This is a genomic window from Amycolatopsis sp. (genome assembly GCF_035276945.1).
Taxonomy (GTDB): Bacteria; Actinomycetota; Actinomycetes; order Mycobacteriales; family Pseudonocardiaceae; genus Amycolatopsis_E.
Genome location: NZ_DATELF010000028.1, coordinates 1 through 56,951, shown reverse-complemented (window position 1 = coordinate 56,951; position 56,951 = coordinate 1). Strand labels below are relative to the sequence as shown.

The window sequence follows — 56,951 nt, the reverse complement described above, 5'->3', positions numbered from 1 at the left end:
CGCTGCCGACGATCGAGTCGAGGGTGATCACGCGGGGCCCGATGCGCTGTTCACCGACATAGCCGAGCGCCTCCACGACCTCGTGGAACGGCAGCATGATGTTGACATCGTCCGGTTCCCGCCGCAGCCAGTTCGCCAGCCGCGCCAGCACCTGCCGACGACGGGCGCGGAGGAAGTCGTTCTCGGCGTCGGCACGCGGAAAACCGGTATCCCTCATGTCTTCTCCGCGGCTCTGTGGTCACCATGACCGCCGCGACATGAGACAGTTCTGTTCACAGTGACACCTCGTGCACGCCGACGACGTTGCGAATCCGGGTCTCGCCGATCCTGTGCTCCCGAGGCCACTCGCCGTAGGGGTGAATGTGCCCGTGCAGCAACCACTTCGGCCGGAGCCGCTCGACAGTCCAATGCAGACAGTCAAAGCCATGGTGCGGCGGGTCGTCGCGGTCGCCCAGCCCGCGGGGCGGGGCATGGGTGAGCAGGACGTCCACTCCCCGGCCGTCCTTGCGGCGTCGGCGTTCCGCGGCGCGGACCAGTTTGCGGGCCCGGCGCGCCTGCTGGGTCTGCGTCCACTGGTTCGGCCCGTCGTTGTAGCGGACCGAACCACCGAGACCCGCGATCCGCAGCCCGGCGACGTCCACCACCCGGCCGTCGGCGTCGACCCCGCCGGGTGGACCGGGCCATTCCTCGGGGAAGCCGCCGCGCATGGACAGGCCGCCATAGCGGGTGAAACCGCTCAGATCGGGGTCGTGGTTACCGGGTACGAACACGCACGGCCGGTCGAGTGCGTCGGCCAGGAACGCGAGATAGCCGAACGGCAGGTCGCCAGCGCCGAGCACCAGATCGACGGGACGGCCACGGGCACCTCCTGCCCATAACCGCTCGTCGACCTCATCGGCGACCACGAGCGCGCGCATTTCCCCAGACTAAGTGGTCACCTACCGACGTGGGCGAGTTCGGGGTGGTCGGCGATCGCGATGGCGACCACCGTGATCCACACCACGGACAGGGCCAGCGCCCAGAACTTGAGGCTTGTCAGAAGGCGGGACATGGGAAAACTCCTTTTCGCCGAGCAGGAAGGACTTACAACCAGTTGTTCTTCCTGAATATTCGGTAGAGGAGCAGGCAGATGCCGAGAATGAGGACCAGTACTGCCGGGTAGCCGAACTGCCAGCGCAGTTCGGGCATGTAGTCGAAGTTCATGCCTTCGATGCCGGCGACCATCGTCGGCACCGTGATCATCGCCGCCCAGGCGGTGATCTTGCGCATGTCGGTGTTCTGCTGCAACGAGATCTTCGCGACCGTGGCGTCGACCAGGGTGGTCAGCAGTTCGTCGAAGGCGGCGACGCGCTCGGACACCGTGGTGAGGTGGTCGTCGACGTCACGGAAGTAGGAGCGGACCTCGTCGGGTACGAGCCGGGTGAACCCCTCGGCGAGCCGGCGCACCGGCGTGGCCAGCGGCATCACCGCGCGCCGCAGTTCGAGGACCTCGCGTTTCATCAGGTAGATCTGCTCGGCGCTGACCTGTGTGCGCGGCGCGAAGACGCGGGTCTCCATCTCCTCGATGTCGTCCTCGACCGCGCTGGTGACCTCCAGGTACTGGTCGACGACGTGGTCGGTGATCGCGTGCAGCACCGCGGCCGGCCCGGCCTGCAGTGTCTCCGGGTCGCCGTCCAGATCACGGCGGAGCTTGGTCAGACCGGAATGCGCGCCGTGCCGGACGGTGATGATGAAGTCCACCCCGAGGAAGGCCATCAGTTCGCCGGTCTCCACGATCTCGTTGGCCGTGGTCGGCGAGTCGTGCTCGACGTAACGCACCGTCTTGAGCACCATGAACAGGGTGTCGTCGTAGCGCTCGAGCTTGGGCCGCTGGTGCGCCTGCACGGCGTCCTCCACGGCGAGCTCGTGCAGGCCGTAGGCCTCCGCGATGCCCTGGATCTGCTCGGAGTCGGGCTCGTGCAGGCCGATCCAGACGAAACCCTCGTGCCGCCGCCGCACCTCCCTGATCGCCTCGGCGTGCGTCCAGCGCCCGGACAACCGCTTACCGTCCACGTAAACCGCACAGTCCACGATGTAGGCGGACAGGGGAACGGGGATGGGCGGTGTGATACGGCCGCGGCCGTTGGCGCGGCCGCGAAGGCCGCCGAGAGAGGGGATCGCGGGCATGAGGGGCTCCTGGCTGACGCGGTTCGGTTACCGAAGCGCCGTGCGGTCATCGTCCGCCCGGCGTAACCAGCGTTTCCCAGGAAGGGCCTAACGGCCGGAGTACGTCCCGGCCGGGGCGAGGGCAACGCTGGACTTACTAGGGAGCGGACTATCGCCATTGCTCATCTTGCGTTCCTCACCTCCTCGGGCCGACGTGTCGGCGGTCGCGTTGACGCGTCGCCACCAATGGTCGAGGGTACTCCTCAACATCAGTGAACGTCGCTCCAGGGCGGTGTGGCGTTACCCGCAGGAGGTCTTTCTCGTGCAGTTCGGGCGATACTTCGAGGAGTTCGAGGTGGGCGCGGTGTACAAACACTGGCCGGGTAAGACGGTCACCGAGTACGACGACCACCTGTTCTGCCTGCTCACGATGAACCACCACCCGCTGCACCTCGACGCGCACTACGCGCAGGAGACCACCGACTTCAAGCGCAACGTCGTGGTGGGCAACTACGTGTACTCGATCCTGCTCGGCATGTCGGTGCCCGACGTGTCCGGCCGCGCCATCGCCAACCTTGAGGTCGAGTCCCTGCGCCACGTCGCGCCCACGTTCCACGGCGACACCATCTACGGCGAGACCGTCGTGCTCGAAAAGCGCGAGTCCGGGTCCAAGCCGGACCGGGGTGTGGTCACCGTGGAGACCAAGGGCTACAAGCAGGACGGCACGCTGGTGTGCGTGTTCCGGCGGCGGGTGCCGGGGAGGGCCCCGCCGCTCATTGCGTCCGGACTCCGGTAAGTTCGCTCCATACCGCGGCGGGAGGAGCGTGGATGCAGTTCGGCCGGTACTTCGAGGAGTTCGAGGTCGGTGCGACCTACCGCCACTGGCCCGGCAAGACCGTGACCGAAGCCGACGACCACCTCTTCTGCCTGCTCACGATGAACCACCACCCGCTGCACCTGGATACCCATTACGCGGCGGAAACCACCGACTTCGGCAAGAATGTGGTGGTCGGGAACTACATTTACTCGCTGCTGCTGGGCATGTCGGTGCCGGACGTCTCCGGCAAGGCCATCGCCAACCTGGAAATCTCCTCGCTCCGGCACGTCAAGCCGACCTTCCACGGCGATACGATCTACGGTGAGACCGAGGTGCTCGAGACGACCCCGTCGAAGTCGAAGGACGACCGGGGCGTGGTGTACGTGGAAACCAGGGGATACAAGCAGGACGGCACGATCGTGTGCATCTTCCGCCGCAAGGTCCTGGTGCCGAAGCGGTCCTATGGTGGGGTGCGTGGCGGTGAGCAACCTGGCCGTCCGGTACCGCACGAATAGGAGACCGCGGTGAGCCTCGACGAGATCAAGCAGGGCCTGCGTGCCTTCGCGGCGGGGCGGGCGGCCGGTGTCTCGCCGCTGTACGAGCACCTGGCCGAGCGCGCCGCCGAGGACGACGAAGTGGCCGGTCTACTCACTCCCGGCGCCGATCCGGCGCTCCTGCTCGCCGCGGCGCACCGCTTGATCCAGGCGGACCCGGTCCACCCGCTGTCCCGCTACTACCCCTCGTTGTCCGGTTTCGACGGGGTCGACGGCGGGACCTGGCCGACCTTCCGGGAGTTCCTGCTGGAGCGGGCCGACCGGGTGCGCGCCCTGGTGTCCACCCGCGAGATCGTCAGCAACGAGGTGCGGCGGGCGACCGGGCTGTACCCGGCGGTCGGCATGGCCGCCAAGGCGGCGGGCGGGAAGGTCGGGCTGCTCGAGGTCGGATGCGGCGCCGGGCTGCTGCTCGGCCTCGACCGGTTCGGCTACCGCTACCAGTGCGCCGGCGGCGAGCAGATCACCGCCGGACCCGCCAAGACCCCGGTCGGGCTGCACTGCGCGCTGGACCTCGGTGAGGGCGCGAAGCTGCCCAAAATGGCCAAGAAGGTCGCGGTGGGCGCCAGGGTCGGCCTCGATCGCGCCCCGATCGACGCCACCGACGAGGAAGAGCTGGCCTGGCTGGAGGCGTGCGTCTGGGCCGACCAACTGGACCGTATCCGGTTGCTGCGGGTGGCCGCCACCGCACAGCGCAAGGACCCACCGGAGCTGGTCGCCGGGGACGGCGTGGACGATCTCGAAGCGACCGCCTCCCGGATCCCGGCCGAACTACCGCTGGTGGTGTTGACCTGCCGGGCGCTCGGGCACCTCGGACCGGGCCGGGCCGAGGACTTCGTCGCCACGCTCGGCAAGCTGGCCGCGGAGCGGCCGCTCTGGTGGGTTTCCGACGAGCCGTACGAGGTGGCGTTGTCGCAGGTTCTGCCGCTGCGGGACGAGCTGGCGTTCTGGGGCGAGGCGGGTTCGTGCACGCTGGGGCTGGTCCGCTGGCAGGACGGCGTGCCCGACGCGGCCGCCCTCGCCCACACCGCCAAGTACGGCGATCGGATGACCTGGCTCGCCCACTGAACGCGCGAGGATGAAATATGGCCGTCACCGAGGACACCTGGTACACCCCGCTCACACCGCTGGCCTTCCTGGAGCGCTCGGCGCGGGTCTTCCCGGACAAGGAGGCGATCGTCTACGGCGACCGCCGGGCGACCTACCGGGAGTTCGCGGCCGAGACGAGGAGAGTGGCGCACGCGCTGCGGGCGACCGGCATCGAGCCCGGCGACCGGGTGGCCTACCTCCTGCCGAACATCCCCGAGATGCTCGTGGCGCACTTCGCGGTGGCGCTGGCCGGTGCGGTGCTGGTCGCGATCAACACCCGGCTCGCGCCCGCCGAGATCCGCTACATCCTTGATCACTCCGGGGCCAAGGTGCTCGTCGTGGACGCGGGCCTGCACGGCTCGATCGCGCCGGTGCTGGACGAACTCGAGCTCGCCGAGATCGTCACGGTGATCGACAGCGCCGGCTCGGCGCCTGGGGGCAAGCCCTGGGACTGTCTTGCCGAGCCTGATCCCGCGGTCGGCGGCATCACCTACGCCGACCTGCTCGCGCGCGGGAGCGACGAGGAAATTCCGTGGACCGTCTCCGACGAGCGGGCGACGATCTCCGTCAACTACACCTCGGGCACCACCGGCAGGCCCAAGGGCGTGCTGTACCACCACCGCGGCGCCTACCTCAATTCCCTCGCGGAAATCGTCCACTCGCGACATGCGCCGGAATCGCGGTATTTGTGGACACTCCCCATGTTCCACTGCAACGGCTGGTGTACCCCCTGGGCGGTGACCGCGATCGGCGGCACGCACGTCTGCCTCCGCGCGGTCGATGCCGGGCGGATCTGGCGCCTGCTGGACACCGAGGGCATCACCCACCTCAACGGCGCGCCGACCGTGCTGGTCGCCATCGCCAACCACGAGGCCGCACATCCGTTGTCCCGGGAAGTGGTCGTGACCACCGCGGGCGCGCCGCCGAGCCCGACCGTGATCCGCCGGATGTCCGAACTCGGCGCCCGGTTGGTGCACGTCTACGGGCTGACCGAGACCTACGGTCCGTACACCGTCTGCGAGCAGCAGGATGGCTGGCTGAAGCTCGATCTCGCCGAGCGAAGCAGGCTCATGGCGCGCCAGGGCGTGGGAATGCTCGTCACCGACGGGGTCCGCGTGGTGGACGACGACATGAACGACGTGCCCGCCGACGGCGCGACCATGGGCGAGGTCGTGATGCGCGGCAACAACGTGATGAAGGGCTACTTCGCCGACCCCGACGCCACCGCGCACGCGTTCCGCGGCGGCTGGTTCCATTCCGGTGACCTCGGCGTGGTCCATCCCGACGGTTACATCCAGCTGCGAGACCGTGCCAAGGACATCATCATTTCCGGCGGCGAGAACATCTCGACCATCGAGGTGGAGGCCGCGATCGACTCCCATCCCGCGGTGCTGGAGGTCGCGGTGATCGGCGTGCCCGACGAGAAGTGGGGCGAGCGGCCGAAGGCTTACGTGGTGCTGCGCGGGCAGGTGGAGGTCGAGGAGTTGCTGGAGCACGTGCGTGGCCGGATCGCGCGCTACAAGGTGCCCGACCGGATCGAGTTCGTTTCCGAGCTGCCCAAGACGTCGACCGGAAAGATCCAGAAGTTCCAGCTGCGCGAGCGTGACTGGGCGGGCCGGGAGAGCAGGATTCAGGGCTGAGGCCTGCTCGCCGCGTAGCGGGCGGGAGACGTGCCGAGCGCGGCGGTGAACTCGCGGGTCAGGTGGGCTTGGTCCGCATAGCCGAGATCCGCGGCCAGCGTGTGCCAGTCCACGTGTTCGTCGCGGGCCGCGCGCTCGGCGGCCTGATAGAGCCGGTAGCGCCGCAACACGAACTTCGGGCCGATGCCCACATGGTCGTTGAAGGCCCGCTGCAACGCGCGGACGCCGACGCCGACCGCGTCGGCCAGGTCGTCCACCCGCCGCAACTCGTCATCGGTCGCGGCTCGTTCGGCCCATTCGGTGGTCAGCTCCGACGGCTGACGGCCGGCTGGCACGAGTTCGGCCAACAGTTCGTCCAGTTTCCTGACGGTCCGCTCGTCGGGCTCGCCGTACGGAGCCGCGGCCAGCAGTTCGGGCCGTACGTCGGCGAGCGGCAGCACGGTCCCGGTGATGGTGGACATCGGCCGTCCGAGCAACGGCCGGAACCCGGCGGGCCGGAACATCACGCCCAGTGCGCCGCCCCGGCCGGCCAGCACACGGGTGAAGCGGTTCCGCTGCACGCCAGTGACCGTGGCGACGCCGCCGACGGGGTCGAACACGACGTTGACCACCGGATGCACCAAAACGTGCTGGTCGTAGGTCTCGCCCTCCGGCAGATTCCAGCGGACGAGCCAGTACCGGTCCACGAAGCGGGCCACCGCGGGCGACGGCGGAAAGCGATCGAGGCTGAACTTCCGGAGCCCCGCCCACGGGTGCACGATCCCGCGGGTGTCGGTGTCCACCGGCTCGACCACACGTCCGATTTTAGGTGTCGCGTTTTCCAAGACCGCCTCGCAGCGTCCTGAGGTCACGGCGTGCGAGCCAAGGCCACCTTCACCGTCGACACCACCCCTGCCGAATGGCGCACCCGGATGGCCATGACCACCCGGTAGGGCGGACCGTTTTCCAACTGGCGGCGGATGCCCTCGCCGGAGGAACCGGTCGGGATGCCGTTCTCGACGCGGTGCGCGTCCTCGGCCAGCGACACGGCCGACGAGTCATGAGTGAGCAGAGACTGGACGTCAGGCGGGGGCGGCGGATTCCGCGCTCTCGGCGTGCGCGATGCCGGGAAGCGCTACCAGCCCCAGGGCCAGGGTGAGGGTGAAGACCCTTCGGATCACCGCGGCAGCTTAGTGGGAGGCCGGCAGATGACCCCACTCCCGGAGAGTTTCGGCGAGCCCTTTGGTCAGGTCCAGCCGAGCGAAGGCGGCCTCGTCCACCCAGCGCGCGTCGTCGGCGTCGTCGCCGGGGCACAGCGTGCCGCCCCGAACCTCGCACAGGTAGTCGAAGATTTCGTACTGGCCACGGACAACCATGCCGGCGAGGGCCGTCGGGTGCACGTCCAGACCTGTTTCTTCGCGCAGTTCACGGACCACGGCGTCACGGTCTGTTTCGCCTCGCTCGACACGGCCGCCTGGTAGGGACCACAAGCCGCGTCCGGGCTCGTGCCCCCGCTTGATCAGCAACAACCGGCCCGAGCCGTCGAAAGTGATCGCCCCCACACACCGCACCGGAAGGTGATCGCTTGCCCGCACCAGACGAGACTATCCCAGGATTTTGGGCATGACATGTACACGGAGAGTAGCCGTGGAGTATGATCGCTTCCGGAGCACTGACCCAAGCGCGGGACTCTTCTCCCGATTTGGACCTCAGTGCGGTACAACGTAACTGGTGAGCTTGCTAGACCGATGCCGAAGCAAGAGACGGGATTGATCGTTGTGAACGCGAAGAAAATAGCCGGACTCGCAGGCATAGCGTTGGTCTTGTTCTTCGTGATCGCCCAGCCGGGGCACGCGGCGAACCTGGTCACGAACATCATCGACTTCCTCCGGTCGTCGGCAGAGGCAGTGATCACCTTCGTCAGCAACGTCTTCAGTTAAGCGGCCGGGCCGATGTTCGCCCCCCGCGATCCCGACGAGTACCTGCTCGACACCGAGCGGCGGGTCATCCGGGTGCGCAGGCACTGGGCGGTGCTGGCCTGGGACACCTTCGAGGCCGCGGCTCTGCTGGCGATCTGCGTGATGGTGTCGTACCTGCTGCCGCCGTCGATGTGGGTCGTGCAGAACGTGCTCTGGTACGCCGCGCTGCTGGTGGTGTTGTACTACGCCTACAAGGTCATCGAATGGTGGGTCGAGCGCCTGGTGGTGACCGACAAACGGTTCGTGCTCACCAGCGGCGTGTTCACCACCAAGGTGGCCATGATGCCGATCAGCAAGGTCACCGACCTGACCTACCAGCGCACCGCCTGGGCCCGCATGTTCGGCTACGGCACGGTCATCGTCGAGTCGGCGGGCCAGATCCAGGCGCTCAACCGCATCGACTTCCTGCCCCGGCCCGAGGAGTTCTACGACACCATCTCCGAGCTGGTCTTCGGCGACAAGGCCAAGCAGGCCGAGCGGTTCTCCATGATCAAGGCCCAGCGGCGTGCCCAGGGGAAGAAGATGGTCGGCTGAGTCCCCGGGACCGCTCAAGCGGTCTGGGCCAGAATGGGTGCGATGCGCATCGATCTCCACACCCATTCGGTCGTTTCGGACGGCACGGAAACCCCTGGCGAAGTGGTCGCCGCCGCGGCGCGTGCCGGGCTCGACGTCGTCGCGCTCACCGATCACGACACCACGGCGGGCTGGATGGCCGCCGTGGAGGCGCTTCCCACTGGCCTGACGTTCGTGCCCGGCGCCGAGCTGTCCTGCGTGAGCTCGTTCGACGGCGGCCGCCCGGTCAGCGTGCACCTGCTGGCCTACCTGTTCGACCCGACCTCGCCCGCGCTGGTCGCCGAGCAGCGGCGCCTCAGGCTGGAGCGGCGAACCCGGCTGCACGCGATGGCCGTGCGGATGGCCGACGACGGTCTGCCCATCGACGCCGACGAGGTGCTCGGCCTGCTGCCCGGCGACTCTCCCGCGGGCCGCCCGCACCTGGCACAGGCACTGATCCGCGCCGGCCTGGTGTCCACTGTGGCCGAGGCGTTCGCGCGGTATCTCAACGCGGGCCGTGGTTACTACGTCCCGCGCCGGGAAACGCCGGTGGAGACCGCGATCGACATGATCAACGCGGCCGGTGGGGTGACCGTGTTCGCCCATCCGCGGCGGCACGGGCGGACCGTCTCCGCCGAGGCGATCGCGGCACTGGCCGAGTATGGGCTGACCGGGGTCGAGGTCGACCATCCCGACCACGACGCGGAAACCCGTGCGGAACTGCGCGGGCTTGCCCGGGAACTGGGGCTGGTGCAGACCGGTTCGAGCGACTATCACGGCACCAACAAGACCATCCCGATCGGCGCGGAAACCACGGACCCCGAGGCCTTCGAAGCGCTGGTCGGCAAGGCGTCCGGCAGCCAGGTCACGGTGAATGGTCTTGGCCCTGGCTGACTTCTTCGATGCGAACATGTTCATGGAGGCGGCGATCACGCTGGTCGTGATCATGGACCCGCCCGGCACGATCCTGGCGTTCCTCAGCCTGGTCGGCCGCAAGCCGCCCACGGTGCGGGCGCGGGCGGCGAGGCAGGCCGGCCTCGTCTCACTGCTGGTCATCTCGCTGTTCGCGATCTCGGGGCAGGCGATCCTGGCCTACCTGGGCATCGGGATCCCCGCGCTGCAGGGTGCGGGCGGGTTGCTCCTGCTGCTGATCGCGCTCGACCTGCTCGCCGGGAAGGGCGAGAGCCAGCCGGAAGTGGCCGACGACGTCAACGTGGCGCTGGTCCCGCTCGGTACCCCGCTGCTGGCCGGCCCCGGTGCGATCGTCGCGACCATCGTGTTCGTCAGGGAGGCCGCGGGCCGGCCCGGTGCCTACGTCGCGCTCGCGCTGGCCATCGTGGCCGTGCACCTGGTGATCTACCTGTGCATGCGGTATTCGGGCCTGGTCATCCGTCTGATCAGGGAAAGCGGTATCACGCTGCTCGCCAAGATCGCCGGCCTGCTGCTCGCCGCGATCGCCGTCGAACTGGTCACGAACTCCGTCCGTGGGTTCATCGCGGGTGGCTGAGGCCTTACCGCGCTTTCTGAGGGAGGTCCCGGACCCCACTGGGGCAAGCCCCCGGACCCGTTCAGTGTCGGTGGTAGTGCGTACGGTGGTGACGTGGAGCAATTGGGGTTCGAGTTCGAGGTGCAGCCGCGGAAGCTGACGAAGGTCAGCCCCGCGCGGTTGGCCACGTTCGACGACTGCCCGCGGCGGTACCGGATGAGCTACGTCGACCGGCCCCCGCCCACGCGCACCGGCCCCTGGGCACACAGCACGCTCGGGGCCGTCGTGCACAACGCCCTGCGTGCGCTGTTCGAGTTGTCTCCGGCCAGGCGGACGCCGGCCAGGGCAGCCGCGCTGCTGGCCGAGAACTGGCAGGACGGCGGGTTCGCCGACGCGCGGCAGGCGGCCGTCTACCGTGAGCGCGCGCAGTCGTGGGTCGCCGAGTACGTCGAGCGCAACGACGTCTCCACCACCCCCATCGGGCTCGAACGCTGGGTCTCCGCGCCGGTCAGCCCCGAACCGGGCAAACCGGCGTCGCTGATCATCGAGGGCCGGGCCGACCGGATCGACGAGCGTGGTGCGGAGCTGGTGATCGTCGACTACAAGACCGGCCGGCGCGCGCCGGACGAGTACGAGGCGCGCGGTTCGCAGGCCCTGGCCATGTATGCGGTGGCCGCGGCGCGGACGCTCCGGCGACCATGCCGTCGCGTCGAACTGCACCATCTGCCGAGCGGCACGGTCGCGGCCGCCGAGCACAGCGAGGCGAGCCTCCGCCGGCACCTGACCCGAGCAGAGGAGACGGCCGAGGACCTGCGGGCCGCAACGGATGACCTGGCCGAGGGAGGAGACGTGCAGTCCCTGTTCCCCGCGCGTCCGTCCGCACGGTGCGCCTGGTGTGACTTCCGTCCCAGTTGCCCCGAGGGACAGCAGGCCGCGCCGCCCGCGAAGTCCTGGGAGTTGCTGGCGCCATGAGAAAACCTGTGTCACGTCGTGCTTTGGCAGCGGAGGAGGAGTGAGCATCGACGAACTGGAGACCGCACAACCGCCGTCCGTGTCCGAGCGCACCCGGCTCGGGCGCTGGTGGCGGGGATTCACCGGCTCCCTCGCCACCGGGCTTGTCGCGCTCGCCCTGGTCGTGCTGGCGGCCGGGCTGGTTTCCGCGCTGGCCGGCGCACCCGGTCCGGGCGCCGCGCCCCTCACCGCACACCCCGTCGCCGCGGTCCTCGCCGTCGCCGCACAGCGTCTCGCCGATCGCCGTGACGGACGGCTCGCCGCGGTCGCCGGGCTTTTCGTGCTCGCCGACGTCGTGTTGGTGCTCGTGTTCTTCTGGTGGTGGCCTTGAGCGGTACGGCGAAGTCGTCAACGTGGCCGTGAGCCTGCTGGCGAATGACGCCGGTTTTGCCGAACAGCCGCGTCACGTCTGCGGCGACCGGATGCTCCGCGGCGCGGATGCGAAGGTACGAACCAGCAGACCGGCCAACCGCGAACGCGCAGGCTCCTGGCCCGCGATCTCGGGGCCGATGGAATCGCGGCCGCTGTGACAGCTAACGATCGTCGATGTCGAGATCCCCGGCTTTCGCCGGGGCACGCGAACGGCAACTCGCGCGACGTGAAAGCCCGACTCGGGCGAGTTGGGCGACGGTTTATCGCAGCGCGACCAAGGTGTCTCCCCGCTGTTCCAGCAGCACGGGTCCGAGCGAGGCCAGCCGGACCGGGCCGGTGTAGCCGTGCCGGTCGAGGCCGATGGTGCGGATCGTCGAACCGTTCTGCTCGTTGAGCACCGCCAAGCCGCCCTGGATCGGCACCACGAACTGATGGTCGAACAGGACACCCGGCCCGAGCGCGGCACCGAGTGTCCACTGCGGAGTCAGGTCGTCCCGTGACAGCGCCATCAACTTCGACCCGGTAAACCAGTACACATTGGACGCTGTCGCCGAGGTGCTCATGACTCCTCGGGCGGGATCCTGCGCGAGGTCCGCGGCGGGCAGGTCGAGCGGGTATGCCTTGACCTGCCCGCCGCCGGCGTCGTAGAGCACCAGCAGATGCTGGTCCGGCAGCGCGACCGCGGCGTACTCGGCGGACAGGGCGATCAGCTTCGCCGAGCGTCCCGGCAGGACCTGGCTGTAGGAGACCTGCGGCTGGTCGAACTCCTTCGGCGCCGCGCGGTACACGGTGAGCCGGTCCCCGGGGTCGCCCGGGCAGCGTTCGATGACCCCGACCCGGCCCGACGCCGCCGCCACCGTGCCGTAGGTGCACCCCGTGCGAGGCTGCTTGCCGGGGTTGACCAGCGCCGGAACCTGGCCGTACTCGGCGGTTTCCACCAGGTCGTCACGCCAGGTGTTGAGCAGTGTCGGCCCGAACGCCGTGACGTACGACCCGTCGGTGATCAGCTGAGTACCCCGCTGGGCGCTTCCGGTGCGCTGGGAGCGCCGCTGCCCGGTGTCCGCGTCGAGGAGGACGACCTCGCTGCAGCCGCTCTCGTTGTTCACGCCGTCCTTGCGGTACAACGCCAGCGCACCCGACCACGCCGAGGTCATCGTGCACAGCGGCAGATCACGCGAGTAGCGCCAGCGCACCACGCCGGTGAGCGGGTCGCGGCCCAGCACCTCACCGCCCGAGGCGGTCACCACGTCGGTGTCCCGGGCGACCGGTACCGGGGTCGCTCCACTCGGCGCCTGCCACAGTTCGGCGAGGGAGCCGGGCACGGCGTCGGGGGTGGCGGGCAGTGCGGGGCCGGGCCCGGCGGTCTGCGAGATCGTCGCCCGGCTTTCGCTGCGCAACCAGACGAGCACACCCGCGGTCACCGCGACGACCAGCAGGAGCGCGGCAATCGCCCGGTCGCGGGGGCGGTTCCACGGCGAACGCCGGGCGCGGGGTGCCGGGGGCGGCGGGGCGGCGTCGGCGGCCGCTCCCGCCAGCACGTCCTCCGTCCCGATGACGGTGGTGTTCGCGGTGTCTTCACTGGGCTCGCTGTACCGCCCGCCCTCGACGGGGTCGCTCACTGACTTCCGCTCCCGGTATCCGGCTCTCCGCTGGCTGTGCTGTCTTGCTGTGTTGCTGTGTCTTTCCTGGTCTTTCCTAATCTTTCCTGGTTTTTCCCGGGGACGCTGCCGCCACGCCCCCCGCTTGATCAGTCTGCCGAAACCGGTGTGTCGGACGCGCTGCCGGTACCCACCCGGCGGCGGCGACGGCGCCGGGCCGGGCGTTCGGCGCTTTCCCCGCCGTCGCCGGCCGGGGGTGTCTTCGTCTTGGCGGCCGTGTCGGCGGCCTCGATCGTCGTCGCCGCGTCGCCGCCACCACCGCGGGTGCGGCGACGTTTCCGGGTGCGGGTGCCGGGGGAGTCCGAACGCCGTTTGCGGCCCAGCTTTTCCTGCGGCTCGGCCGAAAGGCCCGCACGTGTGCGCTTGCCGAGTGGGAGCCTTCCGCTCGCGTCCGCCGGGATGTTCAGGTCGCTGAACAGGTGTTTCGACGTCGAGTAGGTCTCCGCCGGTTCCGGGATGCCCAGGTTCAGTGTCTCGGCGATGGCCTTCCAGCGGGCTTCCTCGTCCCAGTCGACGAGCGTGATCGCGACACCCGTCTTACCGGCCCGGCCGGTGCGGCCGATGCGGTGCACGTAGGTCTGCTCGTCCTCGGGGGTCTGGTAGTTGATCACGTGGGTGACGTCGTCCACGTCGATGCCGCGCGAGGCGACGTCGGTGGCCACCAGTACGTCGATCTTGCCGGCGCGGAACGCGCGAAGCGCCTGCTCGCGGGCGCCCTGGCCGAGGTCACCGTGTACCGCGGCGACGGCGAACCCGCGCTCGGCCAGGTCGTCGGCGACCTTCTGCGCGGTGCGCTTGGTGCGGGAGAAGACCATCGTCAGGCCGCGGCCCTCGGCCTGCAGGACCCGTGCGATCAGCTCGGGTTTGTCGAGCGAGTGGGCCCGGTAGACGAACTGGGTGGTGCGCTCGTGCACCGCGCCCGCGTCGTTCTCCTCGGCCCGGATATGCGTGGGCCGGTGCAGGAAGGTGCGGGCGAGCGTGATGATCGGACCGGGCATGGTCGCCGAGAACAGCATGGTCTGCCGCTGTTCCGGCACCATCCCGAGGATGCGCTCGATGTCGGGGAGGAAGCCCAGGTCGAGCATTTCGTCGGCCTCGTCGAGCACCAGGTTGTGGACCTTGCCCAGCACCAGGTGCCGCTGCTCGGCCAGGTCCAGCAGCCGGCCGGGGGTGCCGATCACCACGTCGACGCCCTTGCGGAGCGCGGAGATCTGCTGCTCGTAGGGGCGGCCGCCGTAGATGGCCAGGGAGCGCACGCCGAGGTGCTTGCCCGCGTCGGTGAGGTCGTGCGTCACCTGCAGGCACAGCTCGCGGGTCGGCACCACGACCAGCGCCTGCGGCGTGCCGTCGCCGGGGGTGGTCAGCCGCTGCAACAGCGGGACGCCGAAGGCCAGCGTCTTGCCCATGCCGGTGCGCGCCTGGCCGATCAGGTCCTCGCCCGCCAGGGCCAGGGGCAGGGTCAGCGCCTGGATGTCGAAGGTGCGCTCGATGCCCGCCTCGGTGAGCGCTCGCACGATCTCCGGCCGGACGTCGAACTCGGTGAAGGCCGGGTTCTCCGGTTCGACCTCGGCGGCGGCCTGCAACGGGTGCGAGGTGTCGACGGCGGGCTGGCCGGTTTCGCTGTGCTCCAGCGCGACCGGGTCGGTTTCTGTTCGGTTGTCGGAAGTACTTGCGGTCAGTGTGATCGCCTCTCTCATACCAGCGCGCACGGCCTGGTCCGTTCCTCCGGCACTCGACCGCTCGACTTCACGTCCGCGGGAATGCCGTCAAAAAAGGCGTGCACGCACACTGTGCTTCGTTCTAACGTGCCCACGAGCGGGTAGCCAGGCCGTGACTCGGCCTCGGCTGCCGGCGCGAACGGCCTGCCTCCCACCCCCGTCCTTCGCGGGCGGGTCTCGACTCGCCGTCTGTGCCGACCTCGCGTCCGTGGGCACATCATGTTCGTGAACGGCGGTGGAAGCAAGCCGTTCACACTATCCGCTTACAGGGGCGTTGTCCCAGGTAGGCGCCCTGCTGTTGGAGCGGTAGTTCCGGTCAATACATTACGCAGTGTACCTGCCGCACCCGGGGGGCCCGTGTTTCGGGCTCGGCATGTCCTTCCTGGCCTGGGTGACGACCTGGTGCGCGAGTGGTCGCGAAGGCCGGTTGGGCGGTTACGCTCACGCCGTGACACGACAGATCAGTGAAGGCGTGGTCGACCTGCTCGGCGCACTCGCCTACGGGGAGCTGTCCGCGTTCGACCGGCTCGCCGAGGACGCTCGCACGGCTCCGACCCTGTCCGGGCGCGCCGCGCTGGCTTCGATGGCGGCCGCCGAAATCGGCCACTACCACCTGCTCGCCGGGTTCCTGGCCAAGCACGGGGTGCCGGTGGAGGACGCGATGACCCCGTTCGTCGCGCGCTTCGACGCCTACCACGCCTCGACCCCGCCGAAGTCGTGGCTGGAGTCACTGGTCAAGGCCTACGTGTGGGACGGGCTGGCCGCCGACTTCTACCGCGAGGTGGCCGGCTGGCTGGATCCGGAGACGGCGGAACTGGTGCGGACGGTGCTGGCCGACACCGGCCACTCGGCGTTCGCGCAACGCGAAGTGGCCGCCGCCATCGAGGCCGATCCGAAGACCCGCGACCGGCTCGCGCTGTGGGGCCGCCGGCTGCTCGGCGAGGGTCTGACCCAGGCCCAGTACGTGGCCGCCGAGCGGGACGGGCTGGCCGAGTTGATCGTCTCCGGGTCGGGCGATCTTTCCGGAATCGCGGGGCTGTTCCGGCGGTTGCAGCAGGGGCACACCAAGCGGATGCAGGTGCTCGGACTGGGCTAGCCTTGAGTCCGGACAACGGTTGTGGAACTAGGCGGAGGTCGCACGTGGAGGTCAAGATCGGCATCAAGGACACCCCCCGTGAGCTGGTGGTGTCCAGTGGCCAGTCGGCTGATGAGGTCGAGTCGCTGGTCTCCGACGCGCTGAGGGCCGCCGACGGAGTGTTCCGCCTCACCGATGACAAGGGGCGCAAGTTCCTCATCCCCTCGGACCGCATCGCGTACGTGGAGATCGCGCCGTCGGACGTGCGGAAGGTCGGTTTCGCCGTAGGCGTCTGAGGCGTCGGCCTGGGCCGTTCGGGCTAATCACAGGTAGGCTGGTTGGCCGTGTGACAACAGCCGACGGTGGAGGCGATGTGCCCAGAACTCTGGCGAATCGGACTGGGGCAGGCATTCCCGCCGAAGTGACGAGCCTGGTGGGTCGCCGGGCGGAGACTTCGGAGGTCAAGCGGCTTCTCTCCGCTGCCAGGCTGGTCACGTTGACCGGTGTCGGCGGGGTGGGCAAGACACGGCTCGCGCAGCATGTGGCCCGGCAGGTGCGCCGGGCGTTCACCGACGGCGTGTGGTGGGTCGAGCTGGCCGATCTCGCCGACCCCGAACTGCTCCCGCTGACCGTCGCCGAGGCGGTCGGGCTGAGCACTCCCTCGGCCGACCCGACGGCCGCGCTCTGCGAATACCTCGACGACCGGCAGGTGCTGCTGTGCCTGGACAACTGCGAGCACCTGGTGGACGCGTCGGCGACGGTGGTGCGCAAGCTGCTGTCGTCCTGTCCCAACCTCCGGATTCTGGCCACGAGCCGGGAACCGCTGGCCGGCAACGGCGAGCACGTGTTCGTCGTCCCCCCGCTGCCGGTGCCGTCCTCGTCCGACGGGGACGGCCAGGACGCCGACGCGGTGCGGTTGTTCGCCGAACGGGCTTCGGACGTGCTCCCCGGCTTCGCCGTCACGACGGAGAACGCGTCGGACGTGGTGGAACTCTGCCGGAGCCTGGACGGTCTGCCGCTGGCGATCGAGCTGGCCGCGGTGCGGATGCGGAGCCTGTCGGCCCAGCACATCCTGTCCTACCAGCAGGACCGGTTCCGGCTGCTGGCCCGTGGGCGCCGGACCGTGCAGGCGAGGCACCAGACGCTGCGGGCCGCGGTGGACTGGAGTTTCGACCTGTGCACCGAGCCGGAGCGCCTGCTGTGGGCCCGGTTGTCGGTGTTCGCCGGCGGGTTCGACATCGAGGCCGCGGAGGTGGTCTGCGCCGGGCACGGTCTGGACCGCGAAAACGTGCTCGACGCACTGCTCGGGCTGGTGGACAAATCGATCGTGGTCCGGGAGGAGATCGACGGCCGGACCCGCTACCAGCTGCTGGAGACGATCCGCCAGTACGGCCGGGATCGACTGGCCGAGCGGGGCGATGAGGCGCTTGTGCGGCGGCAGCACCGCGACCACTACCTGACCCTGGCCGAACTGGTCCGCGACACGTGGTTCGGTCCCGGCCAGGTGGCGTTGTTCGCCCGGGTACGGGCTGAGCACGCGAACCTACGCGCCGCCATGGAGTTCTGTCTCACCCATCCAGGCGAAGCACGCGTCGGGCTGAGAATCGCGGGGCTGCTGTGGGCCTACTGGCTGGTGTGCGGGCTACTGGACGAGGGCAGGGTCTGGCTGGACCGGGCACTGGCGGCCGATCCGGAACCGAGCCCGGACCGGACCCACGCACTGTGGTCGAACGGCAACCTCGCCGTGCGGTCCGGCGAGACGACCCTCGGCCTGCGGATGCTCGAGGAATGCGTGGACCTGGCCGAACGCTCCGGCGACCGCGCGGCACTGGCACACGCCACACACCTCTCCGGGATCGCGGAGGTCTTCGCCGGCCGCACCGAGCGCGGGGCCGCGTTGATCGAGGAAAGCATCCGGATAGAGCGGGAACTGCCCAACCCCAATCCGTACCTGACGTTGGGCAATGTCAATCTCGGGCATGTGGCCTCGTGCTACCTCGGCGATGTCGACCGGGCGATCCGGATCTTCGAGCAGTGTGTGCGGGATTGTGCCGCCGTCGGCGAGGACTATGTCCGTTCTTCGAGCCTCGTCGGTCTCGGCATCACCGAATGGATCCGGGGGGACCGCGCCCGTGCGAGGAATTACCTGCGGGACGGTATCCGGCAGAAATGGGCGTTTCGCGACTTGGTCGGCCTCACGATGGGTTTCGACGCGCTGGCCTGGACGGCGATGGCGGACGGCGACGCCCGGTACGCCGCGACACTGCTCGGGGCCGGCCGCATGCTGGCCCAGCCACTGGGTTCCACGCTCGGCGCGTCGGCGCGCTTGCACGAGTGGAGTGACCGGTGTGCCGAGGAGGCGCGCCGCGGTCTCGGCGCCGAGGCCTTCGATGCCGCTTTCGCTCGCGGCCGGCAGTTCACCGGGGAAGAGGCCGTCGCCTACGCGCTCGGGGAGAACGGGCAGGCGCGGGAGGAGCCGCCGCGGCCGAAGCGGTCCACCGGGCTGACCCGGCGTGAAGCGGAGGTCGCCGAGTTGGTGGCGGCGGGCCTGGCCAACAAGGAGATCGCGAACCGGCTGGTCATCGCGCAGCGGACGGCCGAAACCCATGTCGAGCGGATCCTGGCCAAGCTGGGCTTCAACTCCCGGACCCAGATCGTCAAATGGCATATGGAGCGGCAGGAGACGGAAGGTCCGCGAACACCTTGAACGGGGGAGTACTGGTGCCCCGGACGCGGTAGCGGCCCCACGGATCGGGGTCCGCGACTTCACACTGCGCCACGCCCTCCGGGGTGCGCAGCTCACCGGCGCGCCCGCGGCCGTTCAGCAGGCCGGCGAGACCGTCGTGCACGGCGATCCGGCCGTACCAGTGGTAGTAGCCGTCGATCGGCTGGAGATGTCCGCGCAGGTCGACGTCGACCGCGAATTCGGTGCCGTCGATCACCAGCGTCGCCGCGCCTCGGTAGCCGTCCTCATCCGGCATCGGGCTCCTCCATCCTGAGCTGGATGACCTTGTTCGCCTCCAGTGGCTGGTTCGGTTCGACGGTGACCCCGTGCTGTCGTGACAGGCCGTCGATCGCGGCCCAGATGACCTGGGTCAGGTACTCGACCACGCTGTCCCGGCTCATCGACCGGCGGTCCAGCCACCATTCGCCGGTGTTCTGGACCATGCCGACGATCCCGTAGGCCCACGGCTCGGCCGCTCCGGAGTCCACGCCGAACATGCGCAGGTAGTCGCCGAAGAGCGCGGTCAGCGCGGTCGCGATGACCTCCTTGTCCTCGGCCATGACGTCCGTTCCGGCGGGCTTCCCGGCGAAGGTGTCGCGCGCGAGCAGGCGATAGAGGTTCGGGTACTCCTCGATCACGCCGAAGAACGCGTTGAGCGCCATGCGAATTCGCGGCACCGGGGCGAGTTCGGCGTTGATCGCGGGCACCAGGCGCGAGAACAGGATTTCGGTGCCGCGGCGGCCGAGCGCGAGGTAGAGGTCGGCCTTGTCCTCGAAATGCCGGTACAGCACCGGTTTCGTGACTCCGGCCGCGGCTGCGACGTCCTCCATGCCCAGGTCCGGCCCGTGCTCGTCGAGAGCCCTGAGCGCGGCCTCCACGAACTCGGCCCGCCGGGTCACCCGGTGCTTGCGCCAGCGGTCCCGGCGCGCGTCCCCGGTGGGCCTGTCCGCGCTGCCGCGCTTGACACGATCCGTCACGGGCTGAGACCCTACCTTCAGGTAACTGTTACCACAAGTTACATGCAAACTTGGAGGGCGAGGAAATGGGGTCCGAGCAGCGCGAAAAGATCGCCGAACGGCTGTTGCGGTCCTCCGCCGCCAAGTTCTACGACCCCGAGGTGGACATCGACTGGGCCGCGCCGCTGCCCGACGACAAGCCGTTCGAGCTCGAGGAGCGATGTTCGCTCTACGGCACCGACCTGTGGGACGGGCTTTCCCCGGCGCAACGGCTCGAGCTCGGCAGGCACGAGGTGGCGAGCATCGCCAGCAACGGGATCTTCTTCGAAGTCCTGCTGATGCGGATGCTGCTCAAGGAGATCTACGACGCCGACCCGACAACCCGCCACGCGCAGTACGCGCTCACCGAGATCGCCGACGAATGCCGGCACTCGGTCATGTTCGCCCGCTGTGTCGAGCGAACCGGCGCCCCGGCCTACGGGCCGGTCCCGATCGTGCACCGGCTCGGCAAGCTGCTGCCGGTGCTCGGCTACGGGCCCGCCATGTACGGCTCGATTTTGGTGGCCGAGGAAATCCTCGACCGCATCCAGCGGGAGAGCATGGCGGACGAGCGGGTGCAGCCGCTGGTTCGCATGGTCAACCGGATTCACGTGCTGGAAGAGGCACGACATGTCACCTTCGCCCGCGAAGAGGTCCAACGCGGGGTGCCGCGACTGTCCAAACCGGAACTGCTGTACCAGCGCTGGCTGCTTGCCGTGGTGAGTTTCGCGATCACCCGCAGCCTGATCAACCCCCGGGTCTACCTGGCGGTCGGCCTCGAGCCACGGCAGGCCTGGCGGACCGCGCTGGCCAACCCGCACTTCCAGCGGACCATCCGGTGGGCCGGCGAGCGGGTGATGTCCTTCCTGACCGGCGCCGGGCTGGTCGGCGCCCCCGGAACGCCCTGGTGGCGCAGGTCTTTCCTGGTGGAAAGCCGATGACCGGCCGCCGGTTCGTCACCTGTGACGGCACCGCACTGTCCGTGCGGACGTCGGGGCCCGAGGACGCGCCGGTCACCCTTGTCCTGGCGCACGCCTGGACACAGGATCACACGTCGTGGGACCCGATCCTGCCGCTGCTGCCGCCCGGTCTCCGCGTGATCCGCTACGACCACCGGGGACACGGCGGGTCGGCCCCGGCGCGGCCGGGCACCGCCACGGTGGCCGTGCTCGCCGACGACCTCGCCGAGCTGGTTACGGAGCTGGCGCCCACCGGCCCGCTGGTGCTGGCCGGGCACTCGATGGGCGGGATGGCCGTGATGGCGCTGGCCGAGCGGTACCCGGAGCTGGTGGACGCGCGGGTAGCCGGGGTCGCCTTCATCGCCACCTCGTGCTCCGGCCTGGACCGGCTCACGCTCGGCCTGCCCGGGGTCGCCGGACGTGCGGCGGCGCGGGTGGAAAAGGTGTTCGGGCGGCTGCTTTCGCGTAGTGGCAAGGAATTCCTGCCGCTGCCGGGCGCGCTGGCCCGGCCGTGGACCAGGTGGCTCGCCTTCGGCAAGGGAGCCTCCCGCGCCGACGTGCGGGCGATGACCGACCAGTTCCTGCGCGCGCATCCGAGCAGCATCGGCGGGTTCCGGGATTCGATGTCCTGGCACGACCGGCGGGCGGCGCTGTCCGTGCTCCGGGGCAAGCCGACGGTGATCATGGCCGGCGATCGCGACCGGATCACACCGTTGCCGCACGCGCGGGTGATCGCCGAGGAGCTGCCGGAGGCCGAGTTCGTGATCTACCCGGATGCGGGCCACGAACTGCCCTACGAGCGGACCCGGGATGTCGCGGCGCGGCTCAGTGCCCTGCTGGATCGGGCTGCGGCGGATGCTGCAGGGGGAAGCCGGCGCCGATTCCGCGCCACGCGAGGGTCGCGGTCAGGTTGACCGCGTCCTCCCGGCTCATCGTGCTGTGATGGGCAAGCCAGAACCGGGCGCTGACCTGGCTCAACCCGACCAGGCCGACCGCCAGCAGGCGGGCCTTGTCCTCGTCGAGGCCGGCATCCGCGGTGATCGTGTCGGTGATCGCGTCCACGCTCGCCGAGGTCGCCCGGTCGACCGCCGCCTGCACCGCCGGCTCGCCGCGCAGGTCGGATTCGAAGATCATCCGATACGCCCCGGCGTCGCCGTTGACGAAGTCGAAGAAGGCGCCGACCGCCGCATGCACGCGCTGCTTGTTGTCCGTGGTGGAGGCCAGCGCGTGACGTACCGCGCCGACCAACTCGTCGACGTGGCTTTCCAGCAGCGCGATATAGAGGTCGAGCTTGCCCGGGAAGTGCTGGTACAGGACGGGTTTGGACACCCCGGCCTGCTCGGCGATCTCGTCCATCGCCGCCGAGTGGTACCCGTTGGCCGAGAAAACGCGCTGCGCGGCGGCCAGCAGTTGCGCACGCCGTTCGGTGCGGGGCAGCCGCACCCCTCGCTGCTGTGCCTGCGCGATCTCCGTCATTCGTCCCTCCTGTCGGCCCCCTGAGATTACTCGCCGGTACCGTCATCTCGCCAAGGGCCGGGCCGGATAGGCATCCTGGATTAATGACGGAAACGCTTCCGAGTGACCCTCTTCGTACTCCCGTTACCCACGTGCCGCTGTCGACAACCCCGTTGCCCGAGCCGGATCCGAAACTGCGACCGTGGCCGGGTGGGCTGGAGACATTCGGCGGGGTTTCACTGCATGTGCGGCGCACGCCGGGTGCGGGTGAGCCGATGGCCGTCTATGTGCACGGCCTCGGCGGCTCGTCCACGAACTGGACGGACCTGGCTGCCCTGCTCGCCCCGCACGCCCAGGGGCTCGCGGTCGACCTGCCCGGCTTCGGATTCTCCGAGCCGCTGCGGGATTTCGACTTCAGCCTCGACGCCCATGCCGGTTTCCTCGCGAAGTTCGTCGACGGGCTCGGCGCCGGGCCGGTGCACTTCGTGGGCAACTCGATGGGCGGGGCGGTTTCGCTGCTGGTCGCGGCCCGGCGGCCCGACCTGGTCCGCACCCTGACGCTCATCTCGCCCGCGATGCCCGACCGCCGCCCCGATCCACGGCGCCTGTCCGACCCACTGATGGCGTTCGCGTACCTGCCGGTGGTCGGCCGCCGGGTCCGGCGCAGGCTCGCCACGTACACCCCGCGGGAACGCGCCCAGCAGATGATCAGGCTGTGTTTCGCCGACCCGTCGGCGTTCCCCGACCACCGGCTGGACGAAGTCGCCGAGGAGCACGCCGCCCGTGCGGGGCTCGCCTGGGCCAACCCGGCGATGGCTCGCAGCACCTTCGGCATCTTCCGCACCTGGTTCGCCCGTGGCCCGGCTTCACTGTGGGCGGTCGCTCCGAACGTTTCGGCGCCGACGCTCGTGGTATGGGGGGACAAGGACCGGGTGATCTCGGTGAGCCGGGCCGCGCGGACGGCCGCCGCGCTGCCGCGCGCGAGGCTGCTCGTGTTGCCGAAGACGGGACACGTGGCGCAGATGGAACGCCCGGTCCTCGTGGCCAAGGCGGTTCTGGGCATGTGGGAGAGGGTTGGGACGAATGACTGGTAACGCCCGTATCAGCGTTACGGACCGAGTTACGGAGTACAGCGTCTGTTACGCCGTTCGAGTGGCGAAAGATCTTTCTGTGATACACCGGTCGCTGGTTGTGCTGCCGGTTATGTGTGGCACCCTGGGCGCGTGAACCGGGTGACGAGGGACGCGCGAGGAGCCGAGCAAAGGAGCCAGTATGCACCTTCGTCGCGCGAGCGCCGGCGTGTCCGGCTGAGCGAGGAGCGGTACCGGCCAGGTGGCCGGCGGATCAGCGCCGAGCCGTTGAGCGCATCCTGGAAGCCGGGTCGGCTGGAGCAGGATCAGGACGAGGCCCGCAGGGAGCGGCACAGGCGGGGCAAGGTGCGCCGGTTGCTGACGACCTACGGGCTCGGGGTCTACGCCCTGCCGGTCCTGGTGGTGGTGACCGCGCTGGTGGTGTTCAACACAGCGAAGGAACCGGCCCGGCCCGCGACCGGCCCGGGCTCGTCGTCGGCGGGCACCGGCGACGACGCCCCCGTGGTGACCGAGCAGGCTCCGGCGCAGGTCAACCTGAACATCCCGACGGCGGAACTACCCCCCGGCGGCGCCTTCACCGAGACCGGGAAGGGCACCTGGCACATCGTCCCCCTTGCCAAGGACGGCAACAGCGGCAAGAAGGTCGGCAGCGGAAAGCACTTCTACCGCTACACGGTCGAGGTCGAAGACGGCGTCGATCCGGCGAGTTACGTCGGCGACGACGCCTTCGCCAGCGCCGTGGAGGGCACCCTGTCCGATCCGCGGAGCTGGATCGGCGCGGGCGACGTCTCACTCCAGCGGGTGGACGGCACCGGCCCCGCCCCGGACTTCCGGGTCCGGCTGACCAGCCTGAACACGGCCACCCGGGCCGACGTGTGCGGGTTCGGCATCCCGTACCCGACCTCCTGTTACAGCCGGGCCCTGCAGCGCAGCGTGATCATCAACCTGGCGCGCTGGGTACGGGGCGCCAAGGCGTTCGGCCCGGACATGACCGGCTACCGCCAGTACGCGATCAACCACGAGGTCGGGCACGCGCTCGGCCTCGGCCACGTCGGCTGCAAGGAGAACGGGGCTCCGGCGCCGGTCATGATGCAGCAGACCTTCGGGGTCAGCGACGACTATGTCGCCCAGTTGAACTCGGTCGACCAGTACAACAAGAGCGCGGTCCCCGCCGACGGCAAGGTGTGCAAACCCAACTCGTGGCCCGTCCCGGACCTCGGTGACCGGACGCCGGGTTAGCTCATCCCAGCATCCGGGAGGCAGGGAAGACTCCGTTCACGTGGTGTGTTGTGGATACTTGGGGAAGCAAGCGCCAGCGCGAGTATGGAGGACCGATGTCAGGCACGCTGCCGCCACTGGTTGAGCCCGCCGCCGAGCTCACCAGGGAAGAGGTGGCCCGGTACAGCAGGCATCTGATCATTCCGGATGTCGGGATGGACGGGCAGAAGCGGCTCAAGAACGCGAAGGTCCTGGTGATCGGCGCCGGCGGCCTCGGCAGCCCGGCGCTGCTGTACCTGGCCGCGGCCGGGGTCGGCACGCTCGGCGTGATCGACTTCGACGTGGTCGACGAGTCGAACCTGCAGCGCCAGATCATCCACGGGCAGTCCGACGTGGGCAAGCCCAAGGCCGTGTCGGCCAAGGAGTCGATCGCCGAGGTCAACCCGTTCGTCAACGTCATCCTGCACAACGAGCAGCTGACCACGGCGAACGCGCTCGAGGTCTTCCGCGGTTACGATCTGATCCTGGACGGGACGGACAACTTCGCCACCCGTTACCTGGTCAACGACGCCGCGGTGCTGCTGGGCAAGCCGTACGTGTGGGGCTCGATCTTCCGGTTCGAGGGCCAGGTCAGCGTGTTCTGGGAGGACGCGCCGAACGGCAAGGGCCTCAACTACCGGGACCTCTATCCCGAGCCGCCGCCGCCCGGGATGGTGCCGTCCTGCGCCGAGGGCGGCGTGCTGGGCGTGCTGTGCGCGTCCATCGGGTCGATCATGGTGACCGAGGCGATCAAGCTGATCACCGGCATCGGTGAGCCGCTGCTCGGGCGGCTGATCAGCTACGACGCGCTGGAGATGCGGTACCGCGAGGTCAAGATCCGCAAGGACCCGGAGACGCCGAAGATCACCGAGCTGATCGACTACGAGGCGTTCTGCGGGGTGGTGTCGGATGAGGCGCAGCAGGCCGCGTCCGGCCACACCATCACGCCGGCCGAGTTGAAGGCGAAGTTCGACGCGGGCGAGAAGTTCGAGCTCATCGACGTCCGGGAACCGCACGAGTACGAAATCGTCAACATCAAGGGTGCCAAGCTGATCCCGAAGGACCGGATCCTCTCCGGCGAGGCGCTGTCGGAACTGCCGCAGGACAAGCCGATCGTGCTGCACTGCAAGTCCGGCGCGCGGTCCGCGGAGGCCCTGGCGGCACTGCACCGGGCCGGTTTCCGGGACGCCACGCACCTGGGCGGCGGGATCCTGGCCTGGGCGAACCAGATCGACACCAGCCTGCCGACGTACTGACACCAGTTCGCGAGTCCCACACTCGCGCGGTGCGAGTCCCACCTTCGGCGCGTGCGAGTTCTACCTTCACGTGGCCGGATGTGGAAACTCGCGCTCGCTGAGTGTGGGACTCGCGTGCGTTGGGGGCGGGACTCGCGCTCGCACGCCGTTTCCGCAGGTCAGCGCTTCCGTTTCGGGGCGGGTTGCCGGTAATCTCCCGGCGTGGTCGTCGCCCCGGGAAAACGCGAGAACCCCCCGGAGCGGGTGCGTGCCGCGTTCGGGGTGGACGGCGAGCCGGAGCGGTTGCCGGGTACCACGGTGTGGCGGTGCGGGGGAATCGTGCTGAAACCGGTGGTGGACCGGGCTCGCTCGGTGTGGCTGGCGCGCACGCTCCTGCGGGTCGACGCGCCGGATCTGCGGATCGCGCGGCCGGTCAGGGCGACCGACGGGCGGCTGATCGTCGGTGGCTGGGCGGCGAGCCGGTACCTGCCGGGCAGCCCCGAGCACCGGCACGACGAGATCATCCTGGCGGCGTTGAAACTGGCCCACGCCACCGCGGACGAGCCGAGGCCGGGGTACCGCCGCGAGGACATCGACGCGCTGGCCGACCGCATCGCGTGGGAAGAAGTGGTCGTTCCCATCGACGAGACAAAGGGCGGGCGCTGGTTCGAAGTGCTCGCCGTGGCACGAAGACCCGTGCGGCTGCCGAACCAGGTCGTGCCCGGGGACCTGTTCGGCGCCGTGCTGTTCGACGGCCCGGCCGCGCCCGGGATCGTGGACTTCGAACCCTACTACCGTCCCGCCGAATGGGGCGCCGCGATCGCCGCCGTCGACGCGATCTCCTGGGGCGGGGCCGAGGTCGGGTTCCTCCGCCGGTGGTCGCACCTACCCGCCTGGTCACAACTGTTGTTACGCGCGCTACTCTTCCGGCTCGCCGGGCATGCCCTCAACCCGCGGTCGACCCCCTCCGCGCTGGACGGCCTGCGTGGCGCCGCGAGCGCGGTCAGCGAGGTGCTCTCCAGCACCGGAGAATCCCGATCACGCAAGCCGTGACCGGCCAAAAGTGTTCAAGGTCACTTCTCACCACATGCTCCAGGTAATACCGAAGCAATGTCAAACGTCTGAAACATAAGGGCTTTTTCAGGTAACACGCCGATCCTACCGTCAATGACTGTCGGAAGGAGGTGGCGGGTGACGCTGGCGGCAGAACCGCAGGTCGAGATCGACACACATTGCCCGTACTGCGCGCTGCAGTGTGGGATGAGCGTGTCCGGGACCACGATCGCGCCCAGGGATTTCCCGGCCAACGGCGGTGGCCTGTGCCAGAAGGGCTGGACCTCGGGCAGCCTGCTGACCTCCCCGGCCCGGCTGACCAGCCCGCTGATCCGGGTCGACGGCGAGTTGGTGCCCGCCTCGTGGGAGGACGCGCTCACCCAGATCGCCCACCGGATCGCCGAGATCCAGCGGCGTCACGGCAAGGACGGTGTCGCGGTCTTCGGCGGTGGCGGGCTCACCAACGAAAAGGCCTACCTGCTGGGCAAGTTCGCCCGGGTCGCGCTGGGCACCTCGCAGGTGGACTACAACGGCCGGTTCTGCATGTCCTCGGCCGCGGCGGCCGGCAACAAGGCGTTCGGGCTCGACCGCGGATTGCCGTTCCCGCTCACCGATCTCGCCGACGCCGACGTGGTGCTGCTGGTCGGTGCCAACCCGGCCGAAACGATGCCCCCGTTCGTCCAGCACCTGCGCCGTGCCATCGACACCGGCACGCTGATCGTCGTCGACCCGCGCCACACTCCCACGGCGGAACAGGCGAGCCTGCACCTGGCACCCGCGCCGGGCACGGACCTCGCGCTGGCACTGGGCATCCTGCACGCGGTTGTCGCCGAAGATCTGCTCGATCAGGCCTATGTGGACGATCGCACCGCCGGTTTCGAGGCGATGTGGCGGATCGTCGCGCGCTGGTGGCCGGAACGTGTCGAGCGCGTCACCGGCGTGTCGGCGGCGGACCAGCGCCGGGTGGCGGCCACGCTGGCCAAGGCGCGGAGCGCCTACGTTCTCACCGCGCGCGGTGCGGAGCAGCACGCGAGTGGTTCGGACACCGTCAGCGCGTGGATCAACCTCGCGCTCGCGCTCGGGCTTCCCGGCCGGGAGGGTTCCGGTTACGGATGCCTCACCGGGCAGGGCAACGGCCAGGGCGGCCGTGAGCACGGTCAGAAGGCCGACCAACTGCCCGGTTATCGCAGGATCGACGACCCCGCCGCCCGCGCGCACGTGGCCGCGGTGTGGGGAGTGCCCGCCGAGTCGCTGCCCGGCCCCGGCCGCTCGGCCTACGAGCTGCTGGACGCGCTCGGCTGCGAGGACGGCCCGCGCGCGCTGCTGGTGTTCGGCAGCAACGTGGTGGTCTCCGCGCCGCACTCGGCGCACATCGCGGAGAAGCTGTCTACATTGGACCTTCTGGTGGTGGCCGACCTGGTGCTGTCCGAGACCGCCGCACTCGCCGACGTGGTGCTGCCGGTGACGCAGTGGGCCGAGGAGGACGGCACGATGACCAACCTCGAAGGCCGCGTCCTGCTGCGCCGCCGCGCGATCGCCCCACCCGCGGGCGTGCGCACCGACCTGGACGTCCTCAATGGACTGGCGACCCGGCTGGGGCAGCCCGCTGAGCGGTTCCCGGTGGATGCCGAGACCGTGTTCACCGAACTTCGCGAGGCTGCGAGGGGCGGGCTCGCGGACTATTCCGGCATCACCTACGACCGGTTGCGCGCGGGCGAAGCGCTTTACTGGCCGGTGCCGGACGAGGGTCATCCTGGCACGCCGAGGATGTTCCTCGACTCCTTCGCCCATCCGGACGGCCGTGCGCGTTTCGCGCCGGTCGAGCACCGCGGTCCGGCCGAGCCTCCCGATGCCGAGTTCCCCTTGCAGGCCACCACCGGCCGCGTGCTCCAGCACTACCAGTCGGGCGCGCAGACCCGGTTGGTCAAGGAACTCAACGACGTGGTGCCGGAGGCCTATGTCGAGGTGCACCCCGACACCGCGAAACGCCAGGGCCTGGTTAACGGCGACTGGGCCGTGGTGACCTCCCGGCGTGGTGAGGCCACCGTCCGGGTGCGATGCGTCGAGTCGATGCGGGCGGACATGGTGTTCCTGCCGTTCCACTTTCCCGGTGCGCAACGCGCCAACCTGCTGACCAATCCGGCGCTGGACCCGACCAGCCGGATGCCGGAATTCAAGGTCTGTGCCGTCAAGCTCGAGAAGGCGGAGAACACATGAGCCATAATGGACAGTCGATTGCTCGTGGGGGCCGACCGGGTGCGGGTGTCCCGCAGAACACGGAGGCGCACATGAGCCACAATGGACAGTCGATCGCTCGTGGGGGCCGACCGGGTGTGGGTGTCCCGCAGAACACGGAGGAGCGATGATCCGCAAGGTGGTCGTGCTCGGCTACGGCATGGCGGGCGCGCGGCTGGCGGACGAGATCCGCGCTCGTGATCCGCGGGGCGACCGTGTCTCGCTGACCGTCATCGGCGCGGAACCGCACGCCGCGTACAACCGGATCCTGCTGTCCGCGGTCGTGGCCGGCACGATGCGGCCGGAACTGGTCCGCCTGCACGACCAGGGCTGGGCCGCCGCACACGGCGTCGACCTGCGTATCGGCAACGCCGCGATGCGCATCGACCGGCAGGCCAGGACCGTGGTGCTCGACGACGAGTCCACAGTGGACTATGACGCGCTGGTGCTGGCCACGGGCAGCAGGCCGTGGCTGCCGCCGGTCGAGGGGCTCGCGCTGGAGGAGGGCACTCCCGCGCCCGGTGTCGTCGCCTTCCGCACGCTGGACGACTGTGACCGGATTGTCGAGGCGGCGAAGTTCGGCGCGCCGGTGGCGGTGCTCGGCGGCGGCTTGCTCGGGCTGGAAGCCGCACGCGGGCTGGCCGGGCGCGGGCACTTGGTGACCGTCGTGCACCCGGCGACCCACCTCATGGAACGCCAGCTCGACCACGGCGCCGGACAGGTACTCGCGCGGGCGCTCGGTAAGCTCGGCATCGACTTCCGCATCGGCGCGAGCGCCGCCCGTTACCTGCCCGGCGACGGCCTGAAGCTCGACGACGGCAGCACCGTGCCCGCCGATCTGGTGGTGGTGTCCGCCGGGGTGAAGGCGGAGGTGGCGCTGGCGGCCGAAGCCGGGCTGGAGGTCGATCGTGGCGTGCTCATCGACGACGCGCTGCGCACCAGCGACGGCCGTATCCACTCGATCGGCGACTGTGCCCAGCATCCCGGGACGGTGTCGGGGCTGGTGGAACCGGCTTGGCAGCAGGCGGCCGTGCTCGCCGACCTGCTGACGGGAACCGACGTGTCGGCGCGCTATCGCGGCACGAACGTCGTCACGAAACTCAAGGCACGGGGCATCGAACTCACCGCCCTGGGCGAGGCGCACGCCGAAGTCGGAGATCCCAGTGCCGAGGTGCTGTGCCTGACCGACCCCGCACGGGGCCGTTACGCGAAACTCGTCGTCCGCGACGACCGGGTGACCGGCGCGATTTTGCTCGGCGCACCGGACGCCGCGGCCACCATTACCCAGTACTACGACCGGGGCGTCCCGATTCCCGAGGACCGCCTGGCCGTGCTGCTCGGCAGGGCACTGCCCTCCGGCGCGCAGATCGCGGCCAGCCCGGCCGACCTGCCCGCCTCGGCGGTGGTGTGCCGGTGCAATTCGGTCACCAAGGGACGGCTGGTCGAGGCGTTCCGTGCCGGGGCGACAGATGTGACCGAGATGGCCTCGGTGACAAAGGCAACGACAGGCTGTGGCAGTTGTCGTGACGCGGTGTGTGGCATCGCGGACTGGCTTACCGAAACCTCCTAGGAGTATGCATGACCGCGACAGCAGAGGAAATATCACCACACCGGGGCCGGCGCTGGATCGAGCACTGGGAGCCGGAGAACGAAGAATTCTGGAATTCCACCGGGAAGAAGATCGCGAATCGCAACCTGTGGTTCTCGATCCTCACCGAGCACATCGGGTTCTCCATCTGGTCCCTGTGGTCGGTGATGGTCCTGTTCATGGGCCCGAAATACGGCCTGTCCGTCGGTGACAAGTTCCTGCTGACCTCCACGCCGACCCTGGTCGGTTCGTGCGTCCGCATCCCGTACACCTTCGCCGTGGCGAAGTTCGGCGGGCGCAACTGGACGATCATCAGCGCGCTGCTGCTGCTCATCCCGACCATCGGCGCGGCGATCGTGCTGCAGCCGGGCACCCCGTTGGGCGTCTTCCTGGCCATCGCGGTGCTCGGTGGGGTCGGCGGCGGCAACTTCGCCTCGTCGATGACCAACATCAACGCGTTCTTCCCGGAGAAGGCCAAGGGCATGGCGCTGGGCCTCAACGCGGGTGGTGGCAACCTCGGTGTCGCGGTGATCCAGCTGGTCGGCCTGCTGGTGATCGCCACCGCGGGCACCACCGCGCCGCGCATCATCCTGTTCGTCTACATCCCGCTGATCATCGTCGCCGCGACCTGCTCGGCGCTGTTCATGGACAACCTCGTGTCGGTGAAGAACGACAAGAAGGGCATGCGCGAGGTCATGAAGGACGCCCACTCCTGGGTGATGGCCTTCCTCTACATCGGCACCTTCGGCTCGTTCATCGGCTACAGCTTCGCCTTCGGCCTGGTGCTGCAGAACCAGTTCGGCCGCACCCCGTTGCAGGCGGCGTACGTGACCTTCCTCGGTCCGCTGCTCGGGTCGTTCTCGCGGCCGATCGGTGGCTGGCTGGCGGACCGGTTCGGCGGCGGCAAGGTCACCTTCGTCAACTTCGTCGGCATGGCCGTGATGACCGTGCTGCTGATCATCGCGTCCGAAGCGAAGTCCCTGGCGCTGTTCACCGCCGCGTTCATCGTCCTGTTCGTGCTGACCGGGATCGGCAACGGCTCGACCTACAAGATGATCCCGGCCATCTTCCGGACGAAGGCCAAGGCGGCGATCGCGGCGGGTGCGGACGAGGCCACGGAACTGCTCAAGGCGCGCAAGCTTTCCGGCGCACTGATCGGCCTCGCCGGCGCCATCGGCGCGCTGGGCGGCCTGCTGATCAACCTGGCCTTCCGGCAGTCGTTCATCAGCACCAAGAGCGGGGTCTCCGCGTTCATCGGGTTCCTGGTGTTCTACGGCGTGTGCTTCGCGGTGACCTGGGCGGTCTACCTGCGCAAGTCGACGGCCCCGGTGAGCGAAAAGGGGCTCGCGCTGGCAGGCGCACAGGTCTGATTCCTGACAGGACTACGAGAAGGAAGAGTTATGCGGACGCTGGTCGTCGTCGGGCACGGCATGGTGGGCCATCGGCTGGTCGAGGCCTTGCGGGCCGAGGACATCGAGAACTCCTGGCGTGTGGTCGTACTCGCCGAGGAGCCGCGCCCGGCGTACGACCGGGTCGCGCTGACCTCCTATGTGGACGGCTGGGACGCGCAGGCGCTCACGCTGTCCAATTCGGACTACCTCGGTGACGAGCAGGTGGAGCTGCGGCTGAACGACCCCGTCGCGCGGATCGACCGCGAGGCCAGGACGGTCACCACCGCGAGCGGATTCGCCCAGCCCTACGACGCGCTGGTACTGGCGACCGGGTCGCGCCCGTTCGTCCCGCCGGTGCCGGGGCACGACCTGCCCGGCTGCTTCGTCTACCGCACGATCGAGGACCTGGACGCGATCCGGGAGGCCGTCGAGAAAGCCAAGGCGGTCAAGCGGGGGCGGGCCGCGGCCATGGTAATCGGTGGTGGGCTGCTCGGCCTGGAGGCCGCGAAAGCCCTCCGTGACATGGGGCTTTCCCCGCATGTCGTGGAGATGGCGCCACGGCTGATGCCGATCCAGGTGGACGAGGGCGGTGGCAGCCTGCTGCGGAACCTGGTCACCGAACTCGACCTGACCGTCCACACGGGAACGTCCGCGGAGAAGATCGAACCGGACGGGGATCGCCTGTTGACCAAGCTCACCAACGGCACCGAGCTGGACCTCGACCTCGTGGTGTTCTCCGCCGGCGTTCGGCCCCGTGACGAGCTCGCCCGCGAGGCCGGGCTCGACGTCGGCCAGCGCGGCGGCATCCTGGTCGATCTCTCCTGCCGTACCAGCGATCCGGACATCTACGCCGTCGGTGAGTGCGCCGCGGTGGAGGGCCGGTGTTACGGGCTGGTGGCGCCCGGCTACACGATGGCCGAGATCGTCGCGGCCCAACTGCTGGGCAAGAAGGGCACGTTCCCCGGCGCCGACATGTCGACCAAGCTGAAGCTGATGGGTGTCGACGTGGCGAGCTTCGGAGACGCGCACGCGGCCACGGAAGGCGCCCTCGAGGTCGTGCTCGCCGATGCGGTTTCGGGGTACTACAAGAAGCTCGTGGTGTCGCCCGGCGGGACTTTGCTCGGTGGTGTCCTTGTCGGCGACGCGAGCTCGTACAACCTGCTGCGGCCACTGGTGGGCAGACCGCTGCCCGCCGAACCGGCCGCCATGCTCGCGCCGGAAGGATCCGGTGCCGCCGGCGTCGGCGTCGAGGCGCTCCCGGACGAGGCACAGATCTGCTCCTGCAACGCGGTCACCAAGGGCGCGATCACCGAGGCGATCGTCATGCAGGGCTGCGACAGCGTCGCGGCGGTAAAGGGGTGCACGAAGGCCGGCACCACGTGCGGGTCCTGTGTACCGATGCTGTCCAAGCTGCTCGACCTGTGCGGCGTCCAGCAGTCCAAGGCCCTGTGCGAGCACTTCGCGTACTCGCGGCAGGAGCTGTTCGAGATCATGAAGGCGACCCGCGTGGCGAGCTTCGGGGAGCTGATCGCCAAGCACGGCACGGGGTCCGGCTGCGCGATCTGCAAGCCCGCGGTCGCCTCGATTCTGGCCACAATGGACACCATTGCCGGCGAGGGCGGGCACATCCTCGACGGAGAGCAGGCCACGCTCCAGGACACCAACGACCACTTCCTGGCCAACATGCAGAAGAACGGGACCTACTCGGTGGTGCCCCGGCTGCCCGGCGGGGAGATCACGCCGGAGAAGCTGATCGTGATCGGCGAGGTGGCCAAGGACTTCGGGCTCTACACCAAGATCACCGGTGGCCAGCGGATCGACCTGTTCGGCGCGACCGTGGACCAGCTTCCGCTCATCTGGCGGCGGCTGGTGGACGCCGGGTTCGAGTCCGGCCACGCCTATGGCAAGGCACTGCGCACGGTGAAGTCGTGCGTCGGCTTGACGTGGTGCCGGTACGGGGTCCAGGACAGCGTCGGCATGGCGGTCGAACTGGAGCTGCGGTACCGGGGTCTGCGCTCGCCGCACAAGATCAAGGCCGGCGTTTCAGGCTGCGCGCGGGAATGCGCGGAGGCCAGGGGCAAGGACTTCGGCGTGATCGCCACGGAGAAGGGCTGGAACCTCTACGTCGGCGGCAACGGCGGCACCATGCCGCGGCACGCCGATCTGCTGGTGTCCGATGTGGACTCCGAATCGCTGGTGCGCTACATCGACCGGTTCCTGATGTTCTACGTGCGCACGGCCGACCGTCTGCAGCGGACCTCGTCGTGGATCGAGGAGCTGGACGGCGGGCTCGACCACCTGCGTGAGGTCATCGTCGAGGACAAGCTCGGCATCTGCGACGAGTTGGACGAGGCCATGGTCAAACACGTCGAGAACTACGCCGACGAGTGGCGCGGTGTGCTGGAGGATCCGGAGAAGCTGGCGCGGTTCACCTCCTTCGTGAACGCGCCGGGTGCCCCGGATCCGACGATCTCGTTCCGGGTGGAACGGGAGCAGAGGGTGCCTGTCCTGCTTGGTGTTCCGGAGGTGGTGTCGTGATGACCGTTGTCGATGAGACGACCAAGACCGTGCCGATCTGCGAGGTCGGATGTCTGATCCCGGGGCGCGGGGTGGCGGCGTTGTTGCCGGACGGCTCCCAGGTGGCGATCTTCCGCACCGAAAGCGACGAGTTCTACGCGCTGTCGAACATAGACCCCTTCGCCCGTGCGGCGGTGCTCTCGCGCGGGATCACCGGGGACGCGCAGGGCGTGCCGTTCGTGGCTTCGCCCATGCTCAAGCAGCGGTTCGACCTGCGCACCGGCAGCTGTCTCGACGACGAGTCCGTGGCGGTGCGGACCTACCCGACACGGATCGTCGAAGGTGTGGTGCACATTTGCCCATGAACAGCGACCGAGCCGTGCCCTCCGCGATCCTGCCTATCGCCGGGTTCGCGGTGGGCATAACCGCCGCGAGGCGCGCGGACGAGCTCGGCGCGCTTCTCGTCCGTAGAGGGGCGACCGTCCGGTACGGCCCGGCGATCCGGATCGTGCCGCTGGCCGACGACACCGAGTTGCACGCCGCGACCGTCACCCTGCTCGAAGACCCGGTGGACATCGTGGTGGCCACCACCGGCATCGGGTTCCGCGGCTGGATCGAGGCGGCCGAGGGGTGGGGACTCGGGGACGAACTGCTGACCGAACTGCACAAGGTGACGTTGCTGGCGCGTGGCCCGAAGGCGAGGGGCGCGATCCGCGCGGCCGGGCTGTCCGAGAGCTATTCACCGGCGTCGGAGAGCAACGCCGAGCTGCTGCAGCATCTGCTCGAGTCCGGAGTGGATGGTCAGCGGATCGCGATGCAACTGCACGGCGAGCCGTTGCCGTACTTCGTGGACTGCCTGATCGAGGCCGGTGCCGAGGTGATCGAGGTGCCGGTCTACCGGTGGGTGGGACCGTCGGATCCCGGCCCGCTGGACCGGCTGATCGACGCGGTGCTGGACGGGTCCATCGACGCGATGCCGTTCACCAGCGCGCCCGCCGCGGCGAGCATGCTGGCGATGGCCAAGCGGACCGGGCGGCTGGCGGCACTCGTGGACGCGCTCACGCACCGGGTGCTGGTGGCCTGCGTGGGCCCGATCACCGCGGCGCCGCTGGCGGCGCTGGGCATCCCGACGGTCCAGCCCGAACGGGCCAGGATCGGCGCACTCGCACGCACGGTGGCGGAATCCCTCGTGGCCCGCTCACCGCGGCTGTGCGCGGCGGGTCGGCAGATCGAGCTGCGCGGTCAAGCGGCCATTGTGGACGGTCACCTGTGCGAGGTGGCACCTGCGCCGATGGCGGTGCTGCGTGCGCTCGCCGCCGAGCCCGGCCGGGTCGTCTCACGCCGCGAACTGACCTCGGCGCTACCCGGCGGCGGAGAGGAGCACGCCGTCGAGACCGCCATCGGCCGGCTACGCACGTCCCTGGGCGAAGGCAAGCTCGTGCAGACCGTCGTCAAACGCGGGTACCGGCTGGCGGTGGAGCGGTGATCGTCCTGGTGGCGCACGGAACTCGGGCACCTGAGGGCGCCATGGTCGCCGAGGAACTGGCGCGGCGGGTCCGGGCCGAAGCGGGTTTGCCGGTGCGGGTCGCGTACGCCGACGTGCGGCAGCCCGACGTGACGAACGTGCTGAACTCCGTGCGTGGGCATCAGGCCGTGGTGATCCCGGCGTTCCTCGCCGCCGGTTACCACGTCCGCACCGACATTCCGGCGCAGATCGCGGCCAGCGGACATCCCGGCGTGGTACTCGCCGAGCCGTTCGGTCCCGCGCCCGAGCTTCTCGAAGTGGTCAGGGACCGGCTCGAGTGGGCGGGCCGCCGGCCTGGGGACGCGGTCGTGCTCGCCGCCGCCGGCTCGAGTGACCCACGCGCGCTGGCCGAGGTCCGCACCGCCGCCGATGCGCTGTCGCGGGAACTGGGGACCGGTGTCCGCGTCGGTTACGCGGCCACCGCACGACCGTCTGTCGCGGACGCCGTGTCGCTGGCGCGCGGCCGGGGACGGCGGGTCGCCGTGGCATCCTGGCTGCTGGCGCCCGGTCTGTTCCAGCGCAAGGTGGCCGATTCGGGGGCCGACGTGGTCGCCGAGCCGCTCGGCGTCCATCCCGCCGTCGTCGACCTCGTGGTGCGCCGCTACCACCAAGCCCTCCAGCAGATGGTCGCCGCCTAGTTTTTGTTATCCGGTCGCCTTTGATCACGTCTGCTCCTGCGAACAGCCGATCTTTCGAAGGAGATCACGCAGTGCAGTCGAGAGAGTTGAGCGCGGTCGGGCGGCGGCGGGTGCTGGCGGCCGCGTTGGGTGCCGGCGCGATGGCCGGGCTGGCGGCCTGCCGGCCAGAGGGCTCCGCGGGGGGTCCGGCTTCGGGCTCGCCGAGCCCGACCAGATCGCCGGCCGCGTCCAGTTCGGCCGGCCCGTCGCAGGTCCCGCCCAGCAGTTCGTCGGTCCCGGCCAGCAGCTCGTCGGCGCCGTCCGGCGGATTCGCGCATCCCGGCCTGCTGCATACCCAGGCCGACTTCGACCGGATGGCGGCGAAGGTGACAGCCGGTGCGCGGCCCTGGAAGGACGGCTGGGACCGGCTGGTCGCCAACTCCCATTCCCAGACCAGCTGGCAGGCCAACCCCCAGGCGACGGTCTACCGAGGTTCGGGCAGCCCGGAGAACTACGGCAAGCTCTACCACGACATCCATGCCGCCTACCAGAACGCGCTGCGCTGGAAGATCACCGGCGACGCCGCGCACGCCGAGACCGCGGCGGCCATCCTCAACGCGTGGGCGGGGACCCTGACCAAACTGGACGGTTCCGCGGACAGGTTCCTCGCTGCCGGCATCTACGGATATCAGTTCGCCAACGCGGCCGAGATCCTGCGCGACTATCCCAGGTTCGACCTCGCCGGCGGCCGGCACGTGCTGAAGTCGGTGTTCTACCCGCTCAGCAGTGACTTCCTGGCTCACCACAACGGCGCCGACATCGCCCACTACTGGGCCAACTGGGACCTGTGCAACATCGCCGCGGTGCTGGCGATCGGCATCCTGTGCGACGAGCAGGCCAAAGTGGACGAGGCGGTCGGCTACTTCAGGACCGGCGGCGGCAACGGTTCCCTCGGGCATGCCGTGCAGTTCACCTACCCCGGCGACCTGGGCCAGTGGCAGGAGAGCGGACGCGACCAGGGGCACACCACGCTGGGCATCGGGCTGGCGGGCACGGTCTGCGAAATGGCGTGGAACCAGGGCATCGACCTCTACGGGCACGACGACAACCGGTTCATGAAGGGCTGCGAGTACGTCGCCAGGTACAACGCCGGGCAGGACGTCCCGTTCACGGCCTTCGACTGGGTCTCCGGACCGGGATCGCGCACGAAGACCATCGGCACGGTGTCCCCGGACAGCAGGGGAAACAACCGCCCGGTGTGGCAGATGGTCTACCAGCACTACGCCCGCCGGCGTGGACTGTCCGTGCCGAACATGGCGGCCTACGCCGCCAAGCTCGGAGTCGAAGGGGGCGGCGGCGACTACGGCCCGAACAGCGGCGGCTTCGACCAGTTCGGCTTCGGGTCGTTGACCTTCACACGCTGATCACGACCAGGTGAGGCGGAGGCCGGGAAAGCCGCGCACCGCGGCGACACGCTCGGCCTCCGCCTCGGCCTCCTTCCGCGCGGCGGGCGAAATGCTCCAGAATGGACCAATCGTGACGTCGAGGCGCTTGCGCCCGCTTGCCTTCGCGCGCCAGGTTCCGGCGATCTCCCCGTGTACCAGCAGTGCCCCCGGGTTGCCGATGATCTTCCATACCTGCTTCTGCAGGTCCCGGTCCGGCACCAGCACCCCCCGGTCCCGGCACTGCAGGAACGGATCCCACGGCGGCAGCAACCGGACGATGCCGGGTTCCGGCGGAGCTTCCAGCAGCGGAACGGCCGGCTCTGGCAGGAAGGCCTTCCGGCCCGCGTCTTCTGGGGGTGCGACCCCCAGACCCCGGCTGGGGGCAAGCCCCCGGACCCCCTTGAGACGAACCTCGGTCAGGCCGTCCGGCCACATCCGTTTGGCCAGGCCGGTCGTGGTGCCCACGAAGCCCGCCGCGTCCGCGGGCGTGGCCGGACCGTGCAGGCGCAGGTAGTCGGCGACGACCGCGGTGGCCGCGGCCGGGTCCGGTTTGGTCCGCATCGGCGGTCGTCCCTCGATGGGCGCGAGCGTGGCCGGTGAGATCCCCGCCGCCAACCGGATCCCGCCATGGATCGCGGCGAGCCGCATCACCTGCTCCAGGATGTGCGTGGCCTGGCAACCCCGGCACCAGTAGGACAGGCCCGCCGGGATGATCTTGGTGACCGCCGTGCTCACCGCGCCCTTGGTCATCGGCTTGTCCACCACCTCGCGCATCGCACGAGCCGCCGTGAACAACCCTTCCGTCGCGCTGATCCCCGCCGCTTCGACCATCTTCCGCTGGAAGAGCATCCGGTTCGTCGCGTCGGTCTCGTCGAGGGGAACGAGTGCCCGCGTGACCGCCGGCAGGTCCTCCCGGCGGTGGAAGTGCGGCGCGCCACGGTGAGTCCACGCGAGCACGAACCGAGGATCGTCCACGAAGGACTCTTCGGTGATTCCGCCCGCGACCCGGGCCGCGAGCGCGATCGCCGCGGTCTCCCGCTGGGTGCTCTGCACACCGAGATCGAATACCGCGAGTGCGGCGAGGTCCGGCTCGTCCCGGTGCAGGCCGTGGGCCGCGATCCGGTAGGCGAGGACCTGCGCACGATCAACTTCCAGCAACCCGATCCCCTGCTACAACGTGTACTCGAAGGTGTAGTTCATGGTCTCGCTCGCGCCCGCGACGGTGCCGTGGCCGGTCAGCCCCGCCAGTTCGCCGGTGGCCGAGCCGGGGATCACGGTGAAAGTGCCCCGCACGCCATGTGCGGAATACCCTACCTCGTGCCGGATCACGAAACTTCCCTTCCGGCCGTCGACGCTGCCCTCGATGCGTTCGAAACCGGGCGCGGTCTGGTTGTCGCCCTCGTAGCCGTCACCCGCGTAGTACAGCAGGTAGTCGCAGATCGAGGCGCCTTCGATGACGCCTGAATAGGCGAACGTCGCGTGTGCGTGAGCGAACCGCGGAGCGCCCTCCTGGCCGCTGACAACCCGCTCGTCCCAGCTCTGCATGGTGAATGTGTCGCTCATGGGGGAGAGCTTCCCATCCATACCTGTCATGCTGTGTCAGGATTTCGGGGGAGGCTGAAACTCATGCGGGCGAGCAGGCTGCTGTCGGTGCTGTTGTTGTTGCAGAACCGTGGGCGGATGACCGCCGAAGAGCTGGCGGGAGAGCTCGAGGTGTCGGTACGCACCGTGTACCGGGACATCGAGGCCCTTTCGAGCGCCGGTGTGCCCGTCTACGCCGATCGCGGCCGCACCGGCGGTTACCGCCTCCTCGACGGTTACCGCACCCGGCTGACCGGGTTGACCGAAGAGGAGGCGCAATCGCTGGCACTAGCGGGGTTGCCGGCCGCGGCGAGCGAACTCGGCCTGGGCACGGTGCTCGCGGCCGCGCAGCTCAAGCTCCACGCGGCGCTGCCGGAGGAGTTGCGCGCCGGCGCCGGAAAGGTGACCGAACGTTTCCTGCTGGACATACCTGGCTGGTTCCGTGGCGTGGAGAGCTTGCCGCGGCTGGCCGAGCTCGCGCGTGCCGTCTGGGAAAACCGCCGGACAAAAGTGCGTTACCAACGCTGGGACAAGAGCGAGGTGACCCGGGTCCTCGACCCGCTGGGACTGATACTGAAGGCCGGGAACTGGTATTTCGCGGCGCGGTGCGAGAATATGGACCGGACTTATCGCGTTTCCCGCGTTCTGGAGCTGGACGTGCTTTCCGAATCCTTCGACCGGCCGGAAAATTTCCATCTTGCCGATTACTGGCGGCGGTGGTCGGAACAGTTCGAGCGGCGCCTGTACGCACGCGTCGCGATGGTGCGCCTTTCCCCGCTCGGGCGGGATCTCGTACCGTTCTACTTGGGAGCCGTCGGCGCGCGAGCGCTGCGGGATGCCCAGGGCGAGCCTGACGACGACGGGTGGGTGCGGGTGGAACTACCGGTGGAGCCGGGGGCCCCGGCGCTGGGCGAGCTGTTGCGGTTCGGTCCCGAGCTGCAGGTGCTGGCGCCGGCCGAGCTCCGGGCCAGGATGGCCGAGGCCGTCGCGAAAATGGGGGCTTGCTATGGGTGATCTCAGCGGGGTCACGATCGGGGTGACGGCGGAGCGGCGGGCCGAGGAGTTCATCCGCGCGCTGGAACGCAATGGCGCCACGGTACGGCACGGCCCGATGATCCACATCGTACCGTTGCCCGACGACCGGAAGTTGCGTTCCGCCACGGAAGACGTGCTCGCCGAGGACATCGACATCCTCGCGGTGACCACCGGCGCCGGATTCCGCGGCTGGATGGACGCCGCCGACGGCTGGGGCCTCGGCGAACGCCTGCTCGCCACGCTGCGCCGCGCGCGCATTTTCGTCCGCGGTCCAAAGGGGAAGGGCGCGGTGCGCGGCCGTGGCCTCACCGAGGAGTGGGCGGCGTCCGAGGAGAGCAACCGGCAGCTGTTCGGGCACCTGGTCGAGTCCGGTGTGGACGGTCTGCGGGTCGCGGTGCAGCTGCACGGCTCACAGCTGCCGGAGCACACCGCCGCACTGGCCCGCGCGGGCGCGCACCTGATCGAGGTGCAGCCGTATCGCTGGGAGTGGCCGGCCGACATGGGCCCGGCGTGCCGGCTGCTGGACGGCGTGCTCGAAGGCCGGGTGCACGCACTGGCCTTTACCAGCGCACCGGCCACCGCGAACCTGCTGACCCTCGCGCGCCGCCGAGGCGCCTACGAAGACCTGCTCCGGGCCCTGCGCGGCGATGTCGTCTGCGCCTGCGTCGGCCCGGTGACCGCGGGCCCGCTGACGGAGGCCGGCGTGCCCACCCTCCAGCCCGAACGCCAGCGCCTCGGCGCCCTGGTCAAGCTCCTGGTCTCCGAACTGGGTTCCTAGTGCCTCGCCCCTCGGATCGTTTCACGTGTCCGTTTCATGCTGCCACCGGTAAGCGCGGAGGTTGACCCGCTGGCCGTCGGCGAGGACGCCTTCGGCGCGCAGCAGTTCGAGCTGCCGGTGCGCCAGGTGGGGCGCGGGTGTCCCGTTCGCGCGCAGGATCCGGTGCCAGGGCAGGTCGGCGCCGTCCTCGGCGAGGATCCGGCCCACCACACGGGGTGACGGCGCGCCCGCGACAGCGGCGATGTCACCGTAGGTCGCGACCCGGCCGGGTGGCACGGTCGCGATCACTTCCCGCACCCGCTCGTGCAGCTCCTCGTCCACGTTGTCAAGCTACGCCGCGGCGAACGGTCCCGTTCGCTGGGCTTGACGCAATCAACGGCACATTCGTGGCGTGCCGTTCCCGAAAGGATCAGACCCTCGTGGTTCCATCACTGCGTGAGCGGGAACCGAAGGCAGGCCAGGCTGGTACGTCGGCCGGTCGAGCCCGCGCGCCCGCGGCACTGGGACGGCGGCGCCCAGGCGGTCATCGACGGGCCGCGCGGTTTCGTGCGCGTGCTCGGCGGACCGGGCACCGGTAAAACGACCCTGCTCGCCACCGCCGCCGCCCAGCGCATCGACGCCGGGATCGATCCCGAACGGTTGCTCGTGCTCACCAGCTCCCGGCGCGCCGCGGACGCGCTGCGAGCCGACATCACCCATCGGGTCATCTCCGGCGCGCGCACGATCCGTGAGCCCATCGTACGCACCGTGCACTCGTACGCGTTCGCCCTGCTGCGCCTGCAGGCGAGCTTCCAGGGGCTGCGGCCGCCCCGCCTGCTGTCGAGCCCGGAGCAGGACGTCGTGATCCGGGAGCTGCTGGCCGGTGACCTCGAGGCCGGCGCCGGGTACTGGCCGGAGCAGCTTCGTCCCGCGCTGCGGGTACCCGGGTTCGCCGAGGAACTCAGGGACCTGCTGCTGCGCGCGGCCGAACGCGGCCTGGGCCCGGAGGACCTGATCAAGCTCGGCCAGCGTCTCGACCGGCCGCAGTGGGCGGCGGCGGGCCGGTTCTGGCGGCAGTACGAGGAAGTGACGGTCCTCCAGGGCGCGGGGGGTTCCCCGGCGCTGGACGCCGCGGAACTGGTGGCCGGCGCCCTCGTCGAGATGGAGGGCGACCCGGACCTGCTCACCCGCGAGCAGGCCCGGATCCGGCACGTGTTCGTCGACGACGCACAGCATCTCGACCCTCTCCAGTACCGCCTGCTGCGGCTGCTCGGCTCGGCGGCCGAGGACTTCGTGCTGGCCGGCGATCCCGACCAGGCCGTCTTCTCCTTCCGCGGCGCGGACCCGGCCCCGCTCGCCGACGCCGATGCCGGCGGCACCCGCACCGTCACCCTGACCAGGACACATCGGCACAGTCTCGCCGTGCACGGCGCGGTGACCAGGCTCGCGGGCAAACTGCCCGGAGCGAACCGGCACCGCCTCTCGAGCGTGCACCCGGACCAGGACGAAGGCGCGGTCAAGGTCCGGTTGATGCCGACGCCGTCGGCCGAGGCGAGCTGGGTGGCCGACCAGTTCCGCCGCGCGCATCTGATGGACGGTGTGCCGTGGTCGGAGATGGTGGTGCTGGTCCGCTCACCGGGCCGCTCGTTCCCGGTGCTGCAACGGGCGTTGCGCGCCGCCGGGGTGCCCATCTCGTCGGCCACCGAGGAGCTGCCGCTGGCCCGGCAGCCCGCGGTCCGTCCGCTGCTGGGCGTGCTGCGGGTGGCGGCGAACCCCGGGGTTCTGGACGTGGACCTGGCCGAGATGCTGTTGTCGTCCGCGCTCGGCGGCGCCGATCCGCTCGCCCTCCGCCGGACGCGCCGGGGCCTCCGAAGGCTCGAAATCGCCGGAGGCGGGCACCGATCGAGCGACGAGTTACTGCTGGAAGTGTTGCTGGACAACGACAAGCTGGCCGGGCTGCCCGACGCCGAGGCCGGTCCGGTGCGCCGGGTGGGCGGCCTGATCGCGATCGCCCGCGCGGCCATCCGGCGGGGTGCCAGTGTCGAGCAGGTGTTGTGGAAGGTGTGGCAGGAAAGCGGTCTCCGGAACCGGCTGGTCCGGATGGCCACCGGTAGTGGCAGCCTGGGCGCGCAGGCGGACCGGGATCTGGACGCGATCGTGGCGCTGTTCCACGCGGCCGGACGTTATGTCGACAGGTTGCCCAAGGCGGGCGTGGCGGCCTTCACCGAGTACCTGTCGTCGCAGAACATCGCGGGAGACAGCCTGGCTCCGGTCGCGGCGCGCGGCGAGGGCGTGTCGATACTGACCGCGCATGGCGCCGTCGGTCGCGAGTGGACGGTCGTTGCGGTCGCCGGGGTGCAGGAGGGCAGTTGGCCGGACCTGCGTTTGCGTGGAACCCTGCTCGGCGTGGAGAAGTTGGTGGATCATCTGTCCGGTGTGGATGGAGACGGTGTCTCGGCCACCGCTCCCATTCTTGCCGAGGAACGGCGGTTGTTCTACGTCGCGGCGAGCCGGGCTAGGCGGACGCTGCTGGTCAGCGCGGTCGCCGGGGAGGACGAGCAGCCGTCCCGGTTCGTCGACGACATCGAACCGGGCGGCGTCGACGAGTCCGGCGCCGATCCCCGGATGAAATCACCGGGACGATCCCTGGTGCTGGCGGAACTGGTCGGTGAGCTGCGCAGGGCCGTCTGCGACGAGCGGGTCGAGCCGGAGCGGCGGCAGCGCGCGGCCCGCCAGCTCGCGCGGCTGGCGGCGGCCGGAGTGCCCGGCGCGCATCCGGACTCCTGGTACGGCGTGGTCGAGGTGTCCACGGAGGATCCGCTGTACGGCTCGGGTGACGTCGTGCGGATCTCTCCGTCCACAGTGGAAACGTTGCACAAGTGCCCGTTGCGCTGGCTGATCGAGCGGCACGGCGGCAGCGACCCGGCACAGCTCGCCGCGGTCACCGGCACGCTGGTGCACGGCCTCGCCCAAGCGGCCGCGTCCGGTGTGGACGAGCAACGCCTGCGCCAGGCGCTCGACGAGGCGTGGGCCAGGGTGGACGCCGGGGCGCCGTGGTTCTCCCGCCGCGAGCGCGGCCGGGTCGAGCAGATGGTGCGCAACTTCCTGACCTGGCTGGAAAACAGCCGTGACGAGCTGAAGCAGCTCGGGGTCGAGCAGGACATCGAGGTCGAGCTGCCGGTCGGCGAGGACGGCCTGCTGGTGCGCTTGCGCGGCCGGGTCGACCGGCTGGAGGCCGACCGGGACGGCCGCCCGGTGATCATCGACCTCAAGACCGGCAAGACGCCGGTCACCGCGGCCGACGCCGAGGCGAACCCGCAGCTGGCCGCCTACCAGCTGTCGGTGCTGCTCGGGGCCTTCGGCGAGGACAAGAGTCCCGGCGGCGCGCGACTGGTCTACCTGGCCAAGTCACACAACAGGACCGGTGCCACCCAGCGTGCCCAGCCCGCGCTGGACGACGAGGGCGGCAGACGCTGGCTCGAGCTGGTTCGCAAGCTGGCCACGTCGGCTTCCGGGCCGGAGTACCAGGCCAACGAGAACACCGACTGCGATCGCTGTCCTGGGAAGGGCTCGTGCCCGCTCCGGCCAGAGGGCAGGCAGGTGACCGAGTGACGAAACCGGATCGTGACAGCCAGGGCGAGCACGATGCGCGCCTTCCGGTCACGCGCGAGGTCGTGGAAGATCAGCCCGTCTCACCGGCGGAGGTGGCGGACGCGCTGGGTCTGCATCCCCCGACGCCGGAGCAGGCCGCGGTGATCGCGGCGCCGGTCGAGCCCGCGCTCGTCGTGGCCGGGGCCGGTGCGGGCAAGACCGAGACGATGGCGGCCAGGGTGGTCTGGCTGGTGGCCAACGGGATCGTCACCCCGGAACGCGTACTCGGCCTTACCTTCACTCGCAAGGCCGCACGTCAGCTGGCGGAGCGGGTGCGGGCCCGGTTGCGCAGGCTCGCCGGGTCGGGCCTGCTGGACCGGATCGACCCGGGTGGCCGGCGTCGCGCCGAGGTGCTGGCCGGCGAGCCGACCGTGCTGACCTATCACGCCTACGCCGGGCGGCTGCTCGGCGAGCACGGTCTCCGGCTGCCCGTGCAACCCGGCGTCCGGCTGCTCTCGGAGACCTCGTCGTGGCAGCTGGCCCACCGTGTCGTGTCCACTTGGGACAATGACCTCGAGACGGACCGGGTGCCCGCCTCGGTCACCGCCCAGGTGCTCGCCCTTGCCGGTGAGCTGGGGGAGCACCTGGTCGACGAGGGTGCGCTCGCCGAATACACCAGTAGGCTGTGCGAACTGATCGAGCACGCGCCGCGGGCCAGGGGGCAGCGCGCCGCACTGCCCAAGGCACTTGAGGAAGTCCTTGCGGCACAACGGTTCCGGCTGGCCCTATGGCCGCTGATCGAGGAGTATCACCGCCGTAAGCGGGCGGAAGGCGCGCTGGATTTCGCCGACCAGATGTCGCTCGCCGCGCAACTGGCGACCGGGTACCCCGAGGTCGTCGAGGGGGAGCGGGACCGCTACGGGGCCGTGCTGCTCGACGAGTACCAGGACACCGGGCACGCGCAGCGGATCCTCCTCCGCTCTCTTTTCGGCGGTCCCCGACGGCGTCCGCTTCCGGTGACCGCGGTCGGTGACCCGGCGCAGGCGATCTACGGCTGGCGAGGGGCGAGCGCGGCGAACCTGCCGCGGTTCACCACGGACTTTCCGCGGCACGACAACGAAAACCTCGTCCCCGCCCGGCAGTTCGGGCTGCTGACCAGCTTCCGGAATCCACCGGAAGTGCTCACCCTCGCCAACGGGATCGCCGAGCCGCTGCGCGCCCGCGGTCTCGGCGTCGAGCAGTTGCGGGCTCGCGACGGCGCCGGTCCCGCCGACATCGAATGCGCGCTGCTGACCGATATCCGTGCCGAACGCGAGTGGGTCGCGGAAGCGGTCGCCCGGCGATGGTTCGACGTGCTCGCCGCGACCGGATCGCCGCCGACGGCCGCGGTCCTGGTGCGGCGGCGGGCGGACATGGCGCCGGTCGCGGCGGAGTTGCGGGCACGAGGGTTGCCGGTCGAGGTGGTCGGGCTGGGTGGCCTGCTCGACGAACCCGAGGTGGCCGACCTGGTGGCCACGCTGCGCGTGCTGGCGGATCCGCTGGCCGGGACGGCGACCGCGCGGCTGCTCACCGGTGCCCGCTGGCGGCTCGCGGCCGCGGACCTGGCCGCGTTGTGGCGCAGGGCCAACCAGATCGCCGCGCCTCCGCCGAGTCCTGCGGGGGTGCGGCCCCCGGACCCCGCCTCGGGGCAAGCTCCCGGACCCGCGGCCGGAGAGTCCACTGTAGACGAGCTGTTCACCGAGCGTGCCGAGCAGACCGGTCTGATCGACGCACTGGACGACCCCGGCGACCCTGTGCGGTACTCCGAGCCGGGCTACCGCCGGATCGAGGCGCTGGCCGGCGAACTCGCCCGCTTGCGGCTGCGGCTGGACCAGTCGCTGCCCGAACTCGTCGCCGACGTCGAGCGGACCATGCTCCTCGACGTCGAATCGCTGGCCAGGCCGGGCGGCGCCGGCCGGGCCCACCTCGACGCGTTCGCCGACGTGGTCGCCGAGTTCGCCGAGACCGCGCCCGACGCGACTCTGATGTCCTTTGTGGATTATTTGTCGACCGCGGCGCACGCGGAGGACGGCCTGACCCCGGGTGAGGTCGAGGTGCTGCCCGACCGCGTGCAGGTGCTCACCGTGCATTCGGCGAAGGGCCTGGAATGGCAGGTCGTGGCCGTGCCGCACCTGGTGGAGGGGGTTTTTCCGAGCAAGCGGCGGTCCTCCTCCTGGCTGCGCACCCTCACCTCGCTGCCTGCGGCGCTCCGTGGGGACGCGGCGGACTTGCCCAGGCTTCGGGTGTCGGAGGGCATGGACCGGAGGGAAATCCTGGAGGCGCTGGAAGAACACGAGGCGAACTTCGCCGAGCGTGAGGCCGAGGAGGAGCGCCGGCTCTGTTATGTGGCACTCACCCGGTCCGAGCATGCCCTGCTCGTCTCCGGGCACTGGTGGAACGAGACCAGCAACAAGCCCAAGGGGCCCTCGGCGCTCCTCACCGAACTCAGCGAACTCACCACGCCGGTGACGTGGGCACCGGAACCGCCTGCCGACCAGGAGAACCCGCTGGTCACCGAGGGCCGCTCGGTGCGATGGCCGGCCGATCCGCTGGGGGATCGGCGGGGCGCGGTGGCCGAGGGCGTGGAGCTGGTCCTGGCCGCCATGACGGCCAAGTCAGCAATGACAGCCATGTCAGCCATGTCAGCAATGTCAGAGCCCCCGGTCGAGGAGAGTGACGATTCGGATCCGGACGGCTGGATCGCCGACACCGACGTGCTGCTCGCCGAGCGCGCGGCCGCGGGTGCGGCGGGTGAGCAGGTGGTGCTGCCGGGCCAGCTTTCGGTGAGCCAGTTGGTCGAGCTGGCTCGGGACCCGACCGGTCTCGCCGACCGGCTGCGCCGCCCGCTTCCCGTGCCCCCGAACACGTTTGCCCGGCGGGGCACCGAGTTTCACGGCTGGCTGGAGCGCCGGTTCGCCGGGGAGCGGTTGTTCGAACTGGACGATCTCCCGGGAGCCGCCGACCCGGATGAGGCCGGCGACGAGGCTTTCGAGGAGTTGCGGGCCGCGTTCGAGGCGAGCGGTTGGGCGCTGCGAACACCACATGAGGTCGAGGTCCCGTTCTCCACCGAGATCGACGGTGTGACCGTGCGTGGCCGGATGGACGCCGTGTTCGCCGAGCCGGACGGCCGCTGGACGGTGGTCGACTGGAAGACCGGCGCGATGCCGGAGGAGGACCGTCTCCGCGCGCAGGCTGTCCAGCTCGCCGCCTACCGCCTGGCCTGGGCCTCCCTTTCCGGCACGCCACTGGAAAAGGTGAGCGCCGCGTTCCACTATGTGCGCGAAAACCACACTCTGCGCCCCGCGGACCTCCTCGACGCCGACGGTCTGGTCGAGCTCCTCCGCTCCGTACCCGCGCCGGAGTGAGCCACCGGCCTGGCTGATCCTTTACCATCCGCCGGGTGCGTGATCGCGACCCGACGCTCGCCGGCCTCATCAGGATGCCCGAGCCGTCGATCAGCCCGCTCCGGTCGATCCTACGCAGGATCGGCGGCGCGCTGGTGGCCCTGCTGGCGACCGTGCTGATCGTCTACGCGGACCGGACCGGCTATCGGGACGCCAACGGCGACGGTTTGTCTCTTCTGGACTGCTTCTACTATTCGGTGGTTTCGCTGTCGACCACGGGCTACGGCGACATCACCCCGGTCACCGCGGCGGCCAGGCTGGTCAACGTCCTGATGATCACCCCGCTGCGGGTCCTGTTCCTCGTCGTGCTGGTAGGTACCACACTGGAGGTACTGACCGAACGTTCGCGGCAGGCTTTCCGGATCCAGAAATGGAGGTCCAGGGTGCGGGACCACGTGGTGGTCGTCGGCTTCGGCACGAAGGGCCGCTCCGCCGTCAAGACCCTGCTCGGCGACGAGACCGTCGAGCCGAATCGCATTGTCGTCGTGGACACCGACCAGCAGGCGCTCAACGCCGCCACGGCACTCGGACTGGTTACGGTGCACGGTTCGGCGACCCGGTCCGACGTGCTGCGGGTCGCCGGTGTGCAACGAGCCCGGGCGGTCGTCGTCGCGACCAACCGCGACGACTCGGCCGTCCTGGCGACGCTGACGGCCCGGGAACTCGCCCCCAAGGCGCACATCGTCGCCTCGGTGCGGGAGGCGGAGAACGTGCACCTGCTCAAGCAGTCCGGCGCGGACCAGGTCGTCGTCTCCAGCGAGACCGCGGGCCGGCTGCTCGGCCTGGCCACCTCGACACCGGCCGTCGTGGACGTGGTCGAGGACCTGCTCACCCCGGAATCGGGGCTGGCCATCGCCGAGCGGCCGGTCGAGCCCGCCGAGGAGGGCGGCTCGCCGCGCCACCTGTCCGACATCGTGCTCGGTGTCGTCCGCGACGGCACCCTCCACCGCGTCGACTCGCCGCTGGTCGACGCGATCGAATCGGGTGACCGCCTGTTGTACGTGCGAAAGGTCACACCCGTTGAACACGCGGAGTGACGGCGGTGGCGGCCACTCGGGCGCTGTGCAACGCCCGGGGATCTGGAACCATTGACGCGTGCTTCGCTGGAACAGCCTTGCCGTCGCCGCCCTGGTCGGCATCGCCATCGTGACCGCCGTCTGGTGGGCGGGTCCGGGCGCCCTGGGCGTGAGGGCGCCCGCGCCGAGCACGGTCGCCGAGGCGACCGTCACCACGCCGGCTTCCTGCTCGGGCGCGAACCCGACGGAGACCGTGGAGTTCCAGCAGGCGGGCCAGCCCCGCACCGGCACCCTCGATGCCTGCGGCCATGACAAGAACGACCGGGTGGAGGTCACCGTCCCGGCCGACTTCGGCACCGGCTCCGCGAGCGTGCACCTCGCCGACGTGATCCAGGGCCACAGCGACCTGCGCCGCCCGGTGGGTCTCGCGCTGCTGGCCCTGTCCTGCCTCGGCGGCGGCACCTACGTTTTCCTCGTCCAGCGCGGACGCCGCCAACCCGCCCTCGTCGCCTGACCGCGCGAGTCGGGCTTTCGCGACACCCGAGTCCGGCTTTCGCGACAGGCGAGTCGGGCTTTCGCGACAGGCGAGTCGGGCTTTCGCGCAGCGCGAGCCGCACCTTCGCCATGACTGAGTCCCACCTTCCCGACGGGTGAGTCCCGCCAACGACTCGCGGCCCGTCCGGGCGCACGGGCCGCACGGCCACGGTCAGGGCGTCGCCGAACGAGCGGAAGTCGCCCAGTACGGCCGAGAGTTGGTCGGCGACGAAGGTGAGCCGCCGGGCAGCTCGAACTGGATCGGGACGGGCAGTCGGGTGGCCATCGTGTCTCGCTCCGATCCGGATTCTTCAACCGGCTCCGGCGTGCCTTTGGGACGGTTCGTGCCGTGACCGGTTCCTCCAGGCGCGTGCGTCTCGAGAGCACTACCCCGGGCTATGAGACGTCGGCGGCCGGCGCCGAGAAGGTGTTGCACTTGGCGATGCGGTTGAACTGGGCGCCTGTCCGCCACCACGTCGCGTAGTGCGCGTTGGTGCCGTGGTCGTGGCTGCCGGAGGTGTTGTCGCCGCGGGTGTCCTGGTCCCGCCACGCCTTGGCGTACATCTCGTGGGTCACCGAACCGCCCCGGTCGACCACCGCGCCCAAGAACATCCCCGAGAAGCACTGCGCCTGGAGTTCCTTGCGCCGGGCCAGGTCCAGGCCGATCGGGCTGAGCTGGCCGGCCTGGTAGATCTGCTGCCACACCGCGTCCATCATCCCGGCGACCTCCTGCACGTGGTGGCCGTACTCGTGGGCGATCAGTGCGAGATAGACGCCGGGATTGTCGCCGTACTGCTCGATCTGCAGGCCCTTGAACGGGACGTAGAGGTTGTTGTCGCAGTAGTAGGCCGCGGTCGCCACCCCCACCGCGATGTTGCCGCACGCGGTCTGGAAGCTGGTGCCGCTCGGAAAGTGCAGCGTGGGCGGGACGAACGGCAGGTGGTAGTACTCCAGGAACGGTCCCCAGGCCTGGTTGAGGCACCGGGTGGCCGCCGTGAAGAACGCCTGCGCGCCGGCTTCGGTGCTCTCCCAGTCGGGCAGCACGCAGACGATGTTCTGCAGCCCGGCGCTCGGGTCCTGCAGGATGGGGTGGTCGGCCAGCTTGAGGATCTTCTGCCCCGAGCTGGCGCCGCCGCCCGAGCTCGCGCCGGACCCGTCGCTGCTCGATGCCGGTGCGGTCGCGGAGGTCCCGGACGCGACCTGCCCCGTCGAGCCGTCGCCCGGCCACTTGCTCACCAGGATCACCACGACGAGCCCGATCAGCAGCACCACCACCACGCCCTGGATCAGGAGCGCCACCGGGTAGGACGACCTGCCAGCGCGGTGGCGCCGGTGTCCGGGACCGCGGCGGTGGGTATTCGGGGCGTGCGTCATTGGCAGCCAGCATAACGAGGGAGATCACCGTGCGGCCGTGCCCACCATCGCCCGGCGTGGCGCGTTCTGCGAGAGTGGGCACGGAAAGCGGGCCGACTGAGGAGTCTTCATGAGCGACAACGGCGACTGGGTGGATCCCAGCCGGCAGGGAGACCGACCGCAGCCCCCGCCGGTGCCGTCCGGTCATGACGCGGGGTACGGCAAACCGGGTGTGGTCCCGTTGCGGCCGCTCACCGTGGGCGAAATCCTCGACGGCGCCATCGCGACGATGCGCCGCCATGCCGCGCTGGTCTTCGGGGTTTCCGCGGTGGTCGCGCTGATCGAAACCGGCTTGAGCGTTGCCGCGAGTATCTGGCTGCTCAGCGGGCTGGGAAACGTCCCACGACCCGGTCCGGCCGCCACCGAGCAGGAACTGCTCAACTACAGCGGCCGGCTGCTGGGCCAGACCGCGGCGACGCTGGGCGTGACCCTCGCGGTCACGGTGCTGGTCCGCACTTTCCTGACCGGATTCATGACCGTCGTGGTGGGCAAGGCCGTGCTGGGCAAGCCGATCACCTTCGGCGAGGCGATGACAGAGCTGAAGCCGCGGCTGTTGCCGCTGGTCGGGGTGACCGTGCTCTACACGCTGATGGTCACGGTCGGCTCGATGTTCTGTCTGATCCCGGGCCTGTGGCTGTATGCGCTCTTCGGCCTCGCGAGTCCGGCGCTGGTCCTCGAGCACGCGGGGATCAGGCAGTCGCTGAACCGGTCCCGGACGCTCGTCCAGGGTGCCTGGTGGCGGGTGTTCGGGATTCTGCTGCTCACCACCCTTTGCGCGGCGGTGATCAGCCTGGTGATCCAGATCCCGTTCAACCTGTCGCTGGGCTTCGGCGCGGCGGGCACGGACCAGCTTGCCGGCATGTCGGTCGGGCAGCAGTTGCTCAGCGGCGCCGGCGAAGTGATCGCGGCGACGCTGGTCGGCCCGTTCGTGGCGGGTGCGACCGCGTTGCTCTACATCGACCAGCGGATGCGCAAGGAGGGCATGGACATCCAGCTGGCCCGGGCGGCGGGAACGGTGTGATTCCCGCCCTGCCCGGCGAGGTTCCGATCGTCATCGACGCCGACGAGGCCCGGCGTGCGGCCGAGACGGAGCTGGCGAAGCACGAGTACCTCCAGGCGCGGCCGAACCTGCTGAGCCGCGTGCTGGGCTGGATCGGGCAACGGCTCGGCGAACTGTTCGAGGAGGCCGCACGGATCACGCCGGGCGGGCCGCTGGGACTGCTCGTGCTGCTGGTCGTCGTGGTGCTGCTCGTGGTGGTGATCCGGCTTCGCGTCGGCAAGTTCGCGCGCACGAACCGGGTGCCGCGGCAGGTGTTCGAAGACCGGTCGCGCAGCGCTCGCGACTACCGTCGGGCGGCCGAGGAGGCCGCGGCGGCCGGGGATTTCGCCGTCGCGGTGCGGGAGGAGTTCCGGGCGATCGTCCGTGAACTGGAGGAACGCGGCGTGCTCGGCGAACTGTCCGGCCGCACCGCCGACGAGGCGGCGCGGGAGGCGGGCTCGCGGCTGCCCGCTGCCCGTGACGAACTGCTCGCGGCGGCCGAGCTGTTCGACGCGGTGCACTACGGCGGCCAGTCGGCGTCCACTGTGGACTATGAACGGCTGGTCGCGTTGAATCGTAAGGTGCCCGCGTGACAACGGTTTCTCCGGACGCCAAGCGCATCTGGCGAGCCGCGCGCGTACCGGTGTTCATCGCCGTGGTGGTGTTGCTGGCCGCCATCCTGCTGACGCTCACGCGCGGTGGCGGGCCGCGCGGAGACCTGGATCCCGGTTCCGCGGAGCCCGGCGGTTCCCTCGCCTTGACCAGACTGCTCACCCAGCAGGGCGTGCGCGTCGTGCCGGCCAGGACCTTCGACCAGGCGTCCTCGGCACTCTCCCAGGACGCCACGCTGCTGGTCACGGACCCGGACCTCGTCCAGCCCGCCCGGCTGGCGGAGCTGCGAGGCCGCGTGGACACGGCCGTGCTGGTGGGGGCGCGTCAGGATGTCCTCGACCTGCTGCTTCCCGGAGTCGTCGCCAGGGACGAGGCCGAGGTGACCGTCCGCTCACCGGGTTGCACGGTGGCGGCGGCGGTCGCGGCCGGGAACGCGATGCTCGGTGGCACCGGCTACTGGGCCCATCAGACGGCGAGGACCTGCTACGACGGTTCCCTGCTCCAGCTCGGTCCCACGACCCTGCTGGGCACCGGCGTACCGCTGACGAACGAGCGGCTGGCGACCGAAGGTGACGCGGCGCTGGCCATGCGCCTGCTCGGCCACCAGAGCACGCTCGTCTGGTACGTGCCCTCGCCCGGCGATCCGGCGGCGGGGCCCGGCAACCGGTCATCGCTCGACCTGATCCCCCGCGGGTGGCTGTTCGGGGCGATCGAGGTGGGGGTGGCGGCCGTGCTGTTCGCGTTGTGGCGGGCCCGGCGGCTCGGGCCCGTGGTGCCCGAGCCGTTGCCCGTGGTGGTGCGCGCCGCGGAGACGGTCGAGGGCCGCGCGCGGCTGTACCGGCGGTCGCGATCGACCGGGTACGCGGCGGATGTCCTGCGCCAGGCCGCGATCGACCGGCTGCGCCCGGTGCTCGGGTTCGGCGCGGGCGCCGAACCGGCCGCGGTCGTCGAGTCGGTGTCGGCCCGGACCGGCCGGGCAGGCGCCGAAGCCGGGGCCCTGCTGTACGGTCCGGCTCCGGGTGACGACGCTTCGCTGGTCCGGCTCGCCGACGAGCTGGACCGGCTCGAGAGGGAGGTACGCGGTGAGTGATCAGGCACGGGACACGCTGGTCGCGCTGCGGGCCGAGGTCGGTAAGGCGGTGGTCGGCAACGATGCCGCGATCACCGGGCTGATCATCGCGTTGCTGTGCCGGGGGCACGTGCTCGTCGAGGGTGTGCCTGGGGTGGCGAAGACGTTGCTGGTGCGCGCGTTGGCCGCGGCACTGGACCTGGAGACGACCCGGATCCAGTTCACTCCCGACCTGATGCCCGGCGACGTCACCGGTTCCCTGGTCTACGACGCGCATTCCGGTGAGTTCTCCTTCCGGCAGGGGCCGGTGTTCACGAACCTGGTGCTCGCGGACGAGATCAACCGCACGCCGCCGAAGACGCAGTCGGCACTGCTGGAGGCGATGGAGGAGCGGCAGGTGTCGGTGGACGGCAGGCCACGGCCGCTGCCGGATCCGTTCATCGTGATCGCGACCCAGAACCCGGTGGAGTACGAGGGCACCTACCCGCTGCCCGAGGCGCAGCTGGACCGGTTCCTGCTGAAGCTCACCATGCCCGCGCCCGCGCGGGAGGACGAGATCGGCATTCTGGCCCGGCACGCACAGGGCTTCGACCCGCGTGATCTCAAGGCCGCCGGGATCAGGCCGGTCGCGGGCCCGGCGGAGCTGGCGGCCGCGCGGTCCGCGGTCGGCGGGGTGACGGTGAGCCCGGACGTGCTCGGCTACGTCGTCGACCTGTGCCGGGCCACGCGGTCACTGCCCTCGGTGCGGCTCGGCGTCTCACCTCGCGGCGCCACGGCCCTGCTCGCCGCGGCCCGGGCGTGGGCGTGGCTGGCGGGGCGCTCCTACGTGACCCCGGACGACGTCAAGGCGCTGGCCCGGCCGACCCTGCGGCATCGCCTGGATCTGCGCCCGGAGGCGGAGCTGGAGGGCTCCACCGCGGATGGCGCGCTGGAGCGCGTGCTCGCCACCGTCCCCGTCCCCCGCTGACCGATGGCGATCACCGGGCGGGTCGGGGTCCTGGCGCTCATCGGCGTCATCGTGGTCGCGCTGGCCGCGCCGTCGTGGACCGGTGTGCTCGCCGTGGTCGGCGTGCTTGCCCTGGGCGTGCTCGCCGATCTCGCGCTCGCGGGAGGCGTGCGAGGTCTGCGGTTCACCCGCGGTGGCGCGTCCTCCGCCCGGCTCGGCGAATCCGTCGAGGTCGCCCTGACCGTCACGAATCCCGGCCGGCGACGGGTGCGCGGGGTGCTGCGGGATGCGTGGCCGCCGAGCGCGGGCGTGCTGGAGGACCGGCATCCGCTCGTGATCCCCCCGTCCGGCCGGAGCCGCCTCACCGTGCGGCTGCGGCCCGCCCGGCGCGGAGACCGCCGGGCCTACCGGGTCACGGTGCGTTCGGTAGGCCCGCTCGGTCTGGCCGCCCGGCAGGGCTCACACCGGGTGCCGTGGACGGTGCGGGTGCTGCCGCCGTTTCACAGCCGCAAGTACCTTCCGTCGCGGCTGGCCCGGCTCCAGGAGCTCGACGGCCGCCAGGCCGCTTTGGTGCGCGGCGAGGGCACCGAGTTCGACTCGCTGCGGGAGTACGTGACCGGCGACGACGTCCGGTCCATCGACTGGCGGGCCACCGCGCGCGCTTCGGACGTCATGGTGCGCACCTGGCGCCCCGAGCGAAACCGGCAGCTGTTGCTGGTCCTGGACACCGGACGGACTTCGGCGGGGCGGGTCGGGAACTCGCCCAGGCTCGACGCGGCCATGGACGCCGCGCTGCTGCTGGCCGTGCTCGCCTCGCGCGCCGGTGATCAGGTCGACCTGATCGCCTACGACCGGCGGCTCCAGGCGAAGGCCGGCGGGTCGGGCGAGGCGTTGCCGTCGCTGGTGAACGCGCTGGCCCCGCTCGAACCGAGCCTGGTGGAGACCGACGCGCGGGGGATGGTCGCCGAGGCGCTGCGCCGTGCCCGCCGCCGGTCGCTGATCGTGTTGTTCACCGGCCTGGACGCGGCGCCGCTCGAAGAGGGCCTGCTGCCGGTCCTGCCGTCGCTGACCGCCCGCCACCGCCTGCTGGTGGCATCGGTGGGCGACCCACGGGTGGCCGAGATGGCCCAGGAGCGCGGGGACGCCGAAGCCGTTTATGACGCCGCGGCCGCCGAACGCGCGCTCGCCGAACGCCGTCATGTCACAGCACTGCTCGCGCGTTACGGGGTCGAGGTCGTCGACGCGGTCCCGGACGAACTGCCGCCCGCGCTGGCCGACCGTTACCTCGCGCTCAAGGCCGCCGGGCGCCTGTGAGCCTCAGTTGGTGGTGATGACCAGGAACAGGCGCCGGTTGATGGTTTCCATCACCTCGGGGGAGACGTCGCCGAGCCGTTCGGCCAGCGAGCTTTTCGGTACGTGGTCGAGCCGGGTGTAGGCGATGCGGTGGCCGCCCGCGGCGATGATCTCCATCGGGTTCGCCCGGTCCACGACCTCCATGGTGATCACGTACGGCACGTCGGCGAGATCGTTGAACATGTCGCCGCTGTAGATCAGCACCCGCCGCGGCTGTGGGTCTGGGGGCTCCACCCCCGGACCCCCGGCGGGGGCAGGCCCCCAGACCGCTGTGTTTTGTGGGGGTGCCGCCCCCACGCCCCCGGTGGGGGCGGGTCCCCAGACCGCTGTGTTTTGTGGGGGTGCGGCCCCCACGCCCCCGGTGGGGGCGGGTCCCCAGACCGCTGTGTTTTGTGGGGGTGC

Annotated in this window: 54 protein-coding genes (1 of these 54 running past the window's edge); 38 read left to right on the top strand and 16 right to left on the bottom strand. The window is 70.1% G+C overall.

From position 1 onward, the window contains the following. From VJT49_RS03955 to corA, 3 genes are all read right to left on the bottom strand, one after another. A protein-coding gene (locus VJT49_RS03955) for a chromosome partitioning protein ParB (RefSeq protein WP_324163287.1) crosses the window boundary here: on the bottom strand, positions 1–217 show its 5' portion. Its footprint begins 626 nt before the window's first position; only the first 217 of its 843 coding nucleotides appear in the window; its start codon is at positions 215–217; its stop codon lies beyond the left edge, outside the window. 55 nt (positions 218–272) lie between these two features. Further along, positions 273–917: a metallophosphoesterase family protein gene (locus VJT49_RS03950; protein WP_324163286.1), complete on the bottom strand. Its 645-nt coding sequence runs from the start codon at positions 915–917 to the stop codon at positions 273–275. 166 nt (positions 918–1,083) lie between these two features. Continuing rightward, positions 1,084–2,166 (bottom strand): magnesium/cobalt transporter CorA, encoded by a 1,083-nt coding sequence (gene corA, locus VJT49_RS03945; protein WP_324163285.1) that lies wholly within the window; start codon positions 2,164–2,166, stop codon positions 1,084–1,086. 301 nt (positions 2,167–2,467) lie between these two features. Here corA and VJT49_RS03940 point away from each other — a divergent pair, with 301 nt between their 5' ends. From VJT49_RS03940 to VJT49_RS03925, 4 genes are read left to right on the top strand one after another with little or no spacing between them, the layout of a single operon-like run. Continuing rightward, on the top strand, positions 2,468–2,941 hold the full coding sequence (locus VJT49_RS03940; RefSeq protein ID WP_324163284.1) for a MaoC family dehydratase: 474 nt from the start codon (positions 2,468–2,470) through the stop codon (positions 2,939–2,941). 32 nt (positions 2,942–2,973) lie between these two features. Beyond that, on the top strand, positions 2,974–3,477 hold the full coding sequence (locus VJT49_RS03935) for a MaoC family dehydratase (protein ID WP_324163283.1): 504 nt from the start codon (positions 2,974–2,976) through the stop codon (positions 3,475–3,477). Positions 3,478–3,486: 9 nt separating this feature from the next. After that, entirely contained in the window at positions 3,487–4,581 is a 1,095-nt protein-coding gene (locus VJT49_RS03930; protein WP_324163282.1) for a DUF2332 domain-containing protein, read from the top strand. A gap of 17 nt (positions 4,582–4,598) precedes the next feature. After that, positions 4,599–6,242, top strand: coding sequence for an acyl--CoA ligase family protein (locus VJT49_RS03925; RefSeq protein ID WP_324163281.1), 1,644 nt, complete (start codon positions 4,599–4,601; stop codon positions 6,240–6,242). On the opposite strand, the gene VJT49_RS03920 is transcribed toward VJT49_RS03925, so the two are convergent. From VJT49_RS03920 to VJT49_RS03910, 3 genes are all read right to left on the bottom strand, one after another. Continuing rightward, on the bottom strand, positions 6,233–7,036 hold the full coding sequence (locus VJT49_RS03920; protein ID WP_324163280.1) for a helix-turn-helix transcriptional regulator: 804 nt from the start codon (positions 7,034–7,036) through the stop codon (positions 6,233–6,235). The two genes, VJT49_RS03925 and VJT49_RS03920, sit on opposite strands and share 10 nt — an antisense overlap. A gap of 53 nt (positions 7,037–7,089) precedes the next feature. Continuing rightward, the gene (locus VJT49_RS03915; protein ID WP_324163279.1) at positions 7,090–7,269 is read right to left on the bottom strand and encodes a hypothetical protein; all 180 of its coding nucleotides are present in this window, start codon (positions 7,267–7,269) and stop codon (positions 7,090–7,092) included. Between the two features lie 142 nt (positions 7,270–7,411). Continuing rightward, positions 7,412–7,816 carry an NUDIX hydrolase gene (locus VJT49_RS03910; RefSeq protein ID WP_324163278.1) on the bottom strand — a complete coding sequence of 135 codons (405 nt, stop codon included), beginning with the start codon at positions 7,814–7,816 and terminating at the stop codon, positions 7,412–7,414. 153 nt (positions 7,817–7,969) lie between these two features. Here VJT49_RS03910 and VJT49_RS03905 point away from each other — a divergent pair, with 153 nt between their 5' ends. The 6 genes from VJT49_RS03905 to VJT49_RS03880 all read left to right on the top strand — a co-directional run bounded on the left by VJT49_RS03905 (position 7,970) and on the right by VJT49_RS03880 (position 11,580). Next, positions 7,970–8,161, top strand: a complete 192-nt coding sequence (locus VJT49_RS03905) for a hypothetical protein (RefSeq protein ID WP_324163304.1) — start codon at positions 7,970–7,972, stop codon at positions 8,159–8,161. 12 nt (positions 8,162–8,173) lie between these two features. After that, positions 8,174–8,734 (top strand): PH domain-containing protein, encoded by a 561-nt coding sequence (locus VJT49_RS03900; protein WP_324163277.1) that lies wholly within the window; start codon positions 8,174–8,176, stop codon positions 8,732–8,734. A gap of 33 nt (positions 8,735–8,767) precedes the next feature. Beyond that, a complete protein-coding gene (locus tag VJT49_RS03895; RefSeq protein ID WP_324163276.1) occupies positions 8,768–9,646 on the top strand; it encodes a PHP domain-containing protein in 879 nt (292 codons plus the stop codon). Then, positions 9,633–10,259, top strand: coding sequence for a MarC family protein (locus VJT49_RS03890; protein WP_324163275.1), 627 nt, complete (start codon positions 9,633–9,635; stop codon positions 10,257–10,259). The genes VJT49_RS03895 and VJT49_RS03890 overlap by 14 nt, the downstream gene beginning before the upstream one ends. 93 nt (positions 10,260–10,352) lie before the next feature. Further along, the gene (locus VJT49_RS03885; protein ID WP_324163274.1) at positions 10,353–11,210 is read left to right on the top strand and encodes a PD-(D/E)XK nuclease family protein; all 858 of its coding nucleotides are present in this window, start codon (positions 10,353–10,355) and stop codon (positions 11,208–11,210) included. A gap of 40 nt (positions 11,211–11,250) precedes the next feature. Further along, positions 11,251–11,580 (top strand): hypothetical protein, encoded by a 330-nt coding sequence (locus VJT49_RS03880; protein WP_324163273.1) that lies wholly within the window; start codon positions 11,251–11,253, stop codon positions 11,578–11,580. A gap of 301 nt (positions 11,581–11,881) precedes the next feature. Here VJT49_RS03880 and VJT49_RS03875 read toward each other — a convergent pair whose 3' ends face one another. Then, on the bottom strand, positions 11,882–13,240 hold the full coding sequence (locus VJT49_RS03875) for a PQQ-binding-like beta-propeller repeat protein (protein ID WP_414635804.1): 1,359 nt from the start codon (positions 13,238–13,240) through the stop codon (positions 11,882–11,884). 128 nt (positions 13,241–13,368) lie between these two features. After that, positions 13,369–14,976: a DEAD/DEAH box helicase gene (locus VJT49_RS03870; protein WP_324163302.1), complete on the bottom strand. Its 1,608-nt coding sequence runs from the start codon at positions 14,974–14,976 to the stop codon at positions 13,369–13,371. Positions 14,977–15,370: 394 nt separating this feature from the next. On the opposite strand from VJT49_RS03870, the gene VJT49_RS03865 reads away from it, so the two are divergent. The 3 genes from VJT49_RS03865 to VJT49_RS03855 all read left to right on the top strand — a co-directional run bounded on the left by VJT49_RS03865 (position 15,371) and on the right by VJT49_RS03855 (position 18,779). Next, the gene (locus tag VJT49_RS03865; protein WP_414635805.1) at positions 15,371–16,093 is read left to right on the top strand and encodes a ferritin-like fold-containing protein; all 723 of its coding nucleotides are present in this window, start codon (positions 15,371–15,373) and stop codon (positions 16,091–16,093) included. Positions 16,094–16,137: 44 nt separating this feature from the next. Then, on the top strand, positions 16,138–16,368 hold the full coding sequence (locus VJT49_RS03860) for a DUF3107 domain-containing protein (protein WP_324163271.1): 231 nt from the start codon (positions 16,138–16,140) through the stop codon (positions 16,366–16,368). Between the two features lie 125 nt (positions 16,369–16,493). Beyond that, the gene (locus tag VJT49_RS03855) at positions 16,494–18,779 is read left to right on the top strand and encodes an ATP-binding protein (protein WP_324163270.1); all 2,286 of its coding nucleotides are present in this window, start codon (positions 16,494–16,496) and stop codon (positions 18,777–18,779) included. Here the strand turns inward: VJT49_RS03855 and VJT49_RS03850 are convergent. Next, positions 18,730–19,053 (bottom strand): DUF4873 domain-containing protein, encoded by a 324-nt coding sequence (locus VJT49_RS03850; protein ID WP_324163269.1) that lies wholly within the window; start codon positions 19,051–19,053, stop codon positions 18,730–18,732. The two genes, VJT49_RS03855 and VJT49_RS03850, sit on opposite strands and share 50 nt — an antisense overlap. After that, positions 19,043–19,774, bottom strand: coding sequence for a TetR/AcrR family transcriptional regulator (locus tag VJT49_RS03845; RefSeq protein ID WP_324163268.1), 732 nt, complete (start codon positions 19,772–19,774; stop codon positions 19,043–19,045). The genes VJT49_RS03850 and VJT49_RS03845 overlap by 11 nt, the downstream gene beginning before the upstream one ends. Before the next feature lie 65 nt (positions 19,775–19,839). Here VJT49_RS03845 and VJT49_RS03840 point away from each other — a divergent pair, with 65 nt between their 5' ends. Continuing rightward, a complete protein-coding gene (locus VJT49_RS03840) occupies positions 19,840–20,733 on the top strand; it encodes a diiron oxygenase (RefSeq protein ID WP_324163301.1) in 894 nt (297 codons plus the stop codon). Continuing rightward, positions 20,730–21,665, top strand: coding sequence for an alpha/beta hydrolase (locus tag VJT49_RS03835; RefSeq protein WP_324163267.1), 936 nt, complete (start codon positions 20,730–20,732; stop codon positions 21,663–21,665). Before VJT49_RS03840 ends, VJT49_RS03835 begins: the two co-directional genes overlap by 4 nt. On the opposite strand, the gene VJT49_RS03830 is transcribed toward VJT49_RS03835, so the two are convergent. Then, on the bottom strand, positions 21,577–22,227 hold the full coding sequence (locus VJT49_RS03830) for a TetR/AcrR family transcriptional regulator (protein WP_324163266.1): 651 nt from the start codon (positions 22,225–22,227) through the stop codon (positions 21,577–21,579). The genes VJT49_RS03835 and VJT49_RS03830 overlap by 89 nt on opposite strands. 83 nt (positions 22,228–22,310) lie before the next feature. On the opposite strand from VJT49_RS03830, the gene VJT49_RS03825 reads away from it, so the two are divergent. From VJT49_RS03825 to VJT49_RS03770, 12 genes are all read left to right on the top strand, one after another. Continuing rightward, positions 22,311–23,300, top strand: a complete 990-nt coding sequence (locus VJT49_RS03825) for an alpha/beta fold hydrolase (RefSeq protein WP_324163265.1) — start codon at positions 22,311–22,313, stop codon at positions 23,298–23,300. A 129-nt stretch (positions 23,301–23,429) separates the two neighbouring features. Next, positions 23,430–24,536 (top strand): DUF3152 domain-containing protein, encoded by a 1,107-nt coding sequence (locus VJT49_RS03820; RefSeq protein WP_324163264.1) that lies wholly within the window; start codon positions 23,430–23,432, stop codon positions 24,534–24,536. A 95-nt stretch (positions 24,537–24,631) separates the two neighbouring features. Continuing rightward, a complete protein-coding gene (gene moeZ, locus VJT49_RS03815) occupies positions 24,632–25,810 on the top strand; it encodes an adenylyltransferase/sulfurtransferase MoeZ (RefSeq protein WP_324163263.1) in 1,179 nt (392 codons plus the stop codon). A gap of 201 nt (positions 25,811–26,011) precedes the next feature. Next, positions 26,012–26,842 carry a TIGR02569 family protein gene (locus tag VJT49_RS03810; RefSeq protein WP_324163262.1) on the top strand — a complete coding sequence of 277 codons (831 nt, stop codon included), beginning with the start codon at positions 26,012–26,014 and terminating at the stop codon, positions 26,840–26,842. Positions 26,843–27,049: 207 nt separating this feature from the next. Beyond that, a complete protein-coding gene (locus VJT49_RS03805; protein ID WP_324163300.1) occupies positions 27,050–29,059 on the top strand; it encodes a molybdopterin oxidoreductase family protein in 2,010 nt (669 codons plus the stop codon). 145 nt (positions 29,060–29,204) lie between these two features. Further along, positions 29,205–30,647: an FAD-dependent oxidoreductase gene (locus tag VJT49_RS03800; RefSeq protein WP_324163261.1), complete on the top strand. Its 1,443-nt coding sequence runs from the start codon at positions 29,205–29,207 to the stop codon at positions 30,645–30,647. A gap of 8 nt (positions 30,648–30,655) precedes the next feature. Continuing rightward, positions 30,656–32,035, top strand: a complete 1,380-nt coding sequence (locus tag VJT49_RS03795; protein ID WP_324163260.1) for a nitrate/nitrite transporter — start codon at positions 30,656–30,658, stop codon at positions 32,033–32,035. Positions 32,036–32,065: 30 nt separating this feature from the next. Continuing rightward, positions 32,066–34,594 carry a nitrite reductase large subunit NirB gene (gene nirB / locus VJT49_RS03790; protein ID WP_324163259.1) on the top strand — a complete coding sequence of 843 codons (2,529 nt, stop codon included), beginning with the start codon at positions 32,066–32,068 and terminating at the stop codon, positions 34,592–34,594. Beyond that, complete coding sequence (nirD, locus tag VJT49_RS03785; RefSeq protein WP_324163258.1) at positions 34,594–34,938, top strand: nitrite reductase small subunit NirD; 345 nt, start codon at positions 34,594–34,596, stop codon at positions 34,936–34,938. The genes nirB and nirD overlap by 1 nt, the downstream gene beginning before the upstream one ends. Beyond that, on the top strand, positions 34,935–36,059 hold the full coding sequence (locus tag VJT49_RS03780) for a uroporphyrinogen-III synthase (protein ID WP_324163257.1): 1,125 nt from the start codon (positions 34,935–34,937) through the stop codon (positions 36,057–36,059). The genes nirD and VJT49_RS03780 overlap by 4 nt, the downstream gene beginning before the upstream one ends. Continuing rightward, positions 36,056–36,736, top strand: a complete 681-nt coding sequence (locus VJT49_RS03775) for a sirohydrochlorin chelatase (RefSeq protein WP_324163256.1) — start codon at positions 36,056–36,058, stop codon at positions 36,734–36,736. Before VJT49_RS03780 ends, VJT49_RS03775 begins: the two co-directional genes overlap by 4 nt. 71 nt (positions 36,737–36,807) lie before the next feature. After that, entirely contained in the window at positions 36,808–38,139 is a 1,332-nt protein-coding gene (locus VJT49_RS03770) for an alginate lyase family protein (RefSeq protein ID WP_324163255.1), read from the top strand. Here VJT49_RS03770 and VJT49_RS03765 read toward each other — a convergent pair whose 3' ends face one another. Further along, positions 38,140–39,318, bottom strand: a complete 1,179-nt coding sequence (locus VJT49_RS03765; RefSeq protein ID WP_324163253.1) for a DNA glycosylase AlkZ-like family protein — start codon at positions 39,316–39,318, stop codon at positions 38,140–38,142. Between the two features lie 12 nt (positions 39,319–39,330). After that, entirely contained in the window at positions 39,331–39,723 is a 393-nt protein-coding gene (locus VJT49_RS03760) for a DUF3224 domain-containing protein (protein ID WP_324163252.1), read from the bottom strand. Positions 39,724–39,786: 63 nt separating this feature from the next. On the opposite strand from VJT49_RS03760, the gene VJT49_RS03755 reads away from it, so the two are divergent. Both VJT49_RS03755 and VJT49_RS03750 read left to right on the top strand, forming a co-directional pair. Beyond that, positions 39,787–40,755, top strand: a complete 969-nt coding sequence (locus VJT49_RS03755) for a helix-turn-helix transcriptional regulator (RefSeq protein ID WP_324163251.1) — start codon at positions 39,787–39,789, stop codon at positions 40,753–40,755. Continuing rightward, positions 40,748–41,554 (top strand): uroporphyrinogen-III synthase, encoded by an 807-nt coding sequence (locus VJT49_RS03750; protein ID WP_324163250.1) that lies wholly within the window; start codon positions 40,748–40,750, stop codon positions 41,552–41,554. Before VJT49_RS03755 ends, VJT49_RS03750 begins: the two co-directional genes overlap by 8 nt. Before the next feature lie 21 nt (positions 41,555–41,575). Here VJT49_RS03750 and VJT49_RS03745 read toward each other — a convergent pair whose 3' ends face one another. After that, positions 41,576–41,875 (bottom strand): MGMT family protein, encoded by a 300-nt coding sequence (locus tag VJT49_RS03745; RefSeq protein WP_324163249.1) that lies wholly within the window; start codon positions 41,873–41,875, stop codon positions 41,576–41,578. A gap of 114 nt (positions 41,876–41,989) precedes the next feature. On the opposite strand from VJT49_RS03745, the gene VJT49_RS03740 reads away from it, so the two are divergent. The 4 genes from VJT49_RS03740 to VJT49_RS03725 all read left to right on the top strand — a co-directional run bounded on the left by VJT49_RS03740 (position 41,990) and on the right by VJT49_RS03725 (position 50,097). Then, positions 41,990–45,145 (top strand): ATP-dependent helicase, encoded by a 3,156-nt coding sequence (locus VJT49_RS03740; protein ID WP_414635802.1) that lies wholly within the window; start codon positions 41,990–41,992, stop codon positions 45,143–45,145. A 62-nt stretch (positions 45,146–45,207) separates the two neighbouring features. Further along, positions 45,208–48,528, top strand: coding sequence for an ATP-dependent DNA helicase (locus VJT49_RS03735; RefSeq protein ID WP_324163298.1), 3,321 nt, complete (start codon positions 45,208–45,210; stop codon positions 48,526–48,528). A gap of 74 nt (positions 48,529–48,602) precedes the next feature. Further along, positions 48,603–49,604: a potassium channel family protein gene (locus tag VJT49_RS03730; protein WP_324163297.1), complete on the top strand. Its 1,002-nt coding sequence runs from the start codon at positions 48,603–48,605 to the stop codon at positions 49,602–49,604. A 58-nt stretch (positions 49,605–49,662) separates the two neighbouring features. After that, positions 49,663–50,097 (top strand): hypothetical protein, encoded by a 435-nt coding sequence (locus tag VJT49_RS03725; RefSeq protein WP_324163248.1) that lies wholly within the window; start codon positions 49,663–49,665, stop codon positions 50,095–50,097. 416 nt (positions 50,098–50,513) lie between these two features. Here VJT49_RS03725 and VJT49_RS03720 read toward each other — a convergent pair whose 3' ends face one another. Next, entirely contained in the window at positions 50,514–51,416 is a 903-nt protein-coding gene (locus VJT49_RS03720; RefSeq protein ID WP_324163247.1) for a neutral zinc metallopeptidase, read from the bottom strand. A 184-nt stretch (positions 51,417–51,600) separates the two neighbouring features. Here VJT49_RS03720 and VJT49_RS03715 point away from each other — a divergent pair, with 184 nt between their 5' ends. From VJT49_RS03715 to VJT49_RS03695, 5 genes are read left to right on the top strand one after another with little or no spacing between them, the layout of a single operon-like run. After that, positions 51,601–52,551 (top strand): hypothetical protein, encoded by a 951-nt coding sequence (locus tag VJT49_RS03715; RefSeq protein WP_324163246.1) that lies wholly within the window; start codon positions 51,601–51,603, stop codon positions 52,549–52,551. Then, the gene (locus VJT49_RS03710) at positions 52,548–53,162 is read left to right on the top strand and encodes a DUF4129 domain-containing protein (protein WP_324163245.1); all 615 of its coding nucleotides are present in this window, start codon (positions 52,548–52,550) and stop codon (positions 53,160–53,162) included. The genes VJT49_RS03715 and VJT49_RS03710 overlap by 4 nt, the downstream gene beginning before the upstream one ends. Further along, positions 53,159–54,271 carry a DUF4350 domain-containing protein gene (locus VJT49_RS03705; RefSeq protein WP_324163244.1) on the top strand — a complete coding sequence of 371 codons (1,113 nt, stop codon included), beginning with the start codon at positions 53,159–53,161 and terminating at the stop codon, positions 54,269–54,271. Before VJT49_RS03710 ends, VJT49_RS03705 begins: the two co-directional genes overlap by 4 nt. Next, a complete protein-coding gene (locus VJT49_RS03700; protein WP_324163243.1) occupies positions 54,264–55,217 on the top strand; it encodes a MoxR family ATPase in 954 nt (317 codons plus the stop codon). Before VJT49_RS03705 ends, VJT49_RS03700 begins: the two co-directional genes overlap by 8 nt. Before the next feature lie 3 nt (positions 55,218–55,220). Further along, positions 55,221–56,510: a DUF58 domain-containing protein gene (locus tag VJT49_RS03695; RefSeq protein WP_324163242.1), complete on the top strand. Its 1,290-nt coding sequence runs from the start codon at positions 55,221–55,223 to the stop codon at positions 56,508–56,510. Positions 56,511–56,513: 3 nt separating this feature from the next. Here the strand turns inward: VJT49_RS03695 and VJT49_RS03690 are convergent, their stop codons facing one another. Beyond that, positions 56,514–56,753: a hypothetical protein gene (locus VJT49_RS03690; RefSeq protein WP_324163241.1), complete on the bottom strand. Its 240-nt coding sequence runs from the start codon at positions 56,751–56,753 to the stop codon at positions 56,514–56,516. Positions 56,754–56,951 lie beyond the last annotated feature (198 nt).

Coding starts and splice junctions, on each gene's coding strand:
- VJT49_RS03870 (WP_324163302.1), bottom strand. CDS start 14,976: ATGAGAGAGGCGATCACACTGACCGCAAGTACTTCCGACAACCGAACA.
- nirB (WP_324163259.1), top strand. CDS start 32,066: ATGCGGACGCTGGTCGTCGTCGGGCACGGCATGGTGGGCCATCGGCTG.
- VJT49_RS03730 (WP_324163297.1), top strand. CDS start 48,603: ATGCCCGAGCCGTCGATCAGCCCGCTCCGGTCGATCCTACGCAGGATC.
- VJT49_RS03925 (WP_324163281.1), top strand. CDS start 4,599: ATGGCCGTCACCGAGGACACCTGGTACACCCCGCTCACACCGCTGGCC.
- VJT49_RS03755 (WP_324163251.1), top strand. CDS start 39,787: ATGCGGGCGAGCAGGCTGCTGTCGGTGCTGTTGTTGTTGCAGAACCGT.
- VJT49_RS03935 (WP_324163283.1), top strand. CDS start 2,974: ATGCAGTTCGGCCGGTACTTCGAGGAGTTCGAGGTCGGTGCGACCTAC.
- VJT49_RS03905 (WP_324163304.1), top strand. CDS start 7,970: ATGCCGAAGCAAGAGACGGGATTGATCGTTGTGAACGCGAAGAAAATA.
- VJT49_RS03840 (WP_324163301.1), top strand. CDS start 19,840: ATGGGGTCCGAGCAGCGCGAAAAGATCGCCGAACGGCTGTTGCGGTCC.
- nirD (WP_324163258.1), top strand. CDS start 34,594: ATGACCGTTGTCGATGAGACGACCAAGACCGTGCCGATCTGCGAGGTC.
- VJT49_RS03950 (WP_324163286.1), bottom strand. CDS start 917: ATGCGCGCGCTCGTGGTCGCCGATGAGGTCGACGAGCGGTTATGGGCA.
- moeZ (WP_324163263.1), top strand. CDS start 24,632: ATGTCAGGCACGCTGCCGCCACTGGTTGAGCCCGCCGCCGAGCTCACC.
- VJT49_RS03895 (WP_324163276.1), top strand. CDS start 8,768: ATGGGTGCGATGCGCATCGATCTCCACACCCATTCGGTCGTTTCGGAC.
- VJT49_RS03760 (WP_324163252.1), bottom strand. CDS start 39,723: ATGAGCGACACATTCACCATGCAGAGCTGGGACGAGCGGGTTGTCAGC.
- VJT49_RS03780 (WP_324163257.1), top strand. CDS start 34,935: ATGAACAGCGACCGAGCCGTGCCCTCCGCGATCCTGCCTATCGCCGGG.
- VJT49_RS03795 (WP_324163260.1), top strand. CDS start 30,656: ATGACCGCGACAGCAGAGGAAATATCACCACACCGGGGCCGGCGCTGG.
- VJT49_RS03830 (WP_324163266.1), bottom strand. CDS start 22,227: ATGACGGAGATCGCGCAGGCACAGCAGCGAGGGGTGCGGCTGCCCCGC.
- VJT49_RS03800 (WP_324163261.1), top strand. CDS start 29,205: ATGATCCGCAAGGTGGTCGTGCTCGGCTACGGCATGGCGGGCGCGCGG.
- VJT49_RS03715 (WP_324163246.1), top strand. CDS start 51,601: ATGAGCGACAACGGCGACTGGGTGGATCCCAGCCGGCAGGGAGACCGA.
- VJT49_RS03805 (WP_324163300.1), top strand. CDS start 27,050: ATGAGCGTGTCCGGGACCACGATCGCGCCCAGGGATTTCCCGGCCAAC.
- VJT49_RS03835 (WP_324163267.1), top strand. CDS start 20,730: ATGACCGGCCGCCGGTTCGTCACCTGTGACGGCACCGCACTGTCCGTG.
- VJT49_RS03850 (WP_324163269.1), bottom strand. CDS start 19,053: ATGCCGGATGAGGACGGCTACCGAGGCGCGGCGACGCTGGTGATCGAC.
- VJT49_RS03750 (WP_324163250.1), top strand. CDS start 40,748: ATGGGTGATCTCAGCGGGGTCACGATCGGGGTGACGGCGGAGCGGCGG.
- VJT49_RS03865 (WP_414635805.1), top strand. CDS start 15,371: ATGTCCTTCCTGGCCTGGGTGACGACCTGGTGCGCGAGTGGTCGCGAA.
- VJT49_RS03695 (WP_324163242.1), top strand. CDS start 55,221: ATGGCGATCACCGGGCGGGTCGGGGTCCTGGCGCTCATCGGCGTCATC.
- VJT49_RS03900 (WP_324163277.1), top strand. CDS start 8,174: ATGTTCGCCCCCCGCGATCCCGACGAGTACCTGCTCGACACCGAGCGG.
- VJT49_RS03825 (WP_324163265.1), top strand. CDS start 22,311: ATGACGGAAACGCTTCCGAGTGACCCTCTTCGTACTCCCGTTACCCAC.
- corA (WP_324163285.1), bottom strand. CDS start 2,166: ATGCCCGCGATCCCCTCTCTCGGCGGCCTTCGCGGCCGCGCCAACGGC.